We start from the raw sequence: 55,582 nt of genomic DNA on the forward strand, positions 1-55,582 counted from the left end.
ACAGCAGCGCCATGTCAGGCTTCGCCCTGGGTCTCGATCAGCGCCGCGGCGATCGCCTCGGTCGGCGTCTTGCCGCCCCACAGGACGAACTGGAAGACCGGGTAGAAGCGCTCGCACTCGTCGATCGCGCTTTCCACCAGCAGTTCGGCCTGGGCAAGCGTCAGCGACGCGCCCTCGTCGCCGTCGATCAGCGCGGCGTGGCGGAACAGCAGGATGCCGGTCGAGGACCAGAGCTCGAAATGGCCGATCCACAGCTGTTCGTTGACCAGCCCGATCGTCTCGTAGACCAGTCCGCGCCGCTCCTCGGGGACGCGCACGTCGGGGAAGCCCATGAACTGCAGCACACCGTCGTCCTCGCGCCAGATCGCGCGGAGCTCGTACTGGGTCCAGCTGCCCTTCACCTTGGCGACGATCTCGTCGTCCTCGCGCTCATGGGTCCAGCCATGCGCGGCGAAATAGGTCTCGAGCATGTCGATGGGCGCCGCGGCGTCGCGGTCGAATTCCGCTTCGTCTAGCATGCCCATGTCGCCCCCGGTCGTGTAGCCATGCCCGCTAGTGCCAAGCACGCGGACGGGGCACAAGCTTGCGCCTGCGCCCCGCCGCCGAAAGCTGTGGACAAGGAAAGCCTAGCCAGCGTCACGCATTCCCTTGCGGGTTCAGCTTCGCCTCGAGAGCATCGAGGCGCGCCTTCAGCGCATCGGCCTCGTCGCGCGCGGCGGCGGCCATCGCCTTCACGGCTTCGAACTCGTCGCGGCTGACGAAATCGAGCCCGCCGATCCATTCGCGGGCGCGCTCGCGGGCGCCGGCCTCGGCTTCGCGGGCCACCCCTGCGAAGGTGCCGGCGGCGCCGTTCACCATCTTCACCAGATCGTCGAACAGGCGGTTGTCGGTCTGCATGTCAAAAAATCCCACTCAAAGCGTGTCGTCGCCGATGTGGGCGTTCCCGCCCGCCGACGCAATCTTTTCTGCACCGGGATTGAGATCGCGGACCTGCGAAAAGAGGACACTCGCGAAGCACGCCCAGGCCAGATAGGGCAGCAGCATCAGCCCGGCGAGGCTGCGGACGCGCCAGAAGGCGACCATCGTCATCGCCACCAGCACCGCCAGCGCCACGATCACGATCAGCGCGAGATCGAGCATGTGGAAACGGAAGAAGATCGGCGACCAGGCAAGGTTGACGCCAAGCTGGAGGACGAACAGCGCGACCGCTGCCGCCCGCCCGCGTGCGCCGCGCGCGCTCAGCACCAGCGCGAGAGCCAGCCCCATCAGCACGTAGAGGATCGTCCAGACGACCGGAAAGGCGATGTTCGGCGGCTGGATCGCCGGCTTGGCGAGCGCGGTGAACCACGGGTTCTGGTCCCCGGCAGGGGCCACCATCGCCGATCCGAAGCCGAGCAGCACCACGACCGGCACCGTCACCAGCGCGCGGCGCCAGAAGCCCCGACGCAGTTGCGCCTTCGATGCCAGTGCGTTCACGTGCCGTTTCCCCTCTACGATCCCTTGTTGCCGTACGCCTAAGCGATCGCGCAGGGCATGCAAAGGGCCGGCCCTACCACCGGCCGCTTGCGCCCCGATCCAAGCCGCTCAGGCAGTCAACTCGCGATCCCAAAAGCTGGCGATCTTTGAGAGGGACCAGGCCCGAATTGTGCCGCCGATGGAAATGCTCCAGACGTATCGACAGCCGCTCCCAAGCAGAAAGGAACCTGACTGGTATCGGCCATACGCCGACAATGCTACCGCACTCGCATGTTCGACTGCCCCCGACCCGTTCTGGACTACTGGCATACCGCTTTCGAAGGTACTTTGGCCGAGACGCGCGGCAATTTCATCCTGTCGGTAGTCTCGACCCTCGACCGCAAACGGCCGGCGATGATGCTGGAGCGAGCAGACGGCTCGATACGGGCCGCGATCACGCCCGAACTAGCCTCCGCGATCCATTTGGACGCGAGCATGGCAACCGCCGCAGCGTTGCGCGAGCGCCTGAAAGAACAGGGCATCGCCTTCCACGATCCGGACTACCTCTTCTACCTACCTGCAAATGGAGGTCTGGTCGCAGGCAACCGAGCGTTTGCGCGGCAGCTCACCGAAGAGGACCGTGCAGCGTTCGATACCTTTCATGCAACAGCATCGGAGCAGGATCGGGAAGATGCCTTTGTCGAGTTTGCGCATTGGGCCGTATTCGGCTGCTTCGATGGCGGCCGATTGGTAAGCGCCGCAAGCGCGATATTGTGGCACCATAGCCCAATGGCGGACCTCGGCATTCTGACCCTCCCCGATTCGCGTGGCAAGGGGTATGCTAGTGCTGCCGTTCGATCGATCGCCGGGTTTGCCCGACAGCAAGGGTATGAACCGCAGTATCGGTGTCAGATGAACAACCAGGCGTCCATCGGCTTGGCAAAAGCGTGCGGGCTGGCGTTGTTCGGCACGTGGGTTGTGGCCGCTGAGGCGTAAGCGAAGGCTTTCCAACGCCTTCGTCGCTTTCGAAGGCGAATTTCCTGCCGCTCTCCCGAAAGCCGCCTGTCCGCTTTCCACCAAATCTGACCGTGCGCGACGATCATTCCCCGGACTTTCGAACGCTTCAGCGGCTTTCTTGCGGCTTCGAAATCGTTCCCTGGATGTGCGGGATATGCCGCCTTCGGGCGGCCGCTCTTTGATCCCGTCGGTAATGCTTTCCGGCGCGAGGCAAGGCGCTTCGCGACCCTGGCCTGTCTCGGCAGGGCAGCACGCGCCGAATCTTCACGCGCCGCAACTTCCTAAACTGAGCTTGCCCGCGCCGACCCATCGAGAGACCCGCCGACACACGCGCAAGCCTAAACTTCCTCGACTTCGGTCGGTTGCCGCCGCACCGGAGCGTCCATTGCCTTTCAGCCTTCTGCGCCGTCCCCGCGCACCGCACCGATAAGAAACTCCACATTGCCCTCCGGCCCGGTGATCGGGCTGCGCGTCACGCCCAGCACCTGCCAGCCCTTGCCTTCCAGCCAGACGGCCACCTCGGCGCAGACCCGCGCGTGCACGACCGGATCGCGCACCACCCCGCCCTTGCCGACCTCCTCGCGCCCCGCCTCGAACTGCGGCTTGATCAGCGCCGCCAGCCGCCCGCCGGGCCGGACGAAGCCCAGCGGCACCTCCAGCACCTTGGCCAGCCCGATGAAGCTCGCGTCGCATACCACCAGGTCGATCGGCTCGGGAATGTGCGCCAGCGTGAGGATGCGCGCGCTGGTCTGCTCGTGGACCACCACGCGCTCGTCCTGGCGCAGCTTCCAGGCGAGCTGGTTGGTGCCGCTGTCCACCGCATAGACGCGCGCCGCGCCGCCCGTCAGCAGCACGTCGGTGAAGCCGCCGGTCGAGGACCCGACGTCGATCGCGACCGCCCCGGTCACATCCCAGCCGAAATGCTCGATCGCATGGGCGAGCTTGATGCCACCGCGCGACACCCAGGGATGGTCGCGCCCCCGCACCTCGATCGCTGCATCCTCGGCGAGCATCTGGCCCGCCTTCTCGATTTTGCGCTCGCCGGTGAAGGCGAGCCCCGCCATGATGAGCGCCTGCGCCCGCGTGCGGCTCTCGGCGAGCCCGCGGTCGACGAGCAGTTGATCGGCGCGAAGCTTTGCCATGCCCGCCCTTTAGGCGCGGCCAACGCCCCGGCGCAACCGCTCCTCCATTCGGCGCAAGGCTTATTGCCCACTAATCCGGTAGGGATTATGTGTTGAGTCCGGCCAGTCCCTCCAAGGACCAAAGGAGAGGAACGCAATGACGATCTTTTCGCCGATCGATGATCGCTCGCCGATCATCCTCACCGTCCCCGGTCTCGGCGGCTCCGGGCCGTCGCACTGGCAGACGCTGTGGGAGCAATCCCGCCCCGACACGCACCGGGTCGAGCTCGGCATGTGGGATACGCCGCATCGCAACGCCTGGGTGACCAAGCTCGACCAGGGGATCCGGCAAGCGCAGGCACCGGTGGTGCTCGCGGCGCATAGCCTGGGCTGCCTGGCGGTCGCCTGGTGGGCGACGCTCGCCGGGCAGACGTTCGGTACGCCGGTTGCCGGCGCACTGCTGGTGGCGCCCGCCGATGTCGACCGCAACTCGGCGCCGGCGGAGCTTCACGCCTTTCGCCCGACACCGGCGACGCTGCTCCCCTTCCCCAGCGTGGTGGTGGCGAGCAGCGACGACCCCTGGATGTCGATCGAACGCGCGGGGGATCTCGCTCGCGGATGGGGCAGCCTGTTCGTCGATGCCGGGCCGCAAGGGCATCTCAACGCCGCCAGCGGGATCGGCTGGTGGGAAGAGGGCCAGCTGCTGCTCGACCGGCTGCTCGATACCGCCGCGGAGCGCAGCGGATCGGTGCGGACCACCGCGGAGGCGCGCTCACTGCTGGCAGTCAACGCGACCGACGCGGCGCAGGCACATTATCTTGGCGGCCACACTGCCAGCACCGCACAAAACGCGGCTAAATCGGTGCAAGCACACTGGTAAACGCAGGGAGGACGATCTATAGTAGACGATATGGGAATGGCCGGGTGACGTACCCTAGAGCGGCATCCGGCCTACCCTCACCGCGACGGCCTGTACTTTCGCGAAATTGTTACACGATTTCGTCATGGGCCGCGCTTGCATTGTAACGTTGCAAGCCAACTTGTTGCATAGCCAGTACATCCGTGGCGCGAGCTTCCGGTCAGCGTTCGCGCGTGACAGGGCATTTCGGCACCTTCTCCCAGATTCGGCACGAAATTGCGCCATGATATATTGTACCGCCTGAACCACGGGTCTATATGGCGGCCATGTCGTTGAGTACCCCTCTGGCCCGCTGGTGGGCGGGCATGGATGGCGCCTTCGATCGCATTGCGATCGGGATCAGCGGCTTGTGCCTCATTCATTGCATCGCGACGACCGTGCTGCTGACGATCGTGTCGACCGCGGGCGGCCTGCTCAACCCGCATATCCATGAGTATGGCCTGGTCCTCGCGATCGGCTTCGGCATCTATGCGCTGGGCCGCGGCATTGTCCATCACGGCTATATGGCCCCCGCTGCAGTCGGCGCCTTCGGGCTGGGCATCATGAGCGGCGCGCTGAGCCTGCCGCATGGCGGGTTCGAGACCTTCTGGACGTTGGTCGGCGTGTCGCTGGTCGCGCTCGGCCACGACCTGAACCGTCGGGCCACCTATTGAAGGCCGACGGGCCACTGCTTGCCGGAAGCGGCCGCACCCCCTAAATCGTCTTCATGTCCGCGCACAATCATCACGAGCACCATGGGGCCGATCTCACCAAGGCGGCCCGCACCCGGCTGGAAGAGGCTGGCGAGCAGTGGACCGCGATGCGCGAGCGCGTGTTCGAGGCGCTGGCAGGGTTCGACAAGCCCGCCTCGGCCTATGACATCGCCGAGGCGGTATCGAAGACCGAAGGCCGCCGGGTCGCCGCCAACAGCGTGTATCGCATCCTCGACCTGTTCGTCGGTTCCAATCTGGCACGCCGGGTGGAGAGCGCGAACGCCTATGTCGCCAATGCGCATCCCGAATGCCTGCACGACTGCATCTTCCTGGTGTGCGACAGCTGCGGCCAGACCACCCATATCGACGACGATTCGATCACCAAGAACGTACGGTCCGCCGCGCAGCATGCCGGTTTTTCGCCCGTCCGCCCGGTGATCGAGGTGCGCGGCAAGTGCGGCAAGTGCGACTGACCTGCCCAACAGACCGTTCGACTTGAGACTAACGTTGCGCTAACAAAGCCCATGGCTGACCTACCCAAGACGCCGCTGCTCGACACGGTCGACACGCCGCAGGACCTCCGGAAGCTCGCCCCCGCCCAGCTTCGCCAGCTGGCCGACGAGCTTCGCGCCGAAACCATCAGTGCGGTGGGCTCCACCGGCGGACATCTCGGCTCCGGCCTGGGCGTCGTCGAGCTGACGGTGGCGATCCACTATGTGTTCAACACCCCCGACGACCGGCTGATCTGGGACGTCGGGCACCAATGCTACCCGCACAAGATCCTCACCGGGCGGCGCGACCGGATCCGCACGATCCGCCAGGGCGGCGGCCTCTCGGGGTTCACCAAGCGCAGCGAAAGCGAGTATGACCCGTTCGGCGCGGCGCACTCGTCCACGTCGATCTCGGCGGCGCTCGGCTTCGCGATCGCCAACAAGCTCAACGAAGCGCCGGGCAAGGCGATCGCGGTGATCGGCGACGGCGCGATGAGCGCCGGCATGGCCTATGAGGCGATGAACAACGCCGAGGCCGCCGGCAACCGGCTGGTGGTGATCCTCAACGACAACGACATGTCGATCGCACCGCCGGTGGGCGGGCTTTCGGCCTATCTGGCGCGTCTCATTTCCTCTTCCGAATATCTCGGCCTGCGTGAGCTGGCCAAGCGCTTCACCCGCAAGCTCTCGCGCCGCCTCACCGTCGCGGCCGGCAAGGCGGAGGAATTCGCCCGCGGCATGGCGACCGGCGGCACGCTGTTCGAGGAACTGGGCTTCTATTATGTCGGCCCGATCGACGGCCATAATCTCGAGCACCTGATCCCGGTGCTGGAGAATGTCCGCGACAGCGAGCAGGGCCCGATCCTGATCCATGTCGTGACCAAGAAGGGCAAGGGCTATGCCCCGGCCGAAGCGGCGGCGGACAAATATCACGGCGTCCAGAAGTTCGACGTGATCACCGGCGCCCAGGCCAAGGCACCGCCGGGCCCGCCGGCCTATACCAAGGTGTTCGCCGACGCGCTGCTCGCCGAGGCGGAGCGCGACGCGTCCGTCTGCGCGATCACTGCGGCGATGCCGTCGGGCACCGGGCTCGACAAGTTCCAGGCGACCTTCCCGGATCGCACCTTCGACGTGGGCATTGCCGAGCAGCATGCCGTCACCTTCGCGGCGGGCCTCGCCGCGCAGGGGATGCGGCCGTTCTGCGCGATCTACTCGACCTTCCTGCAGCGCGCCTATGACCAGGTGGTCCACGACGTCGCGATCCAGAACCTGCCGGTCCGCTTCGCGATCGACCGCGCGGGTCTGGTCGGCGCGGACGGCGCGACGCATGCCGGCAGCTTCGACGTGACCTATCTCGCCAGCCTGCCCAATTTCGTGGTGATGGCAGCGGCGGACGAAGTCGAGCTCGTCCACATGACCCATACCGCCGCGATGCACGACAGCGGCCCGATCGCGCTGCGCTATCCGCGCGGCAACGGCGTCGGGCTGGAACTTCCCAAGGTTCCCGAACGGCTGGAGATCGGCAAGGGCCGCGTCGTCCGCGAGGGCAAGAAGGTGGCGATCCTGTCGCTCGGCACCCGTCTCGCCGAGGCGCTCAAGGCCGCCGATACGCTCGAAGCCAAGGGGCTTTCGACCACCGTCGCCGATCTGCGCTTCGCCAAGCCGCTCGACGAGGATCTGATCCGCCGCCTGCTCACCACGCATGAAGTGGCGGTGACGATCGAGGAAGGCGCGATCGGCGGCCTCGGCGCGCATGTGCTGACGCTGGCCAGCGACACCGGCCTGATCGACGCAGGGCTCAAGCTGCGCACGATGCGCCTGCCGGACCTGTTCCAGGATCAGGACAAGCCCGAGAAGCAGTATGACGAGGCCGGGCTCAACGCCGCAAACATCGTCGACACGGTGCTGAAGGCGCTGCGCTACAACGAGGCCGAGCTGGCCGACGGCGTGCGGGCGTAATTTCTCGATCCTCCCCGGCACGGGGAGGGGGACCAAGACGCGCAGCGGCTTGGTGGAGGGGGAGCGCAGCGGGCGATTCCGGTGCGGAGATCCCCCTCCACCACCGCCTTCGGCGGCGGTCCCCCTCCCCGTTCCGGGGAGGATCTACGTCCCGCCCCAGCTTGAATCTCCAACATGCACATGCCATGTACATGCACATGGCCACGCAGCTTCCCCAGACTCGCTCCAGTCGTGTCGTCGTGCTGGTATCGCCCGAGGAAAAGCGGCGCATCTCCGCCAATGCGGAAGCGGCGGACATGACGGTGAGCGATTTCATGCGCACCGCCGCCGAACGCTATACCGAACCGACCGATGCCGAGATGGCGCTGATGCGCGACCTGCTCGCCCAGCTCGAACAGGCCAATGCCCGTACGGACGAGGCCTTCGCAAAGCTCGAATCGGCGCGCACGGCTGCGGCCGCGTTCGACGAGGACGCCTATCGCGCCCGAGTCCGCGAGCAGCTGCTGGCCGATTCCTCGATCGACTGGGATGCGCTCTCCACCGCCCTGTCCGGCTGGGCGCGCCAGTGAGCTTCTGGACCGATGCGTTGCGCGCCCTCCAGCAGGTCGCGCTCCTCCAGCACAAGGTCGATCAGTCGCTGACCACCGCCGAGGAGGCCCGCCGCCACTCGATCGAGACGCGCGAGCGGGTGATCCGCCTGGAAACGCTGATCGATATCGCGATGAAGCGCCAGCCATCCGCGCCACCGCCCGCGCAGCCCGCCCTTCCCGAAAGTCCACAAGCGGGCGGCTAGCGCGCGCTTCCCCGAGCGCGTACATCGCGGTACGTGCTGAAAATGACTGTACTCCCGCTCACCGCCCGCCCCCGTGCGCTCGCGCACTGGCTGTTCGTCGTCGCCGCGATGATCGTCGCGATGGTCGTCGTCGGGGGCATCACCCGGCTCACCGAATCGGGCCTGTCGATCACCGAATGGAAGCCGATCTCGGGCATCATTCCCCCGCTAAACGACGCGCAGTGGCAGGCCGAGTTCGATCACTACAAGCAGATCGGGCAATATGAGCAGCTCAACCAGGGTATGACGCTCGCCGGGTTCAAGAGCATCTTCTTCTGGGAATATATCCACCGCCTGCTCGGCCGCCTGATCGGCATGGTGTTCGCGCTGCCGCTGCTGTGGTTCGCCATCCGCAAGCAGATCCCGCAGGGCTATGGCTGGCGGCTGGTGGCGCTGCTCGCGCTGGGCGGGCTGCAGGGCGCGTTCGGCTGGTGGATGGTGAAATCCGGGCTCAACCACACCCGCACCTCGGTCAGCCATTTCTGGCTGGCGACCCACCTGATGACCGCGCTGTTCACGCTGGGCGGCATCGTCTGGACGATGCTCGACCTGCGCGCGCTCGCCGCCAACCATGCCGAGCGCCCCGCCCGGCTGACCGGCCTCGGCGCGGGCGTGCTGGTGCTGCTGGCGATCCAGCTCTTCTACGGAGCCCTCGTCGCGGGGCTCGATGCCGGACTGGTCACCGATCAGTGGCCGCTGATGAACGACCGCTTCTTCCCCGGCGTGAGCCAGACCGGCGAGAGCCCGCTCCACGCCGCGCTGTATGATCCGGCGATCGTCCACTTCATCCACCGCTGGTGGGCCTGGGTGGTCGTAGGTGGGCTGATCGTGCTCGCGCGCAAGGCCAAGGCAGCCGGCGACCGCCGCGCCTCGATCGCGATCCACTCGGCGTTCGGCATCCAGATCCTCCTCGGCATCGCGACCGTGATGACCGGGGTGAACCTCCACCTCGCCGCCACCCACCAGCTGGTGGGCGCGCTGCTGGTGTGCGCGACCGTGTGGGGCGTCCACGCCGTCGGCCGTACGCGGTGAGCGACACCGCGCTGCTCTACGTCACCTTCGCCAGCCGCGCCGATGCCGAGCGGGTGGCCGAGACGGTGCTGGCGGAGCGGCTGGCGGCCTGCGTCAACCTCCTCGCACCCTGCACCTCGATCTATCGCTGGCAGGGCGGCATCGAGCGCGGCGAGGAAGTGCCGGCCCTGTTCAAGACCCGCCCTGCCCTGGCACTCCGCCTCCGCGAGCGGATCGCCGCGATCCATGGCTATGACCTCCCGGTGATCGAGCAATGGCCGGTCGAAGCCGGCGCTGCCGTGACCCGCTGGATTGCCGAAGAGACCCGCTGAACCGACAGGTATTATTTTACCCGTCAGCAAACCCACGCATTTCTTGACTTTCGGGGCCCAAATGGTTAGAGGGGCATCAATCGCGCTGCCGGCAACGGTGGCGCGTATGCATTTCCTACGCGAAAGGTCACAGGCCATGAAGGCGCTGATGAAGACCACCAAGTCGGCCAAGCCGGCCGAGGTGGAGAAGAAGTGGCACATCGTCGACGCCGAAGGGCTCGTCGTCGGTCGTGCAGCGGTGGTGATCGCGAACGTCCTGCGCGGCAAGCACAAGACCAGCTTCACCCCGCACGTCGACTGCGGTGACAATGTCATCGTGATCAACGCGGACAAGATCCGTTTCACCGGCAAGAAGCTCGGCCAGAAGGTGTACTACAAGCACACCGGCTATGCGGGCGGCATCAAGGGCGTCACCGCTGCCAAGGTTCTCGAGGGCCGCTTCCCGGAGCGCGTTCTGGAGAAGGCCGTGGAGCGCATGATCCCGCGCGGTCCGCTCGGTCGCCAGCAGATGCGCAACCTGCGCATCTTCGCCGGTTCGGAGCATCCGCATGAAGCTCAGAACCCCGAGGTTCTCGACATCGCCGGCATGAGCCGCAAGAACAAGGTGGGTGCATAATGTCTGACAACCGCCAGTCGCTTTCCGACCTGGGCGCAGCGCTGGGCCAGCAGCCCGCCGCGCCAACCGAAGGCCAGGCCGCCGCTCCGGCTGCCGCCGCTGCCGACGCCTATCTCGCCGGCCAGATCGACGAGCCGGCCGCCCCGACCACGCCGCTGCGTGCGCAGGAGCTGGACCAGTATGGCCGCGCTTACGCCACCGGCCGTCGTAAGGACGCCGTGGCCCGCGTGTGGCTGAAGCCGGGCACCGGCAAGATCACGATCAACGGTCGTGACCAGGAAATCTATTTCGCGCGTCCGACGCTGCGTCTCGTCATCAACCAGCCGTTCGGTGTCGCCGAGCGTGAGGGCCAGTATGACGTGATCTGCACCGTCAAGGGCGGCGGTCTCTCGGGCCAGGCCGGTGCTGTGAAGCACGGCATCTCGCAGGCGCTGACCAAGTATGAGCCGGTGCTGCGCGCCCCGGTGAAGAAGGCCGGCTTCCTGACCCGCGACAGCCGCGCCGTCGAGCGTAAGAAGTACGGCAAGGCCAAGGCTCGTCGTAGCTTCCAGTTCTCGAAGCGCTAAGCGTCTCGGCTTCGGCCAAGGAAATTGGGGCGGTCCGGCGACGGGCCGCCCTTTTTCTTGTTCGGCAGCGTGCGCAAATCGCGCGCCCAGCGCCTACCCAAAATGGTGCAACGCAACCTGCTGATACTGTTCGCCGACCCGCTCGCATGGCGCGCCCTTGAGCGGGGCAGCCTCACGACTACGTCGTGAGACGCGTTTCGGATGCACTTGTTCCCTAGCAATCGCCGCGGACTCGCAACGGCCGATCGCACGGAATCTCGATACGGCTACGTATCAACCGTGCTAAAACCGACCTTGTTCACAGGTGTGCATATATCCCACTCTGGGACAGCCCTTCCTAAAAAAATCGGTTCCCCGTAAAGCTTGGGTGCAACGCGGCAAAACCTGCGGGCGGGGAATTCAGACATGCGACGGATATGGACGGCGGCTGCGCTATGCGCGGCGGGCCTGCTGTCGGCTTGCGACGGCAGCAGCGACAACATCAACCTGGCAGACAGCCGGATGACCAGCGGGCTGGTCGATCTGTCGGCCGCCAATGCCGGGCTTTCGCCGGCGCAATCCCAAGTGACCGACGGCATCCGCCTGGCGCGGCAGACCACCTTCGGGCCGACGCCGCAGGTGCTCGAGCAGATCTCGAAGCTGGGGACCGAAGGCTGGCTCAACCAGCAATTTTCCGCCCGCGGCAGCACCTATGCCGATCTCGCGGTGGCGCGCAGGATCGACTATTGCAAGGACGTCCCCTGTAACCGCCGCTATTTCAGCCGCACCCCGGTGGCGATGCGCTTCTACGCCAACGCCGTCTCGGCGCCGGACCAGCTGCGCCAGCGCGTTGCCTTCGCGCTCGCCCAGATGATCGTCGCGTCCGAGCAGGAGCAGCGCTCCACCGCCGGCATGGCGTCGTTCAACCAGCTGTTCCTCGATAATGCATTCGGCAATTACCGCACGCTGCTGAAGGCCGTCTCGCTCAACCCGTATATGGGCATGTATCTGAACATGGCGGGCAGCAACAAGGCAGCCCCTTCCGAGAATTATGCGCGCGAGCTGCTCCAGCTCTTCTCGATGGGCCCGAACATGCTCAACCAGAACGGCTCGCCGCGCCGCGACGCGACCGGCGGCACCGTGCCGAATTATGGGCCGGACGATATCCGCGGTGTCGCCCGCGCGCTCACCGGCTGGGATCGCGCCCGCATCGGCAATGCCCCGATCACCAACCAGCTCGCCGGCGACGACGTCAAGCCGATGATTCCGGTGCCCGATCGCTACGACGCCGGCGAGAAGCAGTTCCTCGGCACGCGTGTCCCCGCAGGTGCCAGCCAGCAGGCGAGCGTGGATGCGGTGGTCGATGCCGCGTTCAACCACCCCTCCACGGCTCCGTTCGTCTCGCGCCACCTCATCGTCCATCTCGTCACCGCCAACCCTACCCCAGGCTATGTCGGCCGGGTGGCGGCGGTGTTCGCCAACAATGGCCAGGGTGTCCGCGGCGATCTCAAGGCGGTGGTCCATGCGATCCTTACCGATCCCGAGGCCCGCACCGCGCCACGTTCCGACCGCGGCAAGCTGAAGGAGCCGGTGCTGGCGATGGTCTCGCTCGCCCGCGCGATCGGCATGACCACCGACGGCTATGCTTTCGTCATGCGCGATACCGGGCTCGGCCAGCCGGTGATGCACGCGCCTTCGGTGTTCAACTTCTACCCCGTCGATTACCCGCTGCAGGGCAGCGCCACGCTGTTCAACCCGGCGTCGAAGCTGCTCAACAGCAGCACGGTGCTGCGGCTCCACAACATGATGTATGAATGGACGGTGCGCACCGAGGTTTCGACCGCGGAGTTCAAGGCGCCGACCGGCTATGGCACCGCCTCTGGCACCAAATTTGCCTGGGCGACCTGGGAGTCCTTCGGCGACAATGTCGATGCGATGGTCGCCGCCGTAGACGTACTATTGCTGGGCAATAGCATTACGCCGGCCCAGCGCGCCGCGCTGCGCACCGCGGCGATGGCGATCAACGACAAGAACGCGCGTGTCCGCGCCCGCAAGCGCGCGCAGATGCTGCTCTACATCGCCGCCACCAGCCCGCAATTCCTGGTCGACCGGTAAGGAACCGATCCGATGACGCTTTCCCGACGCGATTTCGTGCGCCTCACCGCGGGCACCGGTGCCCTGGCCGCCATGGGCCAGCTCGGCCGTACCGCCGCCGTCGCCGCCCCCAGCGGCAGCTACCGGGCGATGGTGGGCATCTTCCTCTATGGCGGCAATGACGGCTGGAACATGGTGGTGCCGACGGATGCCCGGCACGCCGCCTATCAGGCCGCGCGCGGCGGCGTCGCCCTGCCCCGGAACACGCTGACGCCGCTGACGAACAGCAGCTACGCCTTGCACCCGGCCATGGCAGCGCTGCGGCCGATCTGGGATGAAGGCGGGCTGTCGCTGGTGCTCAACACCGGCACCTTGTTCGCCCCGCTGACCAAGGCGACCTACCAGTCGCGCCCGGACCTGCGCCCGAGCAACCTGATGAGCCATTCGGACGAGCAGGCGCATTGGCAGGGTCTGCGCGCCCGCGATGCCGCCAGCGACGGGTTCCTGGGTCGCCTGGCCGATCGCATGCCGGGCGGCCGGCTGCCACCGCTGATCTCGCTCGCCGGCTCAACCCTGGCGCTGATCGGCAAGACGGCGACGCCGCTGGTGCTGCCGGCCTCGGGCCTGCCGGGCCGTTCCGGTTATAGCGCCCAGGACACCGCCAAGAACCTCGCCACCACCATGCTCGCGACGAGCGATGGCGGCCCGATCATGGACGGCGTGGAAACGACGCTGCGCGACACCTTCGACCAGGCGGACCTGGCCAACAGCCTGCTCGCGGGCGCGGGCAGCGTTACCCGCTATTTCGTCGATGCGAACGGGCGCGCGCTTACCAGCGACATCGCCGCACAGTTGCTCGGCGCGGCGAAGATGATCGAGGCACGCGGTACGCTGGGCCATAGCCGCCAGAGCTTCCTGCTCAGCATGGCCGGGTTCGACTATCACGCCAACCAGATCCAGGGCAGCCCAACTGCGGGTGCGCATGCGGACCAGCTTGGCGAGCTCGCCCAGGCAATGGCGGCCTTCCACCGGGCAATGCAGGGACTGGGCGTCGGCGCCAACGTGACGACCTTCACGATGAGCGATTTCGGCCGCACCTATGCCAGCAATGCGCAGAACGGCACCGACCATGCCTGGGGCAACAACCATCTGGTGATGGGCGGCGACGTGGCGAAGGGCGGCATCTTCGGCACCTATCCCGATCCGGTGCTGGGCGGCGCCGACGACATCACCAAGGAAGGCCGCTTCATCCCCGGCATCGCGCAGGAGGAATATCTCGGCGCGATCGCCCGCTGGCACGGGGTGAGCGATGCCGACATGCCCTATGTCTTCCCCAACTGGTCGACCTGGTCCACCGCCGGGCGAGGCCCGCTTGGGCTGTTCCGCCGCTAGAGCGCCACGCTCGGTTCGCCGAGAAAGCGGGCGCGGGTGGAGAAACTCGCGCCGTCGACGGTGATCTCGTTGAACGAGGGCGGCTGGTCGCGGGTGCGCTCGGAAAGCGTGCCTGCCCCGATCAGCCGCACCGTGCGGTCGCCGACGGCATGCTCGATGTCGAACGGATCGTGGACGTGCCCGGTCAGCACCGCATTGGCGCCTGCCTGGGCCAGCGCCTCCAGCGCCCGCCGTCCGCCGCGGGTGCGCGAGGTGGCGCGGGTGCCGGCCTCGACCAGCGGATGATGCGCGGCGACGAATACCAACCCGCCCGACGGCACCGCCTCGGCCAGCGCCAGCGACTTCTGGAGCGCGTGGCGGCTGACATGACCCTTCGACCAGTTGGTGCGAAACTGGAAGCGCGCGGTGGTCTTCAGCGGCACGATCGACACGCCGCGAATGTCGAGCGGGCGCTCGATCATCCGCTCCAGCGCGCGGTAGCGGCGGTACGGCATCGCCAGCCGCGCGAAGGGATTGAAATAGGGCAGGTCGTGGTTGCCCACCTCCACCGTGATCGGCACCGCCAGGCTCTCCAGCCATTCGGCGGCGGCGGCGAACTCCTTGGCGCGGGCGCGCATGGTAAGGTCGCCGGTCATGATCACCGCGGCGGGCTTTTCGTCGCGTACCTTAGCGTTGAACCAGTCGACCGCCTCGCGATTCTCGCGGCCGAAATGCACGTCGCTGACATGGAAGAAGCGGGTCATGCGGCCGGCACCTCCGCGCGCGTGGCGATGAAGGTCTCCAGGCTGCGCCCGGCGCGGATGGTGGTGCCTGGGTCGATCGTCTCGGGCTCGCCGTCGAAAAGCGCGAGCACCGGCTTGCGCTCGCGCAGGCGCAACTGCTCGGTTCGGCTTTCGGTCACCGCGCGCGCCGCAACCCAATCCCCGGTCACCCATTCCCAGCCGAGCTGCGCGATCGCGCCCCAGTCGCGCGCATCGACCGCCGCGACATCGAGGCCGTCGAGCGTGGGCGTGACGAACACCGCCTGGTAGCTGTCGCCGAGCGCGCGCGCGCCCTGCACCCGCACGCCGCGCCGATGGAAGGTGCTCCGCCAGGCGCCGCGCACCGCCGCGAGCAGCCGGCCGAACCGCCCCTTGCGCACCACTTCGCGCGCACGGAACCAGCTCGCCGCCGGCCCCAGGATCAGCCCGACAAACGCGCGGTGCTCGCCCGCCACGATATAGGGCAGCGCCACCCGGCGATCGCAGCCATGCGCGGCGTGGATGATCTTGTGCGGATCGGTCTCGTCGTGCAGCGCCTTGGCGAGCAGGTTCATCGTCCCGCCCGGCAGGATCAGGAACGCGCCTTCCCAATCCGCCAGCGCCCGCAGCGCCGCGTTGATCGTGCCGTCGCCGGCGAACAGCACCACCGTATCGACGTCCGCCGCGTAGAGCCGCGCCGCCTCCGGCAGCGCGTCTTCGGGAAAGCGGGTGCGGCCGGCGAGCCGCAGCCCGCGCTCCTCGAACACCGCCTCCATCGCTTCGCACTTGGCCTGCGAGGTCGTGCCGGAATTGGGATTGGTGATGAACCAGAGCGTCTGCATGGCCCTCGTAACGCCCGAGAACCGATTTCGTCGCGCGGGCTCTCAGCGGCCGATGAAGTGCGCCTCACGCTTTTCGAGGAAGGCCGCGATCGCCTCGCGGCAATCCTCGGTCCTGGCGGCGATGCTCTGGTGATCGGCCTCGATCTCCATCGTCTCGGCCAGCGTGCCCGAAAGCGCCACGCTCACCTGCTTGCGGATCAGCCCCAGCGCCACGGTGGGCATCGCCGCCAGCTTGGTCGCCAGCCCGTGCGACACCTGCAGCAGCCCGCCATCCTCCACCACCCGGGTGACGAGCCCGTTGGCCAGCGCCTCCTCGGCCAGCATCCGCTCGCCGAGCAGCGCCATTTCCAGCAGCCGCGCGCGGCCCGCCGCCTTGCCGATCAGCCAGGTCGCCCCGGCATCGGGCACCAGCCCGATATTGGCGAAGGCGAGCAGCAGATAGGCCGATTGCGCCATCACCACGATGTCCGCCGCCAGCGCGATCGAGGCCCCTGCCCCGGCCGCCGCCCCGTTGACCGCGGCGACGATCGGGATCGGCAGCTCTGCCATGGTCGCGATCACCGGATTATAGTGCCGCCGCAGCGCCTCGCCCGAATCGCGCATGCCGACGCTGGCGGTGAGGTCCGCGCCCGCACAGAACGCCCGGCCCTCGCCGGTGAGCAGCACCGCCCGCGCGCCGTCGTCCGCCGCGCGCCGTAGCGTCGCCGCGAGCAGATCGAGCATGTCGGGGGTGAGCGCGTTGAGCCGTTCGGGGCGGTTCAGCTGCACCACCGCGACATCGCCTTCCATCGCAAGCAGCACCGGCGCGTCGGACATCCTCACTTCTCCTTCTGGTTGGAAGACGGGATGCCCGCGCGCGCGGCCGCGCGCAACTCAAAGCTCCTTGAGCACCGTCGCCGGGTCGGCGAGCACGGCGGGATCGACCGTCATCCGCTCGGCGACCAGCCGCTTGCCCTGGACATAGTCGCGGGTGGCGTTGACGCAGTCGAGCGCAATCACCCGTCCCTGCTTGAGATAGATCACCGAGAAGGACCGCGCCGCCGGATCGCCGCGCAGCACCGTCGCATCGTGGCCGATCGAGAGGCCGACGGTCTGCAGCTTGAGGTCATACTGGTTCGACCAGAACCACGGCACGGCATCATAGTGCGCGTCCTGGCCGGTGAGCAGCTTGGCGACGACGTTCGCCTGGTCATTGGCGTTCTGCACCGATTCCAGCCGGATCTCGGCATCGTCGGCATAGGCGTTGACATGCAGCGCGCAGTCGCCGATCGCATAGACGTCGGGCAGGCTGGTGCGGCACTGCGCGTCCACCCGCACGCCATTGCCGCCCGCCGCGCCTGCGTCGAGCAACGGTGCGACTTCGGGGACGATGCCGATGCCGACGATCACCATGTCCGCCGGCAGCACCTCGCCGCCCGCCAGCCGCACGCCGGAGACGCGCCCGTCCTGCTCCTCCAGGCACTCGACCAGCGCACCGGTACGGATCTCGACACCGTGGGCGCGATGCTCGGCCTCGTAGAAGCTCGACAGCGGCTCCCCGGCGACGCGGGCGAGCACCCGGTCCATCGCCTCGAGCACCACCACCTGCTTGTCCGCCTTGATCAGCGCGGCCGCCGCCTCCAGCCCGATATAGCCGCCGCCGATCACCACGATCCGGCGGGTCGCCGGCAGCTCGGCGAGCAGCTGGTCGACATCACGCCGGGTGCGGATGGCATGGACGCCGGCGAGATCGTGCCCGCTGCACGCCAGCCGCCGCGCGCTGCCGCCCGCCGACCAGACCAGCGCGCCATAGCCGATCTGTGCGCCCGCCGCGTCGGTGACGGTCTTCGCCACCGAATCGACTGAAACGACGCGGCGCCCGGTCAGCATCGTCACCGCCCGCTCTTCCCAGAAGGCGGGCGCGCGGATCAGGATGCGCTCGAAGCTCTTCTCGCCCTTCAGATAGTCCTTGGAGAGCGGCGGGCGTTCATAGGGCAGCTCGGGATCCTCGCCGATCACCGCGAGCGTGCCCGCGAACCCCGTCTGCCGAAGCGCCACCGCGCACTGCGCCCCGCCATGGCCGCTGCCGACGATCAGAATATCGAACCTGTCCAAAAAGCGCACTCCCTGCGATCCCATGCACGAAATCGCCATACTCATACCAACGCGTGCCAGATACCGCGCCAGCCGCCATCCCATATTGGCGGCGCGCAGGCGCGCCAATAGCGTCAACTACCCCATTGCCACTGCAGTTAAGCAACGCTATTCCGCCGGGCAGAAACGCTGATGCGCCACAGCCCCGTGGCGCGATTGCGGGTGTAGCTCAATGGTAGAGCAGAAGCTTCCCAAGCTTACGACGAGGGTTCGATTCCCTTCACCCGCTCCATTTTTCGATCTCACGAAATCCCACAGAGCTTTGTAAACCGCGGAAATCTGCGGTATTTTTCGGGCTGTCCGGTTCGTGATCGCTCGTCTCGTCTCATCAAATCGCAACTGCAGATGGGGCCTTCTCAAAAATCGCGGGCCCCACTTTTTTGCACGGGCCCCACAGTGATCGGGCCTCGGGATGAGAGGCCCGAACCATGCCGCTGAATGATCTGGCGATCCGCAAGGCCGCCGCGTGGCCATGGAACAGTGTTGGCGAAACTTGCTGGACAGCTTGCGATGCGGAGTGACTATCCTCTTTACCCGAAGCTTTGGCTTCCTAGACGCTGCGCTTACAGGACTCACATCGAGTGCTGTAACCCGCAGAAAAGCGTGCGTTCTGGCAGGACTAGCAGCTCATGACTCCTTCGTGGCTCACCGAATAATCCGGTCCGAAACCCGAACACGAACCCTCGCCGCTTGAACACTTTTGGTACTTTCGGACGTTATTCGTGACTTGATCGTAACCGGCTCTTTCAACCTGTGCGCGTTGCTCAGAATTAGTTCGATAGGATTGATTGCCAAACGGGCTGTGATCGCACGAGTGCGGATCCCACGCGGCGTGGTACACTACCTGGCTTGTTCCAGATCTCGTCCCGCGACTTGTCCTCGCGAAGCTCGCCGCGAGGAAGGCGAACCTCACCATGCAAGAGCTCTGGATGCCTTTGCGCGGCTCCTGCCGGCGCATGGGCAAAAGACATTCAGGACGCGAGATGCCCGTAAGACTGCTCGCGACGCGGCGGGAAGCATCGGTTGTTCAAATCTTGGCACGCAGCGTGACACCATATCTGGCTGGCTGGTTGTAATTGACCGTTCGTCCGAGATACGCCGTCACCCCTGCCCCCGATGGTGCCGCCAGCAGGGCCTGCGAGATGATGTTCCGCTCGTTGGTGGCGTTGTTGGCGAACAGCGACACATCGTACTTGCCGCTGTCGAGCCGCAGCCCGGCGCGCAGGTTGAGGTTCGACTGGGCCGGCACCTGGGTATAAATCGATTGGGTTACGCCGGTGCCGTAGCCGGTGGTGTGCGAGAACTGCGCATAGCTGTAGAATTCGGTTTTGGCGCTGATCGCAACATCCCAGGAGGGGGTCACCGACAGCGCCCATTTGGGCGAATAGGGTGCGCGCTGCCCCTTGGCATCGATATTGGCGATGCCGTTGTAGCTCAGCTCGGCCGGTGCCGGGAGCGAGGGCGCACGCGTGTAGACCGCGTCATTATAGTTGCCGTCGAAGGTCAGCCGTAAGCCCGATCCGAAATTGGCCGCCGCGCTCCATTCGACGCCCCGCGCACGGATATCGCCGACATTGGTCGCACCGCGTTGCGGTGTGCCGTCGGGCAGCGTGTACGAAATCGAGGTCTGAAAGCCGTCGAGCTTCTCCTGATAGGCGGAGAGCGCCAGTGTCAGGTGCTTGTCGAACAACGACGCCTTGATCCCGGCTTCAATATTCTTGGTCGTTGTCGGCTGGATCGCCGGCGCCGTCGGGTTGAGCGAGCGGTTGTTAAGATCGAGCCCACCCGCCTGGAACCCGGTGGCGTAGGTCACATAGGCGGTGATGTCCGGCGTGATCTTGTATGAAAGGCTGGCCGTGCCGGACAGATTGTCGTTCGAGGTCCGCAGGTTGAGCGCATAGCCGGTGGTGGCGGGCGTCGTCGGATAGCCCGGCACGGCGTAGGTGACACCGGGATTGCGCTGCACGGCGTCGATCGCATTGTAGAAGGCCAGCAACTGCGCGTTGGTGATGCCCGCCGGAAGCGATGTCGGCAGCTGGCTGGTATCGACCGGGCTGGAGCCGTTCTTGCGGTCATAGGTGTAGCGCAGGCCGCCGGTGAGATCGAGCGTGCGGGTGAGGTGCCACGTCGCCTGGCCATAGGCGGCGGCAGTGCGGTTCTTGACCGTGGTGTCTTCGATGATCTGCACGCCGGTCAGCTGTGCGCGGAACGACAGCGGGATCGGCGTGAAGCTCGCGCCGGCGATCGTGTTATAGGCGTTGTACCAGGGGATCACGTCCGCGCCGAACTGGTGGACCACATAATGGTCGCGCAGCTTGGAGTAATAGAGAAAGGCGCCGGCCTGCCACTCGATCGGGCCGCGTCGATTGGACGCCAGCCGAAACTCCTGGCTGAACTGGTCGCTGCGGCTGATCGCCATGTTCTGGTAGATATCGATCGGCGTACTGTCGCTGTCCTGTGGCGGATCGAAGGTCCAGAGCCGCCAAGCGCTGATCGAGGTGAGCGTCACCGGGCCGAAATCATAGTCGGCGGTCAGCGACACGCCCGCATTCTTGGTGCGCATCTGGTTGTAGTTGTTGGTAATGTTCGTGCGCGGATCGACGCTCGGCACCCAGTTCTGCACGCCGCCGTAATTGGCGAGCTGCCCCAGCGCCTTGAGCGCGTTGCTCACGCGGGTCTGCTGCGCCGCCGTGGTGTTGATGCCCCAGTTGCCCGGCCCGAACAGCTCGACGATCCCGCCGCCCGAGCTGAAGCCGGACGAACTGTCGCGCTCGACGTTGAGGTCCCCGGCCAGGTTCACCTTGAGCGGCCCGGTGGCGAGCAGGAACTGCTGGCGCACGCCCCAGCGTCCGGTCCCCGCGGTGGTCGCCTCGTCGGTCGCGGTGGGGGCATAGATGTTCTTCTGGGCCGCCGCCGCACGGAATGCCGGGCGGAAGGGCGTGGAAATCCAGCCGTCGCCGCGCGTCCCGAACGCGACCGTCCGGAAGGCGATCGTGTCGCTGATCGGGCCGGTGAGGATCGTCTTGCCCTGCGCGAAATTGTAGCGGCCATAGGTCACCTCAAAGGTGCGCGCCGGGGTGAAGCTGGGCTTGTTGAAGGTGATGTTGAGCGCGCCGGCGGCCGCGTTCCGGCCGAACAGGGTGCCCTGCGGGCCCCGCAGCACCTCGAAGCTCTGCACGTCGACGAGATCCTGCAGCACCTGCCCTGGGCGCGCCTGGTACACGCCGTCGAAATAGACGCCGATCGCGTTGTCGAGGCCATCGGCGGCAGTCGGCGCATAACCGATGCCGCGGATCGTGATCGAGAAGTTGCGCGGGTTGCCGCCGGTGGAGTTGAGCCCCGGCGTCTGGTCGATCAGGCTCTGCAGATCGATCGTGCCCTTGCGCTCCAGCGTCTCGCCGCTGATCGCCTGCACCGAAATCGGCACGTCGCGGATATTCTCGGAACGCCGGCGCGCCGTCACCAGGATGTCCTGCCCATCGCCTTCCTCGGCCACGACCGCAAGCTGGACCTGCTGCGCGGCTTGTCCCCAGGCAATTGCGGGCGTCGCGACGATGGCGGCGTTCGCGAGCAGCGAACGCGTGAAATGCAGACGATTCATCGAGGACCCCCTTTTGCTTAATTCCTATCGACTCGATAGAGATTGGTACGGACGGGAATCCCCATCTATTAAGTAGGATTTGATTTAGGGGGCCGAAGTTTTTCTGTGTCGCCGCTCGTGGCCTCCCCCCGCACCCTGTCGGCATCAACCGGGAGAACGGATGTGGCGAGTATCGGTGGGGCGCAGGTAAGCGCTCAAGGCTTTGGGGCGATGGGATTATCCCATGTCTATGGGCAAGCGGACGAGGCGCAGTCGATCGCCACGCTGCACCGGGCAATCGAGCTCGGCATCAACTTCTTCGATACGGCCACCGCCTATGGCAGCGGGCATAATGAGGAACTGCTGGGCCGCGCGATTGCTGGCCGGCGGGACGGGCTCGTCGTCGCCAGCAAGTTCACGCATCAACGCAGCGACGGCAGCCGCGTCACCGCGCGGGAAGCGGTCGAGGCGAGCCTCGGCCGGCTCAACGTCGAGCGGATCGACCTCTATTATCTCCACCGCGTCGATCCGGAGGTGCCGGTCGAGCAGTCGGTCGGCGAGCTGCGCGTGCTGCAGGACGAGGGCAAGATCGCCGGGATCGGACTCTCCGAAGTCAGCGCCGAGCAGCTCCGCTCTGCCCATGCCGAGGCGCCGATCGCCGCGCTGCAGAGCGAATATTCGCTATGGACCCGCGGCGTCGAGGCGGAGATCCTGCCCACCGCGCGCGAACTCGGCATCGCCTTCGTCGCTTACAGCCCGCTCGGGCGCGGCTTCCTTGCCGGCGCAGGCCCGGTGGAGGCGAACGACCGGCGCAACATCCATCCGCGCTTCCAGGCCGAGGCCGTAGCAGCCAACGCGCGTCGCCGACGGGCGATCGAGGACGTCGCCGAGCGGCTGCATGTCTCGCCGGCGCAGGTAAGCCTTGCCTGGGTACTGGCGAAGCAGGTCGTGCCGATCCCCGGCACGCGGCACATCCGCCATCTCGAGGACAATTGGGCGGCGGGGGCGATCCAGCTCGACGAAGGCACGATCGAGGAACTCGAAGCCGCCTTCCCGCACGGCGCAACGGTCGGGGACCGCTACCCCGCCGAGCAGATGAAGTCGGTCCCCGCCGACGCCGTGCCGGCCTGATGGCACGCACGACGCCTCGCTGGCCGACCGGATCGGGCACGCTGGCGGCGGTCGTGCTGGCATCCTCCGCGCTGTTGCTGGCCTTCGCGCCGGCGCGGCGCGCGGTGGTGGCCGCGCCCAGCGCGGCGCTTGCCGCGCCGATCCCGGATCGCGTCCCGCCCGGTGTCGTGCTCCGCGTCGGCGATCCGGTCACCCGCTGGGTGTTCGAGCATAACGGCTGGGACAAGCAGCTGCCCTTCCGCATCCAATGGGCGGAAATCACCGGCGGCCCCGACGTGACCGAGGCCTTCCATGCCGGCGTGCTCGACGTCGGCTTCGGCGCCAGCGTTCCGCCGATCCACGCGGTCTGGGCCGGCATCCCGGTGCGGATCATCGCCTTCCGCGAATATGCCGATCGCGACAACCGGCATGCCTATGTCCTCGGCATCGCGCCAAACGCCAGGATCAAGACGCTCGCCGACCTCCGTGGCAAGCGGATCGCGTTCAGCCCAAGCCAGGTGCAGGGGCAGATCGTCATCGACACGCTGAAGGCCGCCGGCATCCCGCGCGACCAGGTGGCGCTCGTCGAATTACCGTCGAGCATCGGTGGCGACGTCTATTCGAGCGCGCTGGCCTCCGGCGGCGTCGACGCAGCACCGATCCGCAACGATCTCGTCGCTCAGCGCTACCTCCGGGATTATGGGCCCAAGGGCGCGCGTATCCTCCAGCACCCGCCCTTCCGCGACGATGGCGGCAACATCTACGTGCCCGAGAAGGTGCTGGCCGATCCCGCCAAGGCCGCGGCGCTCCGCATCTTCATCCAATATTGGGGCCGCGGTCAGGCCTGGATCAACACCCACGTCGAGGAACTGGCGCGCGGCTATTACGCAGGCAAGCGCGGGCTGCCGATCGCCGATGCACGGGTCCTAGCGAACTATGTCGCCAATATGGACGTGCCCGAAAAATGGGACGGCGCGATCGCCTATGAACAGGCGGCGATCGACACGCTCGCACCCGAGACTAAACGCCCGCGCCTCGACGCAGCGACACTGTTCGACCGCCGCTTCGAGGGAATCGCCGGCGCAGCAGCGAAGGGAATCGCACCATGAACGCCTATGCGGAACGCCTGTACGTGCCGGTAACGGCGCCAAGGACACCGACCAGCGCGCCCATTGGGCAAGCCCGCCCGGCACGGCCCCGGCAAAGGCTGAGCCCCGGCACCCCCGCCCGCTATGGCAGCCTGCTGGGGCCCGCGCTGCTGCTCTTCTACTGGTCGCTGCTCTCCGCCACCGGCTGGCTCGATCCCCGCGTCCTGCCCGCGCCCTGGACCGCGGTGACCACCGGCATCGAACTGATCCGCGAAGGGCGGCTGCAGGAGCATCTCGGCATCTCCGCCTGGCGGGCGATGAGCGGGCTCGGCTTCGGCGTGGTGATGGGTACGGCGCTCGCACTGCTCTCGGGGCTGTCGCTGCTCGGCGGCTATGTCATCGACGGGCTGGTGCAGATCAAGCGCGGGGTGCCGATCCTCGCGCTGATCCCGTTCATGATCCTGTGGCTCGGCATCGGCGAGACGATGAAGGTCACGCTGATCGCGGTCGCCGTGTTCGTGCCGATCTACATCAATACCCACAACGCCCTGCGCGCGATCGACCTGCGCCATGTCGAGCTGGCCGAAACCGTTGGCCTCACCCGCTGGCAGTTCCTCCGCCATGTCGTGGTGCCCGGATCGCTACCGGGCTTCCTCACCGGTCTGCGCTTCGCGGTCACCTCCTCCTGGCTCGCGCTGGTGGTGGTCGAGCAGCTCAACGCGACCAGCGGCATCGGCTATATGGTCACGCTCGCGCGCAACTATGCGCAGACCGACGTGATGCTCGTCGGCCTCGTCGTCTATGCGCTGCTCGGCTTCGGGTCGGACGCGCTGGTTCGCCTCCTCGAACGCCGCCTGCTGCGCTGGCGCCGGACGCTCGGCCGGTGAGCGTGCACGCCGAAAGCCTGGCCGTGCAGGTCCGCGGACTGACCCGGGCCTTCACCAGCAAGGGCGTGCTCAACGGCATCGACCTCGACGTCGCGCCGGGCGAGTTCGTCGCGCTGCTGGGGCGCAGCGGCTCGGGCAAGAGTACCTTGCTCCGCGCCCTCGCCCAGATCGACCACGAGGCCGAAGGGGAAGGCGAGATCCGGCTGCCCGAACGGCTCTCGGTGATCTTCCAGGATGCGCGGCTGCTGCCGTGGATGCGCGTGCTCGACAATGTCCTGCTGGGCATTTCGGGCGGGCGCGACCGCGGACGTGCGGCGCTCGCCGAAGTGGGCTTGGGCGGCCGCGAGCGGGCCTGGCCGCACGAGCTTTCGGGCGGCGAGCAGCAGCGTGTCGCGCTCGCCCGCGCGCTGGTGCGCGAGCCCAAGCTGCTGCTCGCCGACGAGCCGTTCGGCGCGCTCGATGCGCTGACCCGCGTCCAGATGCATACGCTGCTGCGGCGGCTGGTCGATGCCCACCAGCCTGCGGTGCTGCTCGTCACCCACGACATCGACGAGGCGATCCTGCTCGCCGATCGCATCGTCCTGCTCGAGGACGGCCGGCTGGTGAACGACATCGCGGTCGCGCTGCCCGCCACCGGCATCGCCCGCCGCGCCCGCATCGCCGAACTGCGCGCGCTGCTCCACCGGCTGCTCGGTGTCGAGGAATTTCCCGATGGCGCGTCCGACGCCGCCATTCCGCTGCCGTCGCTCGGAGAACGCCATGGATGATGTGATCGAAACCGCCGACTGGGCGGACGTCCCCGCGGCGCGCCTGTTCGAGCGCTACCGCGAACCCCGCGAGGCCCCCGGCTTCTGGAACGAGACGCTCGATGGCCTGCTCTCGCACCGCTCGGTTCGCGCCTATCTACCCGACCCGGTGCCCGCTGGAACGGTGGAGCTGCTGGTCGCCGCCGCTCAGTCGGCCGCGAGCTCGTCCAACCTCCAGCCGTGGAGCGTGATCGCCGTCGAGGACCCCGCCCGCAAGGCGAGGCTCGCGGCATTGGCGGGGAACCAAAAGCAAATCCTCGACGCCCCGCTCTTCCTCCTGTGGATCGTCGACCATTACCGGCTGACCAGTATCGGCGAGGCGATAGGAACCCCGGCGAATGCGCTCCACTTTCTCGAGAGCTTCCTGCTCGGCGCCGTTGACACCTCGCTCGCCGCCCAGAACGCAGTCGTGGCGCTGGAATCGATCGGGCTCGGCAGCTGCTATATCGGCGGCATCCGCAACAAGCCCGCCGAGGTCGCCGCCGAACTCGGGCTGCCGCCGCAGAGCTTCGCACTGTTCGGGCTGACGGTCGGCTATCCCGATCCCGAGGCGCCCGCCTCGGTCAAGCCGCGCCTGCCGCAGGACGCTGTGCTCTTCCGCGAACGCTATGGCGCGGCGGCCAGCCCACCCGCGATCGCAGCCTATGACCGCCGCCTCCGCAGCTTCCAGCGCGAGCAGCACATGCCCGAGCGCGACTGGAGCGACCAGGCCACCCAGCGCGTCCGCGGTGCAGACTCGATCGCCGGGCGCGATGCCCTTCGCACGATCCTGCACGGCCTGGGCTTCCGGCTCGACTAGCCGGCGCCCCCTTCCCCCACCCATCGCAATGGAGTCCTTATGACGAACCCCACCGAGTTCCTCTGGTACATCCCCAATCAGGTCGAGGGTGGCCACCGCGGCGACGTCAGCGATCCCGACCCGGCAAGCCTGGAGACGCTGACCAGCCATGCGCGCGCGCTCGAAGACCATGGCTGGGACGGCGCGCTGATCGGCACCGGCTGGGGACGGCCCGACACCTTCACCGTCGCCGCCGCGCTTACCGCGCGCACCAAAACCTTCGAGCCGTTGATCGCGATCCGCCCCGGCTATTGGCGCCCGGCCAATTTCGCCTCGGCGGCGGCGACGCTGGACGCACTGAGCGGCGGACGGGTGCGCATCAACATCGTGTCCGGCCAGGACAATCTCGCCGCCTATGGCGACAGCGAGGGCGACCAGGCGCATCGCTATGCCCGAACCAAGGACTTCATGCGGCTGGTGCGGCGGCTCTGGACCGAGACCGACGTAACCTTCGAGAGCGAGCATTTCCAGGTCACCGGATCGACGGTGGTGCCGCGCATCGCGCCCCGCGGAAATCGGCTGCACCCGCGCCTTTACTTCGGTGGCGCGTCGGAGGCGGCCGAGCGCGTCGCGGCGACCGAGGCGGACGTCCAGCTCTTCTGGGGCGAGCCGCTGGACGGCGTGGCGGAGCGGATCGCCCGGCTGAAGCGGCTGAGCCAAGACCTCGACCGCGATCTGCCCCCGCTCGAATTCGGGCTGCGCATCACCACCCTGGTACGCGACACCACCGAACAGGCCTGGGCCGATGCCGAGGCGAAAGTGGACGAAATGGCGGCGAGGCAGGCCCAGGTCGACCAGCATCGCCGCAGCCCCGCGGTCGGCCAGCAGCGGCTGCTCGATCTGCATGCACGCGGCGAGGTGCTCGACGACAATCTCTACACCGCGCCCGGCCGCTATGGCGGCGGGGGTGCGGGCACGACCTGGCTGGTCGGATCGGCGGAAGACGTGGCGCGCTCGCTGCGCAAATATCGCGATCTCGGCATCAACCACTTCGTCCTGTCCGACACGTCCTATCTCTCTGAGATCCGCCGCCAGGGCGACCAGCTGCTGCCATTGCTGCGCGACGCAACCACGGAAGCGTGGACGGAGCCGCTCCGGGCCGATGCGGTCGCCTGAAGCGCGCAATCGGGGATGACGGACGATTCCGACGGATGGGAGCAGGTCGCCGGCGGTGGCTTGCTGCATCGCCGCGCGCTGCTGCTCGGCGGCGGGCTTGCGGCCACAGGTCTCGTGAAGGGGGTACGCGCAGCGATGGACGCCTGGTCTCCTGCCGCCATGCTGCAGCCCGGTGCGCCGCTCTCCGGCGGAGGGTCACCGGGCAACCCGGCGCGGCGCATCGTGCCTGACCTGCCGTTTCCGGCTACCGGATCGTCGCGCACGCCGCTCGAGAAGCTGCACGGAACCCGGACGCCCAACGGCCTGCATTTCGAACGCCACCACAACGGCATCCCCGACATCGATCCGGCGAGGCACGAACTGCTGATACACGGACTGGTGCGCCAGCCGCTGCTGTTCCGCTACGAGGACCTGCTGCGCTACCCCCGCCATACGCGCACCCTGTTCCTAGAGTGCTCGGGCAACAGCGGAACCCTTGCTGCCCCCGCCCCCGTGCAGGCAAGCGCCGGGCAGCTGAACGGGCTGGTGTCGGGCGCGGAATGGTCCGGCGTCCGGCTTTCCACCCTGCTCGACGAGGCCGGGATCGCCCCGCAAGCGCGGTGGATGCAGGCCGAGGGTGCCGATGCCGCCGCGATGACGCGCAGCGTGCCGCTGACGCTCTGCCTCGAAGACGCGATGATCGCGCTGTTTCAGAACGGCGAGCCGCTGCGACCGGCGCAGGGCTTTCCGATGCGGCTGCTGCTGCCCGGCATCGAGGGCAATGCCTCGGTCAAATGGCTGCGGCGGCTCAAGCTGCTGCCCGTCCCCGCCTTTTCGCGCGAGGAGACATCCAAATACACCGATCTCCTCCCCGGCGGCAAAGCCGAGATGTTCTCGCTGCGGATGGGAGTGAAGTCGATCCTGCTGCGGCCCTCCTTCGGGCTGGATCTGCAGCGCCGGGGCTATCACGAGATCGACGGCCTCGCCTGGTCCGGCAGGGGCCGGATCCGCCGGGTCGAAGTTTCGGCGGACAGGGGCGCCAGCTGGGCGGAAGCGACACTCGACCAGCCGGTGCTGCCCCAGGCGCTTACCGCATTCCGCATGCCGTGGCGGTGGAACGGCGCGCCTGCCGTGCTGATGAGCCGCGCTACCGACGAGACCGGCGCGGTGCAGCCCCGCCGCGCCGACTGGCTCGGCAAATATGCCCCCGGGCAGGGCTATCACAGCAATGCGATCCAGGCCTGGAGCGTGGGCACGGACGGCAAGGTCGCCCATGTCTATGCGTAGGCGGAGGGTGCTCCTTGGCGGCGTGGCTGTCGTCGGCGCGCTGCTGGCAGGGCTCCTGCTCGCCTGCGACCGTATCGTCGGGGCGAGCCCAAAGCTCGGCCGCCCCGCGCCCGCCGAGATAGTACAGCGCATGGACCTGACGATCCTGGCAGACGGGACCGGGCTTCCGCCGGGTTCCGGTTCGGTTGCGGCCGGGCGTGCCACGTTCGACGCGAAATGTGCATCTTGCCACGGTGCCGCAGGCCAAGGCGGTGTCGCCGATCGACTGACCGGCGGGATCGGCTCGCTCGGCTCGGCGAAGCCGGTGCGGACGGTCGCGAGCTACTGGCCCTACGCGCCGCCGCTGTTCGACTATATCCGCCGCGCCATGCCGCTCACTGCCCCGCAGTCGCTGCGCGACGACGAAATCTACGGGGTCGTCGCCTATCTGCTGTCGGTCGATGGTATCGTGAAGGCCGATGCCAGGCTCGATGCGGCGTCGCTTCCGCGCGTTCGCATGCCGAACCGCAACGGGTTCTTCAGCCTCGAAGACAAAGGCTTCGACGGGACGCTAATTCGAGCAGCGCCTTGAAATTGAGACTTGCCGGCATCGCCTGTGCCAACGGCGAGGTGGACGCCGCGAAGATCTCCTGACGTATCATTCATCAACGAAATGATACGTCAGGAGATCATGGAGAGTCGCACATATCGCTGCGGATAAGGTGTTCCATGCACTGGTCTGCCATATGGCGTGGGACGTAACATCGTGGTGTGAAACGTGATCCAGCCGGCGCCAGAGACGGCATTGGCGAAGAGACATTTCCGCCGAGCCCTCTTCTACCCTTTGCCCGCTCCCCTAACCCTTGCGAAACTGCGGTCGCCATCGAGGAAGGACGCGAGCATTGCCGGGATCAGATCCGTTACCGCCTCCTCCTGCCCATCGGTGTCGCATATAGCCCAGCATTGTCCTGGAGCCGCTGGTGCAGGTCGGGCTTTATGAGGATCGCCAGCTTGACGGGCTTTCGATCCGGTAGCTTGGGCGAGCTTCAGGTCAGGCATGTCGACCTCCTATCCGCGCCAGGGCGCGAGGATCAGGTCCTTGTGGACCACGAGCAGCACGTTCGTGCCGGGGCGAATTGTCAGCGTCGGCTGGACGTTGAGATTGCGCGAGGTGAGCTGGTCGCCCGCCCGCACGACATTCTGCTGCGTCGACTCCCGGATCGCCCGGACCAGATCGCTGTCACCAGCCGTGGGCAAACCCAGGACCTCAGCGCACCGAAGGAAAACTTCCTTTAATCTCCACCAGAATGGAGGGAATTAGGCCGCAAAAGGGTTGCAAGGATAAGGATATTGACCAGCAGGCTGCCGGTAGCGCGGCGATCATGGAGCCAGCGGCGCCGGGCACGCGCGACCGTTCTTGTCGCAGGCGCGGCATTGGCGTGCGCCCTCGGCGGCAGCGCGCACGCCCAGATCGATGATCGTCGAGCGTTGATTCAATCGGCCACCACCGACGATCCGAGGCGCATTCCCATCAAGTCCGACGGAGCCGCCCAGTCCGTCACCGTACTGACGGGCGGTCTGGTCTTTGACGCCGCCGCGCCACGGGCGCAGCCCGGCACCGTGCTCATCGAGGGCAACCGGATCGCCGCGATCTGGCCGGCCGGGAGACGCGACTGGCCGGCACAGGCCCGCGTCGTCGATGTTGCCGGCAAGACGATCCTTCCCGGTCTCATCGATCTGCACGTGCACCTGACCTATCCGGACGGCGACACGCCGATCGACCGCCAGGCGAGCGAAGGCGATGGCGTGCTGCGGGGTGCGCGAAACCTGCGCTGGATGCTGGAATCGGGGATCACCTCCGTCCGGGATCTCAACGGCGTCGCAAACGCGCCCTATATCCTTGCCGAGTGGAGCGCGGCCAACCGCATCCCCGCCCCCCGCGTGTTCACGGCGGGCCACATCATCACCGGGACGGGCGGCCACGCGACGGAGCGCCCCGTCTCCCCCAGCCATGGCCCTGACTATGCCTGGGAGCGCGACGGTGCCGATGCCTGGCGTGCGGCGGTGCGCGAGACGTTCAAGCGCGGCGCCAGCGTCATCAAGGTCGCAAGCCATTTCGCGCCCAAAGAGATTGCCGCAGCCGTGGACGAGGCGCATCGGCTCGGGCTGAAGGTCACCTGCGACTGCGAAACGGTCTACACCGCGCTCGCGGTCGACGCGGGGGTCGACATCATCGAGCACCCCTTGCCGCGCACCGACGAGACCATCCGCGCGATGGCCCGGCATCACACGGCTGCCGTGCCGACATTGCAGGTCTACCAGAACGTCCTCGACCGCGCGGGCGGCTTCTACGGATCGACGTCGCGGCGCTTCACCCTTTCCGCCCAGGCCGATTTCGACATCTTCCGTAAGATGAAGGCGGCGGGGATCGTGATGGGCGTCGGCACCGATACGATCGGCGACGCCAACCAGCTGGTGCCCAATGTCTATCTGGCCGAGCTGCAATGGTTCATCCGCGGTGGATATTCCGCGGCGGAAGCCCTGCGCGCCGCGACGCTGACCAACGCGCAGATCCTCGACATGGACGACAAGCTCGGCAGCATCGCGCCGGGCAAGCTCGCCGACATCCTCATCGTCGATGGTCGCCCGGACCTCGACATCGCGGCGCTGCGCAAGGTCGACAAGGTCTTCCGCGACGGCATCCTGCTCGTCGATGGTGGCCAGCTGATCGTCCCGCGCCACCAGTCCCGCCCCCTGGGCACGACGCCGCCCTTCGACGCCGTCCGCTGACGGCGGCCCGACACTTCCGACAACACAACATCACGCTTCCGGCGGAGACCATGCATGCATATCGTACCCAGCTTCCTTGCCCTTTCGGCCGCACTGCTCGCGCCCGCCGTTGCCGCGGCACAGCAGGTCGACACGCCCGACACCGAAACCGAGGCGAGCGAAGGCAGCGCCATCGTGGTGACGGGCTCGCGCGGGCAGCCGCGTACCGTCGCGTCCAGCCCGACCCCGATCGACGTAATCGGCGGCGAAGACATCGCGCGGCTGGGCGGCGCCCTGCAGTTGCGCGACGTGCTGACCCAGCTCGTGCCCTCCTTCCAGGCGCAGCAGGTCGGCAGTTCGTCGTTCGACAGCGTCGCTCGCCCCGCCGGCCTGCGTGGCCTGTCGGGGGTCCATGTGCTGGTGCTGGTGAACGGCAAGCGGCGGCACAATTCGGCGCTCATCAACCTCAATTCGGGCAATGTGTCGGCAGGCGCCAATCCGGTCGACCTCGACCAGATCCCGGCCAGTGCCATCGAGCGGATCGAAGTGCTGCGCGACGGTGCCGCCGCGCAATATGGCTCGGATGCGATCGCCGGCGTGATCAATATCATCCTGAAATCCAATGCGACGGGCGGCACGGCCAGCATCGAAGCGGGGCAGCGCTATGGCGACGGCGTGAACGGCAGCGACGGCGAGACGGTCAGCGCACAGCTTTCGCAAGGCTTCGCGCTCGGCGATCGCGGCGCGCTGGCGCTGTCGATCGACGGCAAGTACCAGAACGCGACGGTCCGCAACTCGGACGTCACCGGCGCCTTCTATTTCCCGGTCAACGGCCAGCCCGATCCACGCGAGGCGACCGTCAATCGGCGTACCTATCAAGGCGGCCTGCCCCAGCTGCGCCAGATCCAGGGCGCCCTCAACGGCAACTATGATCTCGGCAACGTCGAAGCCTATGCCGTCGCGACGCTGGGCTATCGCGAAGCGCGCGTCGGCCAGGCCGGCCGCAAGCCGAATACGACCAGCGACATCATCGCGATCTATCCCGACGGCTTCACGCCCTTTTATACCCTCCACGAGACCGACGGGCAGTTCACCGGCGGGCTCCGCGGCACCATCGGCGGCTGGAAGCTGGACCTCAGCAGCACCTATGGCCGCGATTATGCGCGCAGCGGCGCCGAGAACTCGCTCAATGCCTCGCTGGGCGCCAGCAGCCCCACCACGTTCGACACCTTCAGCGCCGCGTTCGACCAGTGGACGAACAATCTCGACCTGACGCGCAGCTACGCCGTCCTGGGGGGCCGAAACCTCCAGGTCTCGCTCGGCGCGGAGTATCGCTACGAGCGCTATGTCACCAAGGCGCTCGATCCGGCAGCGTATGTCAATGGCGGCTATGTGTACCCCGCAGGCACGCCGCTCGCGCGGCAGCCCGGCGCGGTCGGCGCCCAAGGCGCGATCATCGTCACGCCCGCCGACGCAGCCGACATCGCGCGCAACATCTGGGCCGGCTATGCCGATCTCGCGCTGGACGTCACCGATCGCCTGCTGGTGACCGGTGCGGTGCGGTACGAAACCTATGACGACAGCGCCGGCGACGTGTGGAGCGGCAAGGTATCGGCACGGTACAAGGTCGCGGACTGGCTCAACCTTCGGGGCGCCTTCTCCAACGGGTTCCGCGCGCCCAGCCTGGCGCAGCAGGCCTATGCCCAGACCTCGACCCAGTTCAACCTGGTGAACGGCGCGTATCAGCTGATCGAATCGAAGATCGTCCGCACCGGGTCGCCGATTGCCGCCGCGCTCGGCGCCGCGCCGCTTCGGCCCGAAAAGTCGCGCAACTACAGCCTCGGCTTCGCACTGACGCCGCTCGCGGGCCTGTCTGTGACGGTCGATGCCTATCAGATCGACATCGACGATCGCATCACGCTGACCGGCCTGCTCTCCAGCACGGGCGTCCGTGCCATCCTGCGGGCCAACGGCTTCTCGGGCGATCAATATGTCCGCTTCTTCACCAACGCGATCGACACCCGCACCCGCGGCCTCGACATCGTCGGCGCATACAATCTGGGGCTAGGGAGCCTGGGCAGGCTCCGCACCACGCTCGGCTACAACCACAACGTTACCAACATCCGCAGCATCGCCGCCACGCCGGCGCAGCTGTCCGGCTTGGGACTGACGCTGTTCGACCGCCAGACGCAGGGCTATTTCACGGTGGGAACCCCGAAGGACAAGCTGATCCTCGGCCTCGACTGGAACCTCGACCGCATCGGCATCAACGTGAAGCAGACCCGCTACGGAAAATGGGCTTCGCTGAACAACACGCCGAGTTCGGACCAGTTCTACGGGGCGAAGTGGATCACCGATGTCGAACTCGGCTATGACGTCACCCGCGCTGCACGCGTGGCGGTGGGTGCCTACAACCTCTTCGACACCTATCCCGACAAGAACACGGTCGCGAACACGATCGGAAGCTCGATCTACGGGTCGAACTCTCCCTTCGGGGCCTATGGCGGGTATTATTACGCCCGGCTGTCCCTGCGGTACTGAGCAGGGGCGAGTTCACCACCATCCCGGCGATCGCCGGAACGACAGGGATGGTGGTGCATGACGCCGACGACAGATGGGGTTTCCTATGCGCTGTTCCCGGGTGGGCACGCGGCTTCCATTCGCTCACCATGATACCCGCGACGATCAATGCTCCGCCCAGCACAGCAAGGGCGGGAAGCCGATCGCCGGCAACGCAGCCAATAATTCCGACCATATTAATAGGAATTGTGGCATGTTTGCGCTCCGAGATGTTGCCGACTCGCGCTTCGCCTGGATCGCGCGGGCGGCGAGGCAAGGAGCCCAAACAATGACGCTCGCCGAACAGGATCCGATCAAGCTGCTCATCGTCTCCGGCATCGATGGTTCGGGCGCCCGGCATTGGCAGACGGAATGGGAACGCGACCTAGACGATTGCTACCGCGTCGAGCTGGGTTGCTGGGACGACCCCATCCGCAACGTCTGGATCAGCCGGCTGGACCAGGCCGTTCACGAAGCCGGGGGCGACGTCGTGCTCGTCGCGCACAGTTTGGGATGCCAGGCGGTCGCCTGGTGGGCCCGGCTGCTCGGCTCGAGCGCGGTTCCCTCGGTGCGCGGGGCGCTGCTGGTTGCCCCGCCCGATGTCGACCAGCAGGACGTCGATCGCCGGCTCGACCGGTTCGCCCCCAATCCGGACGTCGCCTTCGCCTTCCCGGCGCTCGTCGTTGCCAGCCGCGATGATCCCTATGCGACGATCGACCGCTCGCGCGAGATTGCCGATCAATGGGGCGCGGCGTTCCTCGACGCCGGCGATCTCGGCCACATCAACGCCGACTCCGAAATCGCCGAATGGGAGGAAGGGCAGGCGCTGCTGCCGCTCCTGATCGGCGGAACGCGCGATCGCAACCAGCTGAGCCACTTGGCGGCGGACCTGCTCGCGAAGCACCGCCGCGGATCGAAACGCACCCCTTTCCACGCTGCCCGGGAAAGGGACGCGGCGCGCGTGCAATTGCCTCCCGCCAGCATGTTCTTCGATGATGGCATGATACGCGGCGATCGGACCTTCGGGATCGACGCCGGCGACTGACAACGTTTTGGCACCATGGCTGATTGTCTGCATGGGGATTGCGATCTCCGCACGAGGCGTCAGCCAGAGAAGCGCGTCCGGCACCACCACGCAAGAGAAGCGTCATACCTGTTACGAATGTCATCGCTCCGGAAAAGCTCGCGCGCCTGATCGGGCTGCACGGATCGCCCCGCATTCTCGACCTGCGATGCGCACTCGGAGACGATCCCGGGGGCAACCTTCTCGCTGCCGTACGTCCCTGACGGCCGCTCAGACACTCCTTCCATCGTCGTCTTCGGTGACGACGGCAGCGGCGCTGCCGCAACCAAGGCGGCCGTTCTCCGCAGCGACGGAATCGCAGCCGAGCTACTGGAAGGCGGCTTCGCGGCGTGGCTCGCGGGGGGGATCGCCCACCGTCTCGCTTGCCCATCTGCCGCCGCGGCATGCGGACGGCCGCACCTGGTGGGTCACGCGCGCACGGCCCAAGATCGATCGTATCGCCTGTCCCTGGCTGATCCGGCGCTTCGTCGATCCCGATGCACGCTTCCTGTTTGCCGCACCGGCCGACGTGTTTCGGGTTGCCGCGGAGAGCGGGGCCGAACCCTTCGACATCGCCGACGAGCGCGTCTTCTGGAGCAATCGCCGCGAACGCTGCACCTTCGACGTGATGGTGGAAGCATTCTGCCTCGACGGCCCTGCGCCGCTGGAGGCAGGCATAGCGGTCTATGACGCGCTCTATCGCCGGTTTCGCGACGCGCAGGCGGAAAGGCATAAACCAGCCCGCGCGCGGGCGGGTGCAGGCATGACCGCGACCGCGGCGCGCGCGGCGTCGTATCCCCCGCCCGGCCGGAGCCGGTGACGCTGCGACAGGCCTTGTGGGCGCGCCGTTCATCGAGCGGCTGCGCGGCAATGTCGCGGTGGCAGGGGCCCTCGCGGCGATCACGGCGGCCGTAGTCGGCGTCGCCGACGCCGGCCTCGGCGATCTTGTTGTCGAAGCTGCCATATTCGAGCTTCACATTATTGTCCTGCGCGTCCACCGAGAGGCTCGGGCGCTTCGAGATCACGTTGATCGCGCCGCCGGTGGTGTTCTTGTCCCAAAGCGTCCCCTGCGGCTTGCGCAGCACTTCCACCCGTTCGAGGTCGGACAGCGGCAGGCTGGCGGCGTTCGCGTTGCTGATATAGACGTCGTCTAGGTAGAAGCCGACCGGGTTGGCGAGATCGAGCTGCTGCTAGCCCGCACACACGCCACGGATCCACCAGCGCGGGCGACCATGCTGCTGCGTGCCCGCCGAAGCGTTGGGCACCAGGTCCAGCACCTCGTTCGCAGATCGGCCGACGCCGCCGCCGCGGAACAAGGTCGCGCTAAGCGCGGTAACCGCGCCCGGCACATCCTGCAGCCGCTGTTCGCGCCGCTGCGCGGTGACGATGATCTCGCCGCCCGATTGGTCGAGACCCTCGTCCTTGTCCGGATCGGGCGCGGCAGCGGTGGCGGGGCGATCCGGGTCCGGTGCCGCAGCCGCTGCCTGGGACGCGCTCGTCAAGGCAAGGGCGAGCACGACGGTGCTCGCCTGAGCGGTAGCCGCACGACGAAGGAACGATGACATGGCAGACCCCCACGAATGTTGCGCCGATGGCGCATGATTATCGGGGACAGATGCGCAAAGGCCGTGCCAGGAGGGTCAACGCATTGCGCGTGAAGGCTAATATCGGGATTTCCGCGCCGTCTTGGGCGTTGCGCCTGCTGCTATCCCAGCAGCGCTGCTGCAAGGGCAGCAGCGCGCGTGCCTACCCCGCCGGTGCCCATGCGTCGACAAGCGCAAGCAACTGGATCGCCGCCAGACCCCATTGCGCGGCGCCGTTGGTGGAAAGTCCGGTCACTTCGAGAAGCGCGCCGCCGGACGCCGGATCACGCTGCGCATGCGCAGCCAGCCCCAGGGGCAACTCGCCGCCGAGGAACTCCCGCCACGCCCGCGCGCCGAGCACCGGGTCGCGGCGGCGCTGCGCGGCATAGGCGGTCAGGCGGCTGTGCGCCTGGGCGAGATTGTGCCCACGCGGCTTCTCGCCGAAGCGCGCCTGCCATTCGGCGGCGGGTGCGTTGTACCAGGCGCAATAGTCGAGCCATGCCGCCTCGTAGCGCGGCGCGCGCAGCAGCGGCAGCAGTTCGTCCTGGATCTCGACGAGGCCGAACACCGCGTTGAGGTGGCTCACGCTGATGCTGTCCCCGCCGCTGACATAGCGACCGCTCGCGAGATCATAGACCGCGCCGCCCGCCCACCATTGTCGGGGGAGCGCGACGATGCTTTCCATGCCGGCGAGGATCCGGTCGCGCCAGCGGAGGTCGCCGGTCCGCTCCCATTCGGTGAACCAGGCGGCGATCAGCGCGCCCCAGCTGGTGCCGAAGCCGAGCTGGATCTGCCCCGCCGGCAGCGCCGCCGGCTTGACGATCCCCGCCGTTCCGCCGGGCGGCAGCGAGTCCGGCGCGCGTGCCTCCACCTTGCGGCCGATATCGACATGGGCGAGCACCGCGCCCGAGCCGACCAGCGCGCGCATCAGGTCGCCGGTGCGCTCGTCGCCGGTCAGATAATAATAGATCCGGCGATAGGCGGCATTGGAGACGCGTGGCTGCTTCGAACTGTCGCTCCAGTGCTGGACGCCGTGGCGGGTGCCGAGCCCCACCCACGGCCCTAGATGATAGACGTCGACCTCGCCGGTGTGCCGCGTCATCGCCTCGGCCATGCGGAACAGGTCGGCCCGGCCCGAGCGCAGCGCGCTGTACCAGAACCACAGATCGGTCGAGAGTTCCGAATTGTCCCAGGCATAGCCGCCGATGTCGTAGCGCCACTGGTGGCGATCGCTGTCGTAGCTGTGCATCACGTCGCCATGGTTCCAGAAACCATACCAGTGGCGGCGTTCGATCTCGCCGCGATACTGGGCGAGCAGCAGATCGTTCTGGTCCTCGATCCGGGCGCGTAGCGGCGTCGAACGGTCAGGCAGCGACCAGGCGCCAAGCACGCCCGCGCGGTGGACTTGCTGGGGCAGCGCGAGCAGCCGCGGCGGCACGGCCACCGACTTCGCCATCGCCTCCAGCCGAGCATCCTCCGGAGTCGCGGGCAGCGCCCACAGCCACAGCTCATTGGTCCGCGCGATGCCCTTGGCCGAATCCCAGCCGGGCTCGTAATCCTCATAGGTGATGTCGAGGCCCTGATTCTGCTTGGCATAGTCGGTCATGCCCAGCGGATCGCGATAGGACCGCATGTCCATCGCCGGCGCGTCGGGCGCCCAAAGCCAGGCGGTGAGCGTCGCCGCGTCGCCCGCGGCGTCGGCGATGTCGAGCTGGCTCGGATGGCGCTGCCAGAAATTGCCCAGCCCGATCGCGGCGCCGCCCGCCGGGCTGCCGACATAGGCAAGGCCTCGCGCGCGCCGGCCCTCCAGCGCCTCGATCGCGGGCAGGCCATGGCCGGTGCGCTTGGTGATCGCGAAGCCTTCGGCATTGGGCTGGAACAGGCGGAAGTCACCCCAGGCGGGGATGCGTTCCAGCAGCGCGCGCACCGCAGGCGCAATCGTCTCCCAGGGCGGCGTGGCGCGGCCTTCGATCTGCGCGGTGCGGAACGCCTCGCCGGGATCGCGGCGGAGGCCGGTCAGCGGCCGTACCGCCTCGCCCCAGATCCCCGCCTCGGTGGCGAGGCGAACATGGCGGTCGTGGAGCGGCGCCGACAGCGGCACCCGCGCCTGCACGCCCAGACCGGTGAGGAAATCGCGTTCGGCATCGCCATCCCAGATAAAGCTGTGGACCAGCCGCACCGCGTCCGATCCGGCGGTGAAATAGAGCCGCACGCTGAACGGCAGCCAGGCGCGCGCCGCATTGGCATGATGCCCGTCGATCTTGACCACCGCGCGGACGGGCCCGCGCTGCTCGACCGTGACCTGCTCGATCCGGCTGGCATAGGCGGTGCGGGTGACGCTGGCGCCCTCCGCTAGCGAGGGGGCGTCCTGGGCATGCGCGACGAGCACCACCTCGTCGATCACCGCGCGCCCGCCCCGGCTGGCGCGCGTCAGCAAGGCCGCGCCGGTACGCGGGACCTGCCAGCTGCGGTCGCCGCTGGCGATGCGGATTCCCTCGGCCGTATCTTCGACCCGGATCGGCTCGGCGGATGCCACGCGCGTCCCGCGCCCGATCGTCACCCGCGCCGCAGTGCCGAGCGCACCAGCCGGGAGCGCATGGCCGCTCCACTTGATCGAACCGTCGGGCCAGGTGGCGAGCGGCCAGTGCTGCGCCGCCACCGGCACGCCGTCCGACCGCACGGCCCCCAGCCCGCCCAGCTTGCGCAACGCGCCCTGCGGCCAAGCGAGGCCGAAGGACTGGCCGCCCTCCCAGGCCGGCGCCTCGCCGTCGATCCAGCGGGCGTCGTTGGTCAGGGCGGGCGTGGCTGCCCGTCCGGCGCTGCCGCCCACCAGCGTCGCGGCGCCGGCAAGCAGGGTGGTGCGCAGCATGTCACGACGGGTTGCGGGCATGGGTCTCTCCGGCAGGTCAGGCGAGCGAGGAAATGGCGAAGTTGCGCACCCGCAAATGGGTGGCGGTGGTGCGCAGACCGAACCGGCCTTCGCGATACGGCGCGGGATCGTGGAAATCGAACAGCGTGCGGCCGTCGCGGGCGAAGGTGATGCGCTCGCCCTCGGCGGTCAGGCGCAGATGCTGCCAGGCATTGGCGACCAGCATGTCCGCCGCCCCGCGGCGATCGTTCTCCGGCAGCAGTGGCCGATCGCCGGGCCGACCGACATAGCGGCGGAAGCGCGTGGTGCTGTTGGTATTGCCACCGAGCCCGACATAATAGGTCTCCAGCGTGTCATAGGCCTCGAACCGGCCGTTGCGCGGGGTAGCGAGCAGGTCGCCCCCCGGCACCGCTGGGTCGCGCGCCATCCAGAAGCAGTTGGCGTCGCTCACTCGGTCGAACGGGCCGCTGGCGGAAACCGCCTGCAGATCATAATCGATCGCGATCGGCCCGGTCAGCACCGGCCGGAACCACAGGGTCAGTCCGGCGGGCGCCACGATCTCCAGCACGCCGCCGCGGGCGGTGACCGAGGCGGGCTGCTCCGCCTCGATCACCCAGCGCCCGAGCCCGTGCCGAAAATCGTCTCGATGGAGGGTGCGGGCGCGCGGTTTCCCCTTCCCCGCGCCCGCACCGACCAGCGCGGCGATCCCGGCCAGGACCTCGCGACGCGCCGGCATCACAGCTTGGCCCGCACGCCGAAGTACAGGCGGCGGCCATAGGTCTCGATCACGTTGCGACGATAGATGCTGTTGGCGTTCTCGATCCGGGTGGAGTCGGTGAGGTTCACGCCCTCCAGGAACAGCGACCAGTGCTTGCCGATCGCGACGCTGGCTGAGGCATCGACCTGGCCGAACGCCTCGCCGAACGCGGGATTGTTGCCGCGATCCACCGCCGCGATCAGATAGCGGCTGCGCCAGTTGTACGATCCGCGCACCGCGAACCGTCCGTCATCGTAGAACAGCGAGGCATTGTAGCTGTCGTGCGACACCCCTGGGAACGGCAGAGTCGCGCCGGTGAAATAGTCGCGGCCGTTATAGCCGCTGTCCTTCATATAGGTGTAGTTGGCGGTGGCGCCGAAGTTGCGGAGCAGCCCCGGCAGGAAGTCGAACGTCGCCTGCGCGCCGGCCTCGATGCCCTGGATCGTCACATGGGTGGTGCCGTTCACCGGCAGGGTGATGGTATAGGTCTGGCCGTTGATTTCCTCGACCTGATTCCGGTTCTCGATGAACGACTTGATGTCCTTGCGGAAGCCAGTGATCGAGACATAGGAGGTGCGGCTGAGATAATATTCCGCCCCCAGATCATATTGCCAGGCACGATACGGCTTCAGCCCCGGGTTGCCGCGGGAGCCGGTGAGGCCGACCACGTCCAGCCGCACATTGGGCGCCATCTGCGACGGCGCCGGACGGGCGAGCACGTCGGTGGCGGTGGCGCGCACCACCAGCTTGCCGGGGATCACCGCCGCGCGCAGATTGGCCGAGGGCAGCAGCACGGTGTAGCTGCCGGTATAGCGGACCGGCGTGATCACGTTGTTCGCGCTCTGGCTGCCGGTCGAGACGGTTTCGGTATGGATCAGCCGCGCACCGAAAACCCCTGAGAGCGGCACGCCAGGATCGGCCTTGAGCGCCGCCTGGAGATAGCCGGCGATATTCGATTCCTTCACCCGGTAGGTGTCGAGCGGCGAGGTCGAGCCATAGGGATTGGGCACGCCGACCGCGTCCGCCAGATCCTGCCCCAGGCTCAGCCATTGCCGGCCGCTATCGAAGCCCAGGTCGCCCGTCTTGAAGAAATCGCCGCCGGTGAGCCCGGCATGCTGCGCCAGCAGCGACTGGATCTGCGCGCGGACCGCCGCCGGGGTCGCCGTGCTGACGATCTGCGTGCCCGTCACGCCCGATTGGGTGCGTGTCGTCTGCCCATTGACGCCGTTGAGCGTGTAGACCGAATTGTTGAACGTGCTGCTGGAGATCAGGTCGCGCTTCTCGATTCCGGCCTTCAAGGCGGTCAGCAGGCCGTTTTCGTCCGGCCGGTACTCGGCATCGAACTTGCCCCCGATCTCGCGCTGGCGGTTGACGCGCGGCCGCGCCTCGACGGCGAGCGTGTTGACCGGCTGGGTGCTGGTGCTGCTGAACGGCAAGAGGATGTTCGGCGCGTTCTGGCGGTTGCCATAGTCGATGGTGATCCAGGGCAGCACGTCCTTGCCCGTCACCCCCGCGGTCACGTCGACCTCGTCGTTGAACACCTTGGACTTGGCATAGGTCGCGCGCGCGGAGAGTCGGACCTTGCCGACCTGCCATTCGGCGCCGGTGATCGCATTGATCGTGTTACGGTACAGCCCGCCGATCACGCTGCGATAATTGACGCTCATCCCCGACGGCGCATTGAGCCCGTTGACGAAGGTGACCTTGCGCGCGGTTTCGTCGACGATCGTCACGCTCGTCGGATCGATCCCGCCATTGGCCACCGCCTGGGCGGTGCTGATCTGCAGATACTGGTCGTTCGAGGTCGTGTTGCTGCGGGTATAGGTGCCCTCGACATAGGCCTTGAAGCGATCGTCCGGCCGCCATTCGACAATGCCGTTCAAGGCATAGCGCTGGGTCGGCTCGGTTGCGGTGATGTAGCGGGGGATGTCGGGATAAAAGTCGCCGAAGCCGCTCTTGTCCAAGTCGACGCAGCGCGCCTGGTTGCGCCCGCTGAGGCAGTTCTGCGCGGCCGGGGTCGCGGGCTGCGCAGTCTCCACCTGGCGCCAGCCGGTGTTGCGCGCCTGGTCGTAGCGGATCGTCCGCTCCTCATAGGTGCCGGAGACGAGCACGCCGAGCGTATCGTGCGCGAACAGCTTGCTGCCGATCAGCGCGAACTTGGGGTCCACCTTGCTCGCCAGCTCGTTGTAGATTCCCTGCGCCGAGCCCGCGAGATAGCCGCCCTTCGCATCGAACGGCCGGCGGGTGATCACCCGCACCGTGCCGCCCAGGCCGCCCTCGGTCATCTCGGCGGTGGCGGACTTCACCACTTCCACGCGCGAAATGAACTCGACCGGCAGATCGCGGAAATCGACCTGGCGATTGCTGCCATTGCCCGTGCCCGCGGAGATGCTGGTCGACAGCGCTGTCTGCCCGTTGATCTCGACGCGGTTGAGCGAGGCGTCGGCACCGCGGATGGTGATGCTCTGCCCCTCGCCGCCGCCGCGCGTCAGCTGCACGCCGGTGACCCGCTGCAGCGCCTCGGCGACGTTCTTGTCGGGGAACTTGCCGACATCCTCGGTCGAGATCGCGTCCAGCACCTGCGCCGAATCCCGCTTCGCCGCCAGCGCGTCCGCAAGGCTCTGGCGAATGCCGGTCACGACGATCTCGCTGTCGCCCCCCGGCGCGTGACCGTCCTGCGCGGTAGTGGCGGCCGTCTGCGCCAGCGCGGAGCTGCTCGCCAGCAACATGGTACAAAAGGCAACGGAACGTAGATGCGGCATCAAGGACCCCCGATTTGTCAGATTAATGGCCGGCGACAGCGGGGTAATTCCCATCGCAATACTCGGCAAAAAAGAAAAACTAGGGGGCGGCTTCTCTCAGCCAGCTTGCGGAAAACAATCCTATCGTTGCACTAGGGATTCCGCCGCGCCGTAATCGCGGCACCCTATGGGAGGAGAGGCCATGGCGCCGGTCGACATCCATCGCGGGCTCGATCCCGTCATCGACGCGCTGCAGGCGGCGCGGCTCGAATGGCGCGCTGCCTATGCCCGCCATGCCGAGCACGGCATCCAGTTCCCTTCCCGGCGCGCGCTCGCCAAGATCCTGCGCCAGCTGGGTGCCGCCTTGTTCCCGCTGCGGCTGGGACCGCCCGAGCTGACCGCATCGAACGAAAATGCCTGGGTGGCGGCGACGCTCGAATCCACGCTGTCGCAGCTCGGCGCGCAGGTAGCGCTCGAGCTGCGGATCGCCGCGCCCGGCATCACCGCGCAGGACGAGGGTTTCGAGGCCGAGCGGATCGTCGGCGAACTGGCGGCGGCGCTGCCCGAACTGCGCCGGCAGCTCGATGCCGATGTCGAGGCCGGGTTCGCAAGCGACCCCGCCGCGCGCAGCGTGGACGAGGTGCTGCTCTCCTATTCCTCGCTCGGGGCGATCATCCACCACCGGATCGCGCACCGGCTGCACCTGGCCGGCGCGCCGCTGGTCGCGCGAATCATCGCGCAGGTCGCCCATGCCGATACCGGCGTCGACATCCACCCCGCCGCGCAGATCGGCCGCAGCTTCTTCCTCGATCATGGCACCGGTATCGTCATCGGCGAGACTGCGGTGATCGGCGACCGGGTGCGGCTCTACCAAGGCGTGACGCTGGGCGGCGACCCGCAGGCGATCGGCACGCACACAGCGTCCTCCGGCCAGCGGCGGCATCCGGCGATCGAGGACGATGTCGCGATCTTCCCCGGCGCGGTGCTGCTGGGGCCGATCACCATCGGCGCGCGCTCGCAGATCGGCGGCAATGTCTGGCTGCGCCGTGACGTACCGCCCGACAGCATCGTCGAAGCCTCCGAACCGGCCGTGCGGCCGCAACACCCAGGACCCCAATGACCGACCTTGCCGTGCTCTACGAACATCCCGCCTGGTTCCAGCCGCTGTTCGCGGCGCTGGACCGGCGCGGCATCGGCTATCTGGCGCTCCATGCCGATGGCCATGCCTATGACCCGGCCGATACCGCGCCCCCTGCCCCGCTGGTGTTCAACCGCATCGCCATGTCGAGCTTCCTGCGCCAGCCGGAGCATCCGATCTTCTACACCCAGGCGCTGATGGCGCATTGGGCTGGCACCGGCGCGCGCGTGCTCAACGGTGCGGGGACGCTAGCCGTCGATGCTTCCAAGGCCCGGCAATTGTCGCTGATCGCCAAGCTCGGCCTCGCCATCCCCGCGACCCGCGTCGTCCACCGCGCCGCCGACCTGCCCGCTGCCGCATCGGATCTGCGCTTCCCGATCGTGGTGAAGGCGAATATCGGCGGCTCGGGCGCGGGCATCATCCGCTATGACGATGCCGCCAGCCTCGCCGAGGCGGTCGCCGCCGGCACCGTGCCCGAGAGCATCGACCGCGTGCTGCTGGTGCAGGGATATGTCCCCGTGCGCGGCGGCAAGATCACCCGCATCGAGACGCTGGGCGGCCGCTTCCTCTACGCGATCGACGTCGATGGCGGCGGCAGCTTCGACCTCTGCCCCGCGGATGTCTGCCTAGCCACCCCCGGCAAGCCCGCGATCACGCTCACCGAGGCCAGGCCCGATGCCGCGCTGATCCAGGCCGCCGAGGCGATCGCGCAGGCGGCCAAGCTCGATATTGGCGGAATCGAGGTGATGATCGACGACCGCGACGGCACGCCGCGCTTCTACGACATCAATGCGCTATCCAATTTCGTCGCCAACCCGCTCGACATTCTCGGCTGGGACCCGCACGAACGGCTGGTCGACTGGCTCGAAGCCCAGCTCGCGAAGGTGCGGGCATGAGGTACGGCTATTGGATGCCGGTGTTCGGCGGCTGGCTCCGCAACGTCGCCGACGAGCAGATGGAAGCGAGCTGGGACTATGCCCGCGACCTCGCGGTCCGCGCCGAGCAGATCGGCTATGACCTCACCCTGATCGCCGAACTGAACCTCAACGACATCAAGGGCGTGACCGAGCCGGCACTTGATGCCTGGTCCACCGCGGCGGCGATCGCGGCGGTGACGCGGACCCAGGAGATCATGGTCGCGGTGCGACCGAACTTCCACCAGCCGGCGCTGTTCGCCAAGGCGGCGGCGAATATCGACCGGATCTCGGGCGGACGGCTTTCGCTCAACGTCGTCTCCTCCTGGTGGGCCGACGAAGCGCGCCAATATGGCCTGCAGTTCGACCAGCATGACGATCGCTATGCCCGCACCAGCGAGTGGCTGGAGGTGGTGAAAGGCCTGTGGCGCGAGGAACGGTTCAGCTTCGAGGGGCAGTTCTACCGCACCGACCAGGCGATCTGCGCGCCCAAGCCGCTCCACGCACCGGTCCTCTATGCCGGCGGCGAAAGCGAGGCGGCGAAGACGATGATTGCCGGGCGCTGCGACGCCTATGTGATGCACGGCGATCCGGTGTCGGCGATCGCGCCCAAGATCGCCGACATGCGCGCCCGCCGCGCCGATGCCGGCGGCGCACGCATGACCTTCGGCATGGCGGCCTATGCGATCGTCCGCGACAGTGAAGCCGAGGCGCAGCGCGAGCTGGCCCGGATCACCGACGTCCAGGCGCTGCCGGCCGGCTATGCCAATTTCGACCAGTGGCTGTCGGGCACTCAGCTCGAGCGCGAGCTGAAGATCCAGGAATATTCGGTCTCGAACCGGGGCCTGCGCCCCAATCTGGTCGGCACGCCCGAGCAGCTGCGCGAACGGATCGCCGAATATGAGGACGCGGGGCTCGACCTGCTGCTCCTCCAGATGAGCCCGCAGAAGGAAGAAATGGAACGCTTTGCCGCGCAGGTGATCGCCGCATGATCCGCCTGGAGAATGTCCATAAGCAATACGCCGCCGGCCGCGCCGCGCTGGCCGAGGTCGATCTGGAGATCGCCCGTGGCGAGGTGTTCGGCATCATCGGCCGCTCGGGCGCGGGCAAGTCGACGCTGGTGCGGCTGCTCAACGGCCTCGAACGGCCGAGCGGCGGCCGGGTGCTGGTCGACGGCACCGACCTCGCGACGCTCGACGGCACCGGGCTGCGCGCGCTGCGCCGCCGGGTGGGCATGATCTTCCAGAATTTCGGGCTGCTGAGCGCCCGCACGGTGTTCGACAATGTCGCGCTGCCGCTCCGCATCGCCGGCGCCGACGCCGCGACGATCCGGGCGCGGGTGCCGGAACTGCTCGCCCGGGTCGGCCTTGCCGACTATGGCGCGCGCTACCCTGCCCAGCTGTCGGGCGGCCAGAAGCAGCGCGTCGGCATCGCCCGTGCGCTCGCGACCGGGCCGGACATTCTGCTGTGCGACGAAGCGACCAGCGCGCTCGACCCCGAGACGACGCGCAGCATCCTCGCGCTGATCGCCGATCTCAACCGCGAGCTCGGCCTCACCATCGTGCTGATCACCCATGAGATGGAGGTGGTGCGCCAGGTGTGCGACCGCGTCGCGGTGCTCCATGCCGGGCGGCTGGTCGAACGCGGCGCGGTGGCGGACATCTTCCTCGCCCCCGGCACCGCCGAGACCCGCGCGCTGCTCCACGAGGACGAGGCGGAGGCGACCCCGATCCCCTTTGACGGCCCCGTCCTGCGCCTGACGCTCCGCGGCGATGCGGTGGCAGCCCCCGTGATCAGCCGCATCGCGCGCGAGACCGGTACCGATGTCGCGATCCTCGACGGCCGTGTCGGCCAGTTCAAGGACGAGCGCTTCAGCCAGCTGACCCTCGGCCTGTCCGGCGGCGACACAAGGGCGGCGCTCGCCGCGCTCCATGGCCTCGGGGCGGTGGCGGCATGAGCGGGTTCTTCGCGCATGTCGACTGGGCGGAGATCGTTCAGGCGACGCTCGACACGCTGGTCATGCTCGGCGGATCGCTGCTGCTCACCCTGCTCATCGGGCTGCCGCTCGGCGTACTGCTGTTCCTCACCGGGCCCGGCGGGCCGTGGCGGAGCCGGGTGGCGAACGGCGCGCTGGCGCTGCTGGTCAACCTGCTGCGCTCGGTGCCGTTCATCATCCTGCTGATCGTGATGATCCCGCTCACCGTGTTGCTGGTCGGCACCTCGCTCGGCGTCGCCGGCGCGATCCCGCCGCTGGTGGTGGGCGCCGCCCCCTTCTTCGCCCGGCTGGTCGAGACGGCGCTGCGCGAAGTCGACCGCAAAACGATCGAGGCGGTGCAGGCGATGGGCGCCACCACCCGCGACCTGGTGCTGCGCGCGCTGCTGCCCGAGGCGCTGCCGGGCATCGTCGCGGGGGCGACGGTGACCGCCATCGCGCTCGTCTCGTTCACCGCGATGGCGGGCGTGGTTGGTGCCGGGGGGCTCGGCGATCTCGCCATCCGCTTCGGCTATCAGCGGTTCCAGACCGACGTGATGCTCGTCACCGTCGCGCTGCTGCTCGCGCTGGTCCAGCTTCTTCAGATGGCGGGCGACGCGCTCGTCCGCCGCTTCACCCGCACATAGGATCCCCTCCATGCACCGTCGCCTGTTCCTGTCGCTCGCCACCGCCCTCGCGCTCGCCGGATGCGGCAAGGCCGCCAAGCCCGCCGACCCGAACACGCTCAGCGTCGCCGCCACCGCGGTGCCGCACGCCGAGATCCTCGATTTCATCAAGCCGACGCTGGCGAAACAGGGCCTCAAGCTCGATGTGCGCGTGTTCAACGACTACGTCCAGCCCAACGTCCAGGTCGCCGAAGGGCGGATCGACGTGAACTATTTCCAGACCGGGCCCTATCTCGCCGAGTTCAACAAGGCGAAGGGCACGCATCTCGTCACCATCGCGGGCGTGCATGTCGAGCCGTTCGGCGCCTATTCGCGGCGCTGGAAGTCGCTGGACGCGCTCCCCAAGGGCGCCACGGTCGCGATCCCGAACGAGCCGAGCAACAGCGGGCGCGCGCTGCAACTGCTCGCCCGCGAGCATCTGATCACGCTGCGCGACCCGAAGAATGTGACCGCGACGCCCAAGGACATCGCCAGCAACCCGCGCAGCCTCGTGTTCCGCGAGCTGGAGGCGGCGACGCTGCCGCGCGTGCTGGGTCAGGTCGACCTCGCGCTGATCAACACCAACTATGCGCTCGACGCCAAGCTCAACCCGACGCGCGACGCGCTGGCGATTGAGGACAAGAACAGCCCGTACGTCAATTTCGTGGTGGGGCCGGAAAGCGCCAAGAACGATCCGCGCGTGCAGAAGCTGGTCGCGGCGCTGCGCAGCCCGGAGGTGAAGGCCTTCATCGCCAAGAAATATGACGGCGCCGTCGTCCCGGCCTTCTGACCGGAACGACGTCCCGCAGGATCAGACCTCCAGCGGCGGGGTCGGGCGGATATTGGGATAGATCCGCTCGACCGGCTCCGCGCCGAGCTCGCCGGCCTTCTTCCAGTTGAAGGCGTTGACCGGCTGCGAGCGGTTCACCCACAGCGTATAGTAGAGATGGTCGGCACGCGGATCGTCGGTGTTGGGGTGCAGCAGGATCGTCAGCCCCAGGCTGTTGAGCTGCAGCCACGGCACAACCACCGGCAGCAGGTCATTGGTGAAGCCGAAATAGAAGGACGGCGTCACATGCGGCCCGCGCGGCGTTAGGTTCCAGTTGCCCAGCTCGACCGGGAAGCGTTCGATCACCCATTGGCGCAGCCGCGCGGCCTTGGGATAATTGTCCTCATCGAAATAGATATGGGCGTGGTAGCTCTTCACCGCCGTGTAGGGCCGCGGGCGGTCGGGCAGACCGTGGCCCCCCTCGGGACGGATGCTAAGCGGGCGCGTCGCAGGCTCCAGCGCCGTCTTGTCGCCCCAGGGGCTCTTGCCCACGTCGCGCGGCGAGACGATCGGGCGGAAGTTGGGATCGCCCAGCGGGGCCTGGCTCTGGGCTTCCGCCACCCCGGCACCCAACCCGCTGGCGGCGAGCCCCGCCGCCGCGAGCGTCGAGCCGGTGATCAGCCCGCGCCGCGTCGGCGACAGCAGATCGGCCCAGGCCTGATCCTCGGCGCTGTTCGGAACGATGGTTTCTTCGTGCATGCTTCCCCCCGGAAACGGCTGGCTTGAAGGACGCCTCAGCGCGTCCACTGCGCCAGCCAGTCGGCCAGCGCCTGCGGCGTGAGGCTGCGAGCATCGGCCAGTGCCGAGACGCGGCCGCCGTTCAGCAGCTTGTCGGTCTTCGGATCGACAATAAGCAGCGCCGGCACGCCTTCCGGCCGCGACCCGACACCGTAGCGGACCGGGATCGCAAGGTTGCGATCGAACCGGCCGATGTCCACGGTGACGACCTCATAATGCCGCGCCACCCACGGCTTGAGCTTGGGCAGCTCGATCGTCCCGGCGAGCAGACGGCAATCCAGGCACCAGTTGCCGCCGAGGTCGATCAGCAGCAGCTTGTGCGCTTTGAGCGCACGCGCCTTGGCCGCCTTCACCGCCGCTTCGGCATCGGCCTTCTCGTCATAGGGCAGCGGCAGCGGCTTGGGCAGCGGCAGCGGCTTGGGCAGCGCTTCGAAGCTGGCGATGCCGAGCGCCGGCGCCCGATCCGGCGGCGGCGCAGCGGCGGGCAGCGCGAGGACGCAAGCGAACAGTGCAGCGGTGATGGAAAGTTGCATATTGCCCCCTGATTGGCGCGAGACGCGCGACGTATCGAGAGACAAACTCCCACTCCTTTGGTGGGATTTGAACGTATAAAAACTGTGCCCGCCTTCAAGCCCGGCTTTACGCCGGTGCGCTACCCCGCCGCCCTCGCGCGCCCGATCGGGTAGAAATGCGCGGATCCGCATACCCACCAGGCCGCTTCAGCGACCCCAATAATTTCTTCGCTTCAATTCCCATCTATATAAGGGAGATTAGTGCCTGCCGGTCGTCGGCCATAGGAGGAATTCCATGTCGCTCAAGATTCTCGACACCTTCCCCGACTTCACCCAGGAATCGACGCAGGGCCCGCTCAACTTCTACGACTGGGCAGGCGACAGCTGGGTCGTGCTGTTCTCCCACCCCAAGGATTTCACGCCCGTCTGCACAACCGAGCTAGGCGCGGTCGCGAAGCTCAAGCCCGAGTTCGACAAGCGGAACGTCAAGGCGATCGGCCTGTCGGTCGATGCCGTCGCCCAGCACCTCGCCTGGGCCGGTGACATCGAGCGGACGCAAGGCGCTGCGCTCAACTTTCCGCTGATCGCCGATGTCGATCGCCGCGTGGCGACGCTGCTCGACCTGATCCATCCGAACGCTTCGGACACCAACACGGTGCGCAGCGTGTTCGTGGTCGATCCGGCCAAGCGGGTGCGCCTCACCCTCACCTACCCCGCCTCGACCGGCCGCAACTTCGACGAGTTGCTGCGCACGATCGACAGCCTGCAGCTGACCGACGCGCACAAGGTCGCGACTCCGGCCGACTGGCGCCAGGGCGACGATGTGATCCTCCTGCCGTCGCTCGGTGCCGACGAGGCGAAGGCGCTGTTCCCGGCGGGATGGACCGAGCATACTCCCTATCTGCGCACCGTGCCGCAGCCCGAAGCGGCGGACTGAGCGCGTGGCTCGCTTCGTCCGCCGCGATCCCTCGCCGGCCGCCCAGCGGCCGGTGATCGGCGTGCTCTGCTGCAACGAAGTGGCGGACCGGCCGATCCAGGCGGTGGCCAGTCGCTTCATCGAGCCGCTGTCGCGAATCTCCGGGGCGACGGTGCTGCTGGTGCCGGCGCTGGTGGAGGTCGCCGATGTGGCGGCGCTCACCGGGCGGCTGGACGGACTGCTGCTCACAGGCTCAAGGTCGGACGTCGAACCGCACCATTATGGCGGGCATGCGACACCGGAATCGCACGCGGACCCGCAACGCGACCGGGTTGCCCTTGCCCTGACCGAGCGGATGATCGAAAGCGGCCGGCCGGTGTTCGGAATCTGCCGCGGGCTCCAGGAGATCAACGTCCTGTTCGGCGGCTCGCTACGCCGCGACCTCGGCGAGGAGCATCACCGCGCCGGCGACCTGCCGTTCGACGCCCTGTTCGACCATCGACATGACGTAACCCTCGCGCCCGGCGGTCTGCTCGGCGGAACTGCGCAAGACGCTTGGGTCCGCGTAAATTCGGTCCACCGCGAGGGCATCGATCGGCTGGGCGAGGGCCTGACCATCGAGGCGCTATCGCCCGAGGACGGGCTCGTCGAGGCGATCTCCGCGCGCCCCTGCGGCGCCGAGGTGCTCGCGGTCCAATGGCACCCGGAATGGAACGGCGCGCGCACACCTACCGATCGCAGGTTCTTCGAGCGGATCGGGAAGGCTTTGCAGCCAATCGCGTTCGCGGGAGCGGGCACATCGCCACGCTACCCGCAGGGGCACTGATTAGCTGCAGCGCCATCCACGACATCCGACGTTCTACCCCTCCCTTTTTCGAAGCGCCGCAGGGCGGGAGTTTACGCACGATGCGATCCGGCTGGCCAAGACTTGCATCTACGTCGAAGGCTCCAGAAAATCGCCATCTCCTGACAAGTCGAAAGTTCGTGGCGCACTCATGGGCCACCAAAAGTTCGGTCCGAAATCCGGACACGCTCCTCGCCCGGAGAACCATTTTGGTACGTTTTAGGTCCGATTCGAAATACTCTTCCGCGTGGGTCTCTCAACCGTTTAGCGCCGTCATATCTGTTCAAGCAGGAGGAACTCCTAGGCGGAGCCCGTCGCCCGTTCACCGCGGGGTGCCGCCCGCTATCTCAGTCCGTGCGGGATCGGTCGCTAGCGCTCCCTATTCCAGCCATTGGCATCAGTGCCCGTCTGGTGCAGTTCGCTACTGCTCTGGTGCAGTTGGCGGCGCGGACCGGAACGCCGTGTGCCGAGCCCTACCATTGGACCCGAGGCTTGCCTCAGACTACGGCAGTCCGCTCCCGACCAGAATGCGTCGCTCTCCAGTCAGGCTCTGAACGGCAGCATCTGCCATAACCTGGCGCTCGCACTTGGCGCCGGACGATCACAGTGTACGCGCCTCAACCGAGGTCGAACTCTGCGTTGATGGCGGTTGAGGCCGGTCTGAAGAATTTGCGCCGACGGAGATGCGCAGACGGCGGATTGCACACGCTGTCGGCGCAGTGCGTGTTCACCACCCGCACAAATCTGAACGGCAAGCGTGCAATGCTGGCCGTTCAAGAACAAATTCAAGCATCTAAATTGGCGTCATCGTCGGAAAGGAGCCGATCGAGCCCTACGCGGTAGCAGAGCGCGGCGGGAGTTTCGGGCGCTCGCGAACAAGGACTTCGAGGATGATCACGATGCTGGTGACCTATGCGGGCGATGCGGACACGCCGTTCGACCGCGATCATTGGATCAACGTGCACTTCCCGCTCGTGCGAGAAAGTTGGGCGCCTTACGGTCTCGTCAGTGCCGCCGGCTTCTTCCCGCAAGAGGACGGCGCCGGACTGATTGCCGTGGGCGTCGTGAACTTCCGCGACGTGGCGGCCATGGAAGCGGCGCTCCAGGCGCCGGAGACGGCTCGAGTCATGGCGGACGTCGCCATCGTCACCGCCGTCCAACCCCGGCGTAGCGTCCTGCAGCCGCTCTGAGCGGCGTGCCGTCATCGTCTGAAAACTAGTGGAGCGTATGTCATGAAAACCTGGCTCATCACCGGCTGCTCGAGCGGCTTCGGCCAACGGCTCGCCCTCGCCGCGGCACGGCGCGGCGACCGGGTCGTCGCTACGGCGCGCAATGTCGAGACGATCGCGCCTATGGCCGAGCCGTTCGATGGTCGGATGCTCACCTTGCCGCTGGACGTGACCGATCCGGCGGCAGCCAGGGCAGTCGTCGCGCAAGCAGTCGACCGCTTCGGCGGGTTCGACGTGCTCGTGAACAATGCCGGCTACGCGCTGTTCGGCGCGATCGAGGAAGCCACGCCCGAGGAATATCGGCCGATGTTCGAGGTCGACGTCTTCGGGCTAATCGAGACCACCAGAGCCGCGCTGCCGGTCCTGCGGCGCTCGGGGGGAGTGATCGTCAACATGTCGTCGGGTGCCGGGATCGAGGGCCGGGGTGGCGGGGGCTATTACCATGCCGCCAAATTCGCCGTGGAAGGGATTTCCGAGGCGCTTGCCGGCGAACTGAAGCCGTTCGGCATCCGCGTGCTGATCGTCGAACCCGGGCCTTTCCGCACCGATTTCCTGGGCCGATCCATCGCTATGGCGGCCAACGCAATGCCCGACTATGCCGCAAGCTCGCGCAAGCAGTATCGCGAGACGGGCAACGGCAACCAGGCAGGCGATCCGGACAAGGCCGTCGCGGTGATCCTGCGGGCGGTCGACGCTAAGGATGCCCCGCTCCACCTGCCGCTCGGCCCTGCGGCGCACGCGATCGCCGAGCGGAAGCTTGCCGCCTTCCGTCGCGACATCGACGCCTGGCGCGACGTCACGATCGCCACGGACTTCGACGCGCCCTGAAGCCCCCCGCCCCGCCTGAACCTTCCGATCCCATTGGAGAGCGATCATGATCGCAGCGCTGCCGGGCTTTGCCCAGCAATTGGTGCCGGCGAACGGCATCAGGATCAATGCCGTCACCGGCGGCTCCGGCCCACCGATCCTGCTGCTTCACGGCTGGCCGGAGACCTGGTGGGAATGGCACCAGGTGATGCCGCGGCTCGCCGAGCGTTTCAGCGTGGTGGCGATCGATCTGCGCGGTGCGGGTTTCTCCGACTGCCCGCAGGGCGGCTATGACAAGGCGACCATGGCGGTTGATGCGCATGGGGTCATGGCTGCCCTTGGCCACGCACGCTACGCCGTGTGCGGGCATGATATCGGCGGCATGATCGCATTGGCGCAGGCCGCCCTCCACCGAGAGGCAGTCACCCACCTGGCGGTCCTCGATGTGCCGCTTCCCGGCTGGACCCAGTGGAAGGCGACCACCGCAGGCCTCTGGCATTTCGGCTTCCATGCCAACCGGGACCTGCCGGAACGCCTGCTCCACGGCCGGGAACAGGACTATATTGCCACCTTCATGGCCGAGCGCTTCTACGACCACAGCAGCTTCGATCCGGCAGACATCGAGATCTATGCGAGGGCGATGGCGCTTCCCGGCCGCACCCGTGGCGGCATGGAATGGTATCGCACGCTCGACGCCGACCATGAAGCCGCGCTCGCGTACAAGAAGCAGCCGCTCGAGATGCCGGTGCTCGGCCTCGGCGGAGACCAGCGCTTCGGTGCGCGGATGGTGCCGATGCTCGAGGAGTTCGCCACCAAGGTGACCGGCGGCGCGATCGCGCGGTGCAGCCATTATGTTGCGGACGAGCGGCCGGAGGAAGTCGCAGCCGCGCTGATCGACTTCCTCACGGCCGGCTGAACCGGCGCCCGGGCCAATCCCCGCGTGCAATCGAACCAGCAACGAAGGAGACTGCCATGACCGCACCCGTCATTCGCGGCGTAAATCATATCGGCATCACGGTGCCCGACATCGAAGCCGCCAAAGCCTTCCTGGCGGAGGCCTTTGGCGCCCAGTTGATCTACCAGTCGTTCGGCCCGCAGGACCCGCCGCGGCGAGGTCCGGAATTCGAGCGCGCCGTGGGTGCCTTTCCGGGTACGGTCGTTCGCGCGCAGGCAATGGTCAAGATCGGCACCGGACCCGATATCGAGCTCTTCGAAATGCACGGGCCCGAACAGGCCCAGCCGATCCGCGCGAGCGACTTCGGCATCACCCATTTCGCGCTCTACACCGATGATATCGAGGCATCGGTCGCGCGTTTCGAGAAGGCGGGCGGCACCCCGCTGACGGCGCCGCGTGCCATTCCCTATGCGACCGAGAAAGGTCCCGGAAACAAGGTCTGCTATTGCCGCATGCCCTGGGGCACGACCATGGAGTTCATCACCACGCCGGATCGCATGGCCTATCATGACCAGACCGATCTGCGCAGGTGGCAGGACGAAGCCTGAAAAATCGGAGGATCGACCCGCATCCTCCTCGCAGACCAGAACCCTAAGGAGGCCGCCGCTCATGGATGAACAAAGCTTTGGTGTGCGGTTGCCCGCCCGCGTGCTTCCTGCGCCTCGCTCGATCAGCGCGGAGGCGCGCGCCGTGCTGGACCGTCTCGTCGATGCCGACGGCTTGCCGATCAATGCCAAGCACCCGCTGCCCGATCCAGAGGATCATGAGGGCTGGGCTCGGATCAAGGCGGCGGTGGATGCGCACTATGCCGCCGGCGTCAAGAGTCTTGCGGGCAGTGTGCGCGCCAGCGTCGAGACCGTC

At 67.4% G+C, this 55,582-nt stretch carries 55 protein-coding genes, 1 tRNA gene and 2 pseudogenes (2 of these 58 cut by a window edge); 39 read left to right on the forward strand and 19 right to left on the reverse strand.

Annotated elements, in window-relative coordinates; genetic code table 11:
* The 4 genes from proC to ABIC65_RS07465 form a co-directional block, all read right to left on the reverse strand.
* Positions 1 to 13, reverse strand: the 5' end (the start) of a protein-coding gene (gene proC, locus ABIC65_RS07450; RefSeq protein WP_354307860.1) for a pyrroline-5-carboxylate reductase. The gene continues 791 nt to the left of window position 1, outside the view; only the first 13 of its 804 coding nucleotides appear in the window; it begins with the start codon at positions 11 to 13; the stop codon falls past the left edge of the window.
* Between the two features lies 1 nt (position 14).
* Positions 15 to 524 carry a YbjN domain-containing protein gene (locus ABIC65_RS07455; RefSeq protein ID WP_064310045.1) on the reverse strand — a complete coding sequence of 170 codons (510 nt, stop codon included), beginning with the start codon at positions 522 to 524 and terminating at the stop codon, positions 15 to 17.
* 112 nt (positions 525 to 636) lie between these two features.
* Positions 637 to 897, reverse strand: coding sequence for an accessory factor UbiK family protein (locus ABIC65_RS07460; RefSeq protein ID WP_064310044.1), 261 nt, complete (start codon positions 895 to 897; stop codon positions 637 to 639).
* Between the two features lie 15 nt (positions 898 to 912).
* Complete coding sequence (locus ABIC65_RS07465; protein ID WP_354307861.1) at positions 913 to 1,476, reverse strand: TspO/MBR family protein; 564 nt, start codon at positions 1,474 to 1,476, stop codon at positions 913 to 915.
* A 270-nt stretch (positions 1,477 to 1,746) separates the two neighbouring features.
* On the opposite strand from ABIC65_RS07465, the gene ABIC65_RS07470 reads away from it, so the two are divergent.
* Positions 1,747 to 2,451 (forward strand): GNAT family N-acetyltransferase, encoded by a 705-nt coding sequence (locus tag ABIC65_RS07470; RefSeq protein ID WP_354307862.1) that lies wholly within the window; start codon positions 1,747 to 1,749, stop codon positions 2,449 to 2,451.
* A 413-nt stretch (positions 2,452 to 2,864) separates the two neighbouring features.
* Here ABIC65_RS07470 and ABIC65_RS07475 read toward each other — a convergent pair whose 3' ends face one another.
* Positions 2,865 to 3,614, reverse strand: coding sequence for a TlyA family RNA methyltransferase (locus ABIC65_RS07475; protein WP_354307864.1), 750 nt, complete (start codon positions 3,612 to 3,614; stop codon positions 2,865 to 2,867).
* A gap of 136 nt (positions 3,615 to 3,750) precedes the next feature.
* Between ABIC65_RS07475 and ABIC65_RS07480 the strand changes: the two genes are divergently transcribed.
* The 12 genes from ABIC65_RS07480 (at position 3,751) to ABIC65_RS07535 (ending at position 14,476) form a co-directional block, all read left to right on the forward strand.
* Positions 3,751 to 4,473 (forward strand): RBBP9/YdeN family alpha/beta hydrolase, encoded by a 723-nt coding sequence (locus tag ABIC65_RS07480; RefSeq protein WP_354307865.1) that lies wholly within the window; start codon positions 3,751 to 3,753, stop codon positions 4,471 to 4,473.
* Positions 4,474 to 4,778: 305 nt separating this feature from the next.
* Positions 4,779 to 5,165: a MerC domain-containing protein gene (locus tag ABIC65_RS07485; RefSeq protein ID WP_436286719.1), complete on the forward strand. Its 387-nt coding sequence runs from the start codon at positions 4,779 to 4,781 to the stop codon at positions 5,163 to 5,165.
* A gap of 53 nt (positions 5,166 to 5,218) precedes the next feature.
* Positions 5,219 to 5,677: a Fur family transcriptional regulator gene (locus ABIC65_RS07490; RefSeq protein WP_354307867.1), complete on the forward strand. Its 459-nt coding sequence runs from the start codon at positions 5,219 to 5,221 to the stop codon at positions 5,675 to 5,677.
* A 51-nt stretch (positions 5,678 to 5,728) separates the two neighbouring features.
* A complete protein-coding gene (dxs, locus tag ABIC65_RS07495) occupies positions 5,729 to 7,654 on the forward strand; it encodes a 1-deoxy-D-xylulose-5-phosphate synthase (protein WP_354307868.1) in 1,926 nt (641 codons plus the stop codon).
* A 197-nt stretch (positions 7,655 to 7,851) separates the two neighbouring features.
* Positions 7,852 to 8,223 (forward strand): plasmid mobilization protein, encoded by a 372-nt coding sequence (locus ABIC65_RS07500; RefSeq protein ID WP_354307870.1) that lies wholly within the window; start codon positions 7,852 to 7,854, stop codon positions 8,221 to 8,223.
* Positions 8,220 to 8,447 carry a hypothetical protein gene (locus ABIC65_RS07505; protein ID WP_354307871.1) on the forward strand — a complete coding sequence of 76 codons (228 nt, stop codon included), beginning with the start codon at positions 8,220 to 8,222 and terminating at the stop codon, positions 8,445 to 8,447. The genes ABIC65_RS07500 and ABIC65_RS07505 overlap by 4 nt, the downstream gene beginning before the upstream one ends.
* A 42-nt stretch (positions 8,448 to 8,489) precedes the next feature.
* Complete coding sequence (locus ABIC65_RS07510; protein ID WP_354307872.1) at positions 8,490 to 9,518, forward strand: COX15/CtaA family protein; 1,029 nt, start codon at positions 8,490 to 8,492, stop codon at positions 9,516 to 9,518.
* Entirely contained in the window at positions 9,515 to 9,829 is a 315-nt protein-coding gene (gene cutA / locus ABIC65_RS07515) for a divalent-cation tolerance protein CutA (RefSeq protein ID WP_354307874.1), read from the forward strand. Before ABIC65_RS07510 ends, cutA begins: the two co-directional genes overlap by 4 nt.
* 136 nt (positions 9,830 to 9,965) lie before the next feature.
* Positions 9,966 to 10,445 (forward strand): 50S ribosomal protein L13, encoded by a 480-nt coding sequence (gene rplM, locus ABIC65_RS07520; RefSeq protein ID WP_084253420.1) that lies wholly within the window; start codon positions 9,966 to 9,968, stop codon positions 10,443 to 10,445.
* Complete coding sequence (gene rpsI / locus ABIC65_RS07525) at positions 10,445 to 11,011, forward strand: 30S ribosomal protein S9 (protein ID WP_168844838.1); 567 nt, start codon at positions 10,445 to 10,447, stop codon at positions 11,009 to 11,011. The genes rplM and rpsI overlap by 1 nt, the downstream gene beginning before the upstream one ends.
* A gap of 405 nt (positions 11,012 to 11,416) precedes the next feature.
* Positions 11,417 to 13,105, forward strand: a complete 1,689-nt coding sequence (locus ABIC65_RS07530; RefSeq protein ID WP_354307875.1) for a DUF1800 domain-containing protein — start codon at positions 11,417 to 11,419, stop codon at positions 13,103 to 13,105.
* Positions 13,106 to 13,117: 12 nt separating this feature from the next.
* Entirely contained in the window at positions 13,118 to 14,476 is a 1,359-nt protein-coding gene (locus tag ABIC65_RS07535; RefSeq protein WP_354307876.1) for a DUF1501 domain-containing protein, read from the forward strand.
* On the opposite strand, the gene ABIC65_RS07540 is transcribed toward ABIC65_RS07535, so the two are convergent.
* From ABIC65_RS07540 to ABIC65_RS07555, 4 genes are read right to left on the reverse strand one after another with little or no spacing between them, the layout of a single operon-like run.
* Positions 14,473 to 15,219 carry a metallophosphoesterase family protein gene (locus tag ABIC65_RS07540; RefSeq protein ID WP_354307877.1) on the reverse strand — a complete coding sequence of 249 codons (747 nt, stop codon included), beginning with the start codon at positions 15,217 to 15,219 and terminating at the stop codon, positions 14,473 to 14,475. The two genes, ABIC65_RS07535 and ABIC65_RS07540, sit on opposite strands and share 4 nt — an antisense overlap.
* Positions 15,216 to 16,058 carry a diacylglycerol/lipid kinase family protein gene (locus tag ABIC65_RS07545; RefSeq protein ID WP_354307878.1) on the reverse strand — a complete coding sequence of 281 codons (843 nt, stop codon included), beginning with the start codon at positions 16,056 to 16,058 and terminating at the stop codon, positions 15,216 to 15,218. The genes ABIC65_RS07540 and ABIC65_RS07545 overlap by 4 nt, the downstream gene beginning before the upstream one ends.
* A gap of 42 nt (positions 16,059 to 16,100) precedes the next feature.
* Positions 16,101 to 16,874, reverse strand: a complete 774-nt coding sequence (locus tag ABIC65_RS07550; protein ID WP_354307880.1) for an enoyl-CoA hydratase-related protein — start codon at positions 16,872 to 16,874, stop codon at positions 16,101 to 16,103.
* A 57-nt stretch (positions 16,875 to 16,931) separates the two neighbouring features.
* Positions 16,932 to 18,152 carry an NAD(P)/FAD-dependent oxidoreductase gene (locus ABIC65_RS07555; RefSeq protein ID WP_354307881.1) on the reverse strand — a complete coding sequence of 407 codons (1,221 nt, stop codon included), beginning with the start codon at positions 18,150 to 18,152 and terminating at the stop codon, positions 16,932 to 16,934.
* 197 nt (positions 18,153 to 18,349) lie between these two features.
* Here ABIC65_RS07555 and ABIC65_RS07560 point away from each other — a divergent pair.
* Positions 18,350 to 18,423: transfer RNA gene (locus ABIC65_RS07560), tRNA-Gly, on the forward strand.
* 795 nt (positions 18,424 to 19,218) lie between these two features.
* On the opposite strand, the gene ABIC65_RS07565 is transcribed toward ABIC65_RS07560, so the two are convergent.
* Positions 19,219 to 21,792 (reverse strand): TonB-dependent receptor, encoded by a 2,574-nt coding sequence (locus ABIC65_RS07565; RefSeq protein WP_354307882.1) that lies wholly within the window; start codon positions 21,790 to 21,792, stop codon positions 19,219 to 19,221.
* A gap of 210 nt (positions 21,793 to 22,002) precedes the next feature.
* On the opposite strand from ABIC65_RS07565, the gene ABIC65_RS07570 reads away from it, so the two are divergent.
* From ABIC65_RS07570 to ABIC65_RS07605, 8 genes are read left to right on the forward strand one after another with little or no spacing between them, the layout of a single operon-like run.
* A complete protein-coding gene (locus ABIC65_RS07570) occupies positions 22,003 to 22,902 on the forward strand; it encodes an aldo/keto reductase (protein WP_354307884.1) in 900 nt (299 codons plus the stop codon).
* A complete protein-coding gene (locus tag ABIC65_RS07575; protein ID WP_354307885.1) occupies positions 22,902 to 23,990 on the forward strand; it encodes an ABC transporter substrate-binding protein in 1,089 nt (362 codons plus the stop codon). The genes ABIC65_RS07570 and ABIC65_RS07575 overlap by 1 nt, the downstream gene beginning before the upstream one ends.
* Positions 23,987 to 24,856, forward strand: coding sequence for an ABC transporter permease (locus tag ABIC65_RS07580; RefSeq protein ID WP_354307886.1), 870 nt, complete (start codon positions 23,987 to 23,989; stop codon positions 24,854 to 24,856). The genes ABIC65_RS07575 and ABIC65_RS07580 overlap by 4 nt, the downstream gene beginning before the upstream one ends.
* Entirely contained in the window at positions 24,853 to 25,623 is a 771-nt protein-coding gene (locus ABIC65_RS07585) for an ABC transporter ATP-binding protein (protein WP_354307887.1), read from the forward strand. The genes ABIC65_RS07580 and ABIC65_RS07585 overlap by 4 nt, the downstream gene beginning before the upstream one ends.
* Positions 25,616 to 26,461: an NADPH-dependent oxidoreductase gene (locus ABIC65_RS07590; RefSeq protein WP_354307888.1), complete on the forward strand. Its 846-nt coding sequence runs from the start codon at positions 25,616 to 25,618 to the stop codon at positions 26,459 to 26,461. The genes ABIC65_RS07585 and ABIC65_RS07590 overlap by 8 nt, the downstream gene beginning before the upstream one ends.
* 39 nt (positions 26,462 to 26,500) lie before the next feature.
* Positions 26,501 to 27,616: an LLM class flavin-dependent oxidoreductase gene (locus ABIC65_RS07595; RefSeq protein WP_354307889.1), complete on the forward strand. Its 1,116-nt coding sequence runs from the start codon at positions 26,501 to 26,503 to the stop codon at positions 27,614 to 27,616.
* A gap of 15 nt (positions 27,617 to 27,631) precedes the next feature.
* Complete coding sequence (gene soxC, locus ABIC65_RS07600; protein WP_354307891.1) at positions 27,632 to 28,882, forward strand: sulfite dehydrogenase; 1,251 nt, start codon at positions 27,632 to 27,634, stop codon at positions 28,880 to 28,882.
* Between the two features lie 22 nt (positions 28,883 to 28,904).
* On the forward strand, positions 28,905 to 29,453 hold the full coding sequence (locus ABIC65_RS07605; RefSeq protein ID WP_354307892.1) for a c-type cytochrome: 549 nt from the start codon (positions 28,905 to 28,907) through the stop codon (positions 29,451 to 29,453).
* 245 nt (positions 29,454 to 29,698) lie between these two features.
* On the opposite strand, the pseudogene ABIC65_RS07610 reads toward ABIC65_RS07605, so the two are convergent.
* Both ABIC65_RS07610 and ABIC65_RS07615 read right to left on the reverse strand, forming a co-directional pair.
* Positions 29,699 to 29,871 (reverse strand): annotated as a pseudogene (locus ABIC65_RS07610) (DUF2274 domain-containing protein).
* A 58-nt stretch (positions 29,872 to 29,929) separates the two neighbouring features.
* Entirely contained in the window at positions 29,930 to 30,118 is a 189-nt protein-coding gene (locus ABIC65_RS07615) for a TrbI/VirB10 family protein (RefSeq protein ID WP_354307893.1), read from the reverse strand.
* Between the two features lie 93 nt (positions 30,119 to 30,211).
* On the opposite strand from ABIC65_RS07615, the gene ABIC65_RS07620 reads away from it, so the two are divergent.
* From ABIC65_RS07620 to ABIC65_RS07635, 4 genes are all read left to right on the forward strand, one after another.
* Entirely contained in the window at positions 30,212 to 31,651 is a 1,440-nt protein-coding gene (locus ABIC65_RS07620; RefSeq protein WP_354307894.1) for an amidohydrolase family protein, read from the forward strand.
* Positions 31,652 to 31,705: 54 nt separating this feature from the next.
* Entirely contained in the window at positions 31,706 to 34,171 is a 2,466-nt protein-coding gene (locus ABIC65_RS07625; RefSeq protein WP_354307895.1) for a TonB-dependent receptor plug domain-containing protein, read from the forward strand.
* Positions 34,172 to 34,478: 307 nt separating this feature from the next.
* The gene (locus tag ABIC65_RS07630) at positions 34,479 to 35,234 is read left to right on the forward strand and encodes an RBBP9/YdeN family alpha/beta hydrolase (protein ID WP_354307897.1); all 756 of its coding nucleotides are present in this window, start codon (positions 34,479 to 34,481) and stop codon (positions 35,232 to 35,234) included.
* A gap of 277 nt (positions 35,235 to 35,511) precedes the next feature.
* Positions 35,512 to 36,072, forward strand: a complete 561-nt coding sequence (locus ABIC65_RS07635) for a chromate resistance protein ChrB domain-containing protein (protein WP_354307898.1) — start codon at positions 35,512 to 35,514, stop codon at positions 36,070 to 36,072.
* A 271-nt stretch (positions 36,073 to 36,343) separates the two neighbouring features.
* Here ABIC65_RS07635 and ABIC65_RS07640 read toward each other — a convergent pair.
* The 5 genes and pseudogenes from ABIC65_RS07640 to ABIC65_RS07660 all read right to left on the reverse strand — a co-directional run.
* A pseudogene (locus ABIC65_RS07640) lies at positions 36,344 to 36,391 on the reverse strand (hypothetical protein); the annotation flags it as partial.
* A gap of 51 nt (positions 36,392 to 36,442) precedes the next feature.
* Positions 36,443 to 36,817: a hypothetical protein gene (locus ABIC65_RS07645; protein WP_354307899.1), complete on the reverse strand. Its 375-nt coding sequence runs from the start codon at positions 36,815 to 36,817 to the stop codon at positions 36,443 to 36,445.
* A gap of 181 nt (positions 36,818 to 36,998) precedes the next feature.
* Positions 36,999 to 39,725 (reverse strand): Tat pathway signal sequence domain protein, encoded by a 2,727-nt coding sequence (locus ABIC65_RS07650; RefSeq protein WP_354307900.1) that lies wholly within the window; start codon positions 39,723 to 39,725, stop codon positions 36,999 to 37,001.
* 16 nt (positions 39,726 to 39,741) lie between these two features.
* Positions 39,742 to 40,440: a DUF6250 domain-containing protein gene (locus ABIC65_RS07655; protein ID WP_354307901.1), complete on the reverse strand. Its 699-nt coding sequence runs from the start codon at positions 40,438 to 40,440 to the stop codon at positions 39,742 to 39,744.
* Positions 40,440 to 43,190: a TonB-dependent receptor gene (locus ABIC65_RS07660; protein ID WP_354307902.1), complete on the reverse strand. Its 2,751-nt coding sequence runs from the start codon at positions 43,188 to 43,190 to the stop codon at positions 40,440 to 40,442. The genes ABIC65_RS07655 and ABIC65_RS07660 overlap by 1 nt, the downstream gene beginning before the upstream one ends.
* A 214-nt stretch (positions 43,191 to 43,404) precedes the next feature.
* On the opposite strand from ABIC65_RS07660, the gene epsC reads away from it, so the two are divergent.
* The 6 genes from epsC to ABIC65_RS07690 are packed head-to-tail and all read left to right on the forward strand — an operon-like array spanning position 43,405 to position 48,681.
* Positions 43,405 to 44,322 carry a serine O-acetyltransferase EpsC gene (gene epsC / locus ABIC65_RS07665; RefSeq protein WP_354307903.1) on the forward strand — a complete coding sequence of 306 codons (918 nt, stop codon included), beginning with the start codon at positions 43,405 to 43,407 and terminating at the stop codon, positions 44,320 to 44,322.
* Complete coding sequence (locus tag ABIC65_RS07670) at positions 44,319 to 45,236, forward strand: ATP-grasp domain-containing protein (RefSeq protein ID WP_354307904.1); 918 nt, start codon at positions 44,319 to 44,321, stop codon at positions 45,234 to 45,236. The genes epsC and ABIC65_RS07670 overlap by 4 nt, the downstream gene beginning before the upstream one ends.
* On the forward strand, positions 45,233 to 46,246 hold the full coding sequence (locus tag ABIC65_RS07675) for an LLM class flavin-dependent oxidoreductase (protein ID WP_354307905.1): 1,014 nt from the start codon (positions 45,233 to 45,235) through the stop codon (positions 46,244 to 46,246). The genes ABIC65_RS07670 and ABIC65_RS07675 overlap by 4 nt, the downstream gene beginning before the upstream one ends.
* On the forward strand, positions 46,243 to 47,211 hold the full coding sequence (locus ABIC65_RS07680) for a methionine ABC transporter ATP-binding protein (RefSeq protein ID WP_354307906.1): 969 nt from the start codon (positions 46,243 to 46,245) through the stop codon (positions 47,209 to 47,211). Before ABIC65_RS07675 ends, ABIC65_RS07680 begins: the two co-directional genes overlap by 4 nt.
* Complete coding sequence (locus ABIC65_RS07685; RefSeq protein WP_354307907.1) at positions 47,208 to 47,873, forward strand: methionine ABC transporter permease; 666 nt, start codon at positions 47,208 to 47,210, stop codon at positions 47,871 to 47,873. Before ABIC65_RS07680 ends, ABIC65_RS07685 begins: the two co-directional genes overlap by 4 nt.
* A 10-nt stretch (positions 47,874 to 47,883) precedes the next feature.
* Complete coding sequence (locus tag ABIC65_RS07690) at positions 47,884 to 48,681, forward strand: MetQ/NlpA family ABC transporter substrate-binding protein (protein WP_354307908.1); 798 nt, start codon at positions 47,884 to 47,886, stop codon at positions 48,679 to 48,681.
* A gap of 21 nt (positions 48,682 to 48,702) precedes the next feature.
* Here ABIC65_RS07690 and ABIC65_RS07695 read toward each other — a convergent pair whose 3' ends face one another.
* Both ABIC65_RS07695 and ABIC65_RS07700 read right to left on the reverse strand, forming a co-directional pair.
* Positions 48,703 to 49,419 carry a DOPA 4,5-dioxygenase family protein gene (locus ABIC65_RS07695; protein WP_354307909.1) on the reverse strand — a complete coding sequence of 239 codons (717 nt, stop codon included), beginning with the start codon at positions 49,417 to 49,419 and terminating at the stop codon, positions 48,703 to 48,705.
* Between the two features lie 35 nt (positions 49,420 to 49,454).
* Positions 49,455 to 49,991: a thioredoxin family protein gene (locus ABIC65_RS07700; RefSeq protein ID WP_354307910.1), complete on the reverse strand. Its 537-nt coding sequence runs from the start codon at positions 49,989 to 49,991 to the stop codon at positions 49,455 to 49,457.
* Between the two features lie 274 nt (positions 49,992 to 50,265).
* Here ABIC65_RS07700 and ABIC65_RS07705 point away from each other — a divergent pair, with 274 nt between their 5' ends.
* From ABIC65_RS07705 to ABIC65_RS07735, 7 genes are all read left to right on the forward strand, one after another.
* Complete coding sequence (locus ABIC65_RS07705) at positions 50,266 to 50,907, forward strand: peroxiredoxin (protein WP_354307911.1); 642 nt, start codon at positions 50,266 to 50,268, stop codon at positions 50,905 to 50,907.
* Between the two features lie 4 nt (positions 50,908 to 50,911).
* Positions 50,912 to 51,712 carry a gamma-glutamyl-gamma-aminobutyrate hydrolase family protein gene (locus ABIC65_RS07710; protein ID WP_354307912.1) on the forward strand — a complete coding sequence of 267 codons (801 nt, stop codon included), beginning with the start codon at positions 50,912 to 50,914 and terminating at the stop codon, positions 51,710 to 51,712.
* A 908-nt stretch (positions 51,713 to 52,620) separates the two neighbouring features.
* The gene (locus ABIC65_RS07715) at positions 52,621 to 52,920 is read left to right on the forward strand and encodes an EthD family reductase (protein ID WP_354307913.1); all 300 of its coding nucleotides are present in this window, start codon (positions 52,621 to 52,623) and stop codon (positions 52,918 to 52,920) included.
* Between the two features lie 42 nt (positions 52,921 to 52,962).
* Positions 52,963 to 53,787 (forward strand): oxidoreductase, encoded by an 825-nt coding sequence (locus tag ABIC65_RS07720; protein WP_354307915.1) that lies wholly within the window; start codon positions 52,963 to 52,965, stop codon positions 53,785 to 53,787.
* A 46-nt stretch (positions 53,788 to 53,833) separates the two neighbouring features.
* Positions 53,834 to 54,682: an alpha/beta fold hydrolase gene (locus ABIC65_RS07725; protein WP_354307916.1), complete on the forward strand. Its 849-nt coding sequence runs from the start codon at positions 53,834 to 53,836 to the stop codon at positions 54,680 to 54,682.
* Positions 54,683 to 54,738: 56 nt separating this feature from the next.
* Positions 54,739 to 55,269, forward strand: coding sequence for a VOC family protein (locus ABIC65_RS07730; RefSeq protein WP_354307917.1), 531 nt, complete (start codon positions 54,739 to 54,741; stop codon positions 55,267 to 55,269).
* A gap of 100 nt (positions 55,270 to 55,369) precedes the next feature.
* Positions 55,370 to 55,582, forward strand: partial view of an alpha/beta hydrolase gene (locus ABIC65_RS07735; RefSeq protein ID WP_354307919.1) — the start only. The gene runs 741 nt beyond the window's last position; only the first 213 of its 954 coding nucleotides appear in the window; the start codon lies at positions 55,370 to 55,372; its stop codon lies off the right edge, out of view.

It is taken from the genome of Sphingomonas trueperi (genome assembly GCF_040545665.1).
GTDB classification, from domain to species: domain Bacteria; phylum Pseudomonadota; class Alphaproteobacteria; order Sphingomonadales; family Sphingomonadaceae; genus Sphingomonas; species Sphingomonas trueperi_B.

Bases quoted from the DNA above. Each gene is read 5' to 3' on its own strand.
- ABIC65_RS07455 (WP_064310045.1), bottom strand. From the start codon at position 524: ATGGGCATGCTAGACGAAGCGGAATTCGACCGCGACGCCGCGGCGCCC.
- ABIC65_RS07460 (WP_064310044.1), bottom strand. From the start codon at position 897: ATGCAGACCGACAACCGCCTGTTCGACGATCTGGTGAAGATGGTGAAC.
- ABIC65_RS07470 (WP_354307862.1), top strand. From the start codon at position 1,747: ATGTTCGACTGCCCCCGACCCGTTCTGGACTACTGGCATACCGCTTTC.
- ABIC65_RS07475 (WP_354307864.1), bottom strand. From the start codon at position 3,614: ATGGCAAAGCTTCGCGCCGATCAACTGCTCGTCGACCGCGGGCTCGCC.
- ABIC65_RS07480 (WP_354307865.1), top strand. From the start codon at position 3,751: ATGACGATCTTTTCGCCGATCGATGATCGCTCGCCGATCATCCTCACC.
- ABIC65_RS07485 (WP_436286719.1), top strand. From the start codon at position 4,779: ATGTCGTTGAGTACCCCTCTGGCCCGCTGGTGGGCGGGCATGGATGGC.
- ABIC65_RS07490 (WP_354307867.1), top strand. From the start codon at position 5,219: ATGTCCGCGCACAATCATCACGAGCACCATGGGGCCGATCTCACCAAG.
- dxs (WP_354307868.1), top strand. From the start codon at position 5,729: ATGGCTGACCTACCCAAGACGCCGCTGCTCGACACGGTCGACACGCCG.
- ABIC65_RS07500 (WP_354307870.1), top strand. From the start codon at position 7,852: ATGGCCACGCAGCTTCCCCAGACTCGCTCCAGTCGTGTCGTCGTGCTG.
- ABIC65_RS07510 (WP_354307872.1), top strand. From the start codon at position 8,490: ATGACTGTACTCCCGCTCACCGCCCGCCCCCGTGCGCTCGCGCACTGG.
- rplM (WP_084253420.1), top strand. From the start codon at position 9,966: ATGAAGGCGCTGATGAAGACCACCAAGTCGGCCAAGCCGGCCGAGGTG.
- rpsI (WP_168844838.1), top strand. From the start codon at position 10,445: ATGTCTGACAACCGCCAGTCGCTTTCCGACCTGGGCGCAGCGCTGGGC.
- ABIC65_RS07530 (WP_354307875.1), top strand. From the start codon at position 11,417: ATGCGACGGATATGGACGGCGGCTGCGCTATGCGCGGCGGGCCTGCTG.
- ABIC65_RS07535 (WP_354307876.1), top strand. From the start codon at position 13,118: ATGACGCTTTCCCGACGCGATTTCGTGCGCCTCACCGCGGGCACCGGT.
- ABIC65_RS07540 (WP_354307877.1), bottom strand. From the start codon at position 15,219: ATGACCCGCTTCTTCCATGTCAGCGACGTGCATTTCGGCCGCGAGAAT.
- ABIC65_RS07545 (WP_354307878.1), bottom strand. From the start codon at position 16,058: ATGCAGACGCTCTGGTTCATCACCAATCCCAATTCCGGCACGACCTCG.
- ABIC65_RS07550 (WP_354307880.1), bottom strand. From the start codon at position 16,874: ATGTCCGACGCGCCGGTGCTGCTTGCGATGGAAGGCGATGTCGCGGTG.
- ABIC65_RS07565 (WP_354307882.1), bottom strand. From the start codon at position 21,792: ATGAATCGTCTGCATTTCACGCGTTCGCTGCTCGCGAACGCCGCCATC.
- ABIC65_RS07570 (WP_354307884.1), top strand. From the start codon at position 22,003: ATGGGATTATCCCATGTCTATGGGCAAGCGGACGAGGCGCAGTCGATC.
- ABIC65_RS07575 (WP_354307885.1), top strand. From the start codon at position 22,902: ATGGCACGCACGACGCCTCGCTGGCCGACCGGATCGGGCACGCTGGCG.
- ABIC65_RS07580 (WP_354307886.1), top strand. From the start codon at position 23,987: ATGAACGCCTATGCGGAACGCCTGTACGTGCCGGTAACGGCGCCAAGG.
- ABIC65_RS07590 (WP_354307888.1), top strand. From the start codon at position 25,616: ATGGATGATGTGATCGAAACCGCCGACTGGGCGGACGTCCCCGCGGCG.
- ABIC65_RS07595 (WP_354307889.1), top strand. From the start codon at position 26,501: ATGACGAACCCCACCGAGTTCCTCTGGTACATCCCCAATCAGGTCGAG.
- soxC (WP_354307891.1), top strand. From the start codon at position 27,632: ATGACGGACGATTCCGACGGATGGGAGCAGGTCGCCGGCGGTGGCTTG.
- ABIC65_RS07625 (WP_354307895.1), top strand. From the start codon at position 31,706: ATGCATATCGTACCCAGCTTCCTTGCCCTTTCGGCCGCACTGCTCGCG.
- ABIC65_RS07630 (WP_354307897.1), top strand. From the start codon at position 34,479: ATGACGCTCGCCGAACAGGATCCGATCAAGCTGCTCATCGTCTCCGGC.
- ABIC65_RS07645 (WP_354307899.1), bottom strand. From the start codon at position 36,817: ATGTCATCGTTCCTTCGTCGTGCGGCTACCGCTCAGGCGAGCACCGTC.
- ABIC65_RS07650 (WP_354307900.1), bottom strand. From the start codon at position 39,725: ATGCCCGCAACCCGTCGTGACATGCTGCGCACCACCCTGCTTGCCGGC.
- ABIC65_RS07655 (WP_354307901.1), bottom strand. From the start codon at position 40,440: ATGCCGGCGCGTCGCGAGGTCCTGGCCGGGATCGCCGCGCTGGTCGGT.
- ABIC65_RS07660 (WP_354307902.1), bottom strand. From the start codon at position 43,190: ATGTTGCTGGCGAGCAGCTCCGCGCTGGCGCAGACGGCCGCCACTACC.
- epsC (WP_354307903.1), top strand. From the start codon at position 43,405: ATGGCGCCGGTCGACATCCATCGCGGGCTCGATCCCGTCATCGACGCG.
- ABIC65_RS07670 (WP_354307904.1), top strand. From the start codon at position 44,319: ATGACCGACCTTGCCGTGCTCTACGAACATCCCGCCTGGTTCCAGCCG.
- ABIC65_RS07675 (WP_354307905.1), top strand. From the start codon at position 45,233: ATGAGGTACGGCTATTGGATGCCGGTGTTCGGCGGCTGGCTCCGCAAC.
- ABIC65_RS07680 (WP_354307906.1), top strand. From the start codon at position 46,243: ATGATCCGCCTGGAGAATGTCCATAAGCAATACGCCGCCGGCCGCGCC.
- ABIC65_RS07685 (WP_354307907.1), top strand. From the start codon at position 47,208: ATGAGCGGGTTCTTCGCGCATGTCGACTGGGCGGAGATCGTTCAGGCG.
- ABIC65_RS07690 (WP_354307908.1), top strand. From the start codon at position 47,884: ATGCACCGTCGCCTGTTCCTGTCGCTCGCCACCGCCCTCGCGCTCGCC.
- ABIC65_RS07695 (WP_354307909.1), bottom strand. From the start codon at position 49,419: ATGCACGAAGAAACCATCGTTCCGAACAGCGCCGAGGATCAGGCCTGG.
- ABIC65_RS07700 (WP_354307910.1), bottom strand. From the start codon at position 49,991: ATGCAACTTTCCATCACCGCTGCACTGTTCGCTTGCGTCCTCGCGCTG.
- ABIC65_RS07705 (WP_354307911.1), top strand. From the start codon at position 50,266: ATGTCGCTCAAGATTCTCGACACCTTCCCCGACTTCACCCAGGAATCG.
- ABIC65_RS07715 (WP_354307913.1), top strand. From the start codon at position 52,621: ATGATCACGATGCTGGTGACCTATGCGGGCGATGCGGACACGCCGTTC.
- ABIC65_RS07720 (WP_354307915.1), top strand. From the start codon at position 52,963: ATGAAAACCTGGCTCATCACCGGCTGCTCGAGCGGCTTCGGCCAACGG.
- ABIC65_RS07725 (WP_354307916.1), top strand. From the start codon at position 53,834: ATGATCGCAGCGCTGCCGGGCTTTGCCCAGCAATTGGTGCCGGCGAAC.
- ABIC65_RS07730 (WP_354307917.1), top strand. From the start codon at position 54,739: ATGACCGCACCCGTCATTCGCGGCGTAAATCATATCGGCATCACGGTG.